Raw genomic sequence first — 54,483 nt, 5'->3', positions numbered from 1 at the left:
ATCCGCTTCGGCGACAACGACCGCCTGGCGGCCCTGGTCGCCCACCTCATCCACAGCGACGCGCTGGTCCTGCTCTCCGACGTCGACGCCCTCTACGACGGGCCGCCGAGCCGCAGCGGGTCCCGGCGGCTGGCCGAGATCCGCGGTCCTGAAGACCTGGTCGGCGTCGAGCTCGGCAAGAACGGCGCGGCGGTCGGCACCGGTGGCATGGTCACCAAGGTGCAGGCCGCCAGGATCGCCACCGGCGCCGGCGTGCCGGTCGTGCTGACCGCGGCCGCGCACGCCGCTCAGGCGCTGGCCGGGTCCGATGTCGGGACCTATTTCCACCCTGGCGGCCGTCACCCCGGCACCCGGCTGCTCTGGCTCGCCCACGCGACCACCGGACGCGGGCGGCTGCTGCTCGACGACGGCGCGGTGGAGGCCATCGTGGCCAGGCGCAAGTCGCTGCTGCCCGCCGGGGTCACCTCGGTGGAGGGCGACTTCGCGGCCGGCGACCCGGTGGACCTGTGCGGGCCGCGTGGCGGAGTGGTGGCGCGCGGGCTGGTCAACTTCGACGCGGGGGAGATCCCCGGGCTGCTCGGCCGCTCGACACGGGACCTGGGCAACGAGCTCGGCCCCGAATACGAACGCGAGCTGATCCACCGCGACGACATCGTCATACTGGAAGCCCACAACTAGACAGCCGGAAACCGGCAGCCCACAACCAGGCCACCGGTCACCGGAAGCAACCAGACCACCGGTCACCGAAAGCCCGCAACGAGGCGGCCGGAGACCGGAAGCCACAACTAGGCAGGCAGCCGGCTCGCCGGCCGTCGGCAGAGGAGCGTGTGATGTCCGAGGAGTTCCTGAAGGTCGCCCGCGCGGCGCGAGAGGCCGCCGCCGAGCTGGCCCCGCTGCCGCGGGCGCCCAAGGATCGGGCGTTGCGCGCGGTCGCCGACGCCCTCGTCGCCCACACCGCCGAGATCGTCGAGGCCAACGCCAAGGACGTCGCGCAGGCGCGGGAGCAGGGCACGCCGGAGGCCATGATCGACCGGCTGCGCCTCGACGGGCCCAGGATCGAGGCCATCGCCGAGGCCCTACGCCAAGTGGCCGACCTGCCCGACCCCGTCGGCGAGGTGATCCGGGGCAGCACGCTGCCCAACGGCCTGGAGCTGCGCCAGCTCAGGGTGCCGCTGGGCGTGATCGGCATCATCTACGAGGGCCGCCCCAACGTCACCGTCGACGCCGCCGCGCTCTGCCTCAAGAGCGGCAACGCGGCCCTGCTCAGGGGCTCCTCCAGCGCTTACGCCTCCAACGCCGTGCTGGTGCGGGTGATGCAGGACGCGCTGGAGAGCACCGAAGTGCCTTCCGGGGCGGTCCAGCTGGTGCCGGGCCTGACGCGCGACTCCGTCAAGGAGCTGATGCGGGCCCGCGGCCTGGTCGACGTGCTGATCCCGCGCGGGGGCGCGTCGCTGATCAACTCGGTGGTCGAGGAGTCCACGGTCCCGGTGATCGAGACCGGCGTCGGCAACTGCCACGTCTACATCGACGCCGACGCCGATCTGGACCTGGCCATCGACATCTTGGTCAACGCCAAGGCGCAGCGGCCGTCGGTGTGCAACGCGGCCGAGACGTTCCTGGTCCACGCCGGGATCGCCGACGCGTTCGTGCCCCGGGCGCTCCAGGCGCTCAAGGACGCGGGCGTGACCGTGCACGGCGACGACCGGATCGCCGCCTACGGTGAGGTGGAGCCGGCCACCGAAGACGACTTCCTCGCCGAATACCTCTCGCTCGACATCGCCGCGGCCGTCGTCGGCTCGCTGGAGGAGGCCGTCGCCCACATCAGGCGCTACGGCTCGGGCCACACCGACGCCATCGTCACCCGGTCGCAGCAGGCGGCGCGCAGGTTCGTGTCGCTGGTCGACTCGGCGGCCGTCGCGGTCAACGCCTCCACCCGGTTCACCGACGGCGGCGAGTTCGGCTTCGGCGCGGAGATCGGCATCTCCACCCAGAAGCTGCACGCGCGCGGCCCGATGGGCCTACCTGAGCTCACGTCCACCAAATGGGTCTATACGGGGGAAGGGCATCTGCGTACCTCAGCCGGCACGGTCATCCCAAGGTCAGGCGCCTGACGGGGTTGGGCAGCGGCGGCGTGTCGGCGTGACCGGTCAGCGGAGGAGCTCGGTTGACTGGACCACATGGAGATCGTCATCGCCCTGGCCTTCGCGGCCGTGGTGCTGTTCGGTGCGGATCGGGTGCTGCTCTGGCTGGAGAGCCGGGGCCACATCCACTGGCGCAGGAAAGGCCGGAAGGACCTGTCGGCGGAGCCTACGACGGAGCTCGACAGCATGCTGTCCGAGCAACCCCACCGATAAAGCTTCGGCGCGCCGCACGCGCTATCACGCCTCCCAACGCTAGGGTGTTGACCCTTATGGGCGCGCCGGGCGGGGAGGGACGGTGACCAAGCTCGGCAAGGTCGGGCCGTACACCCTGCTCGAGAGGCTTGGTCGGGGCGGCATGGGCGAGGTCTATCTCGCCAGCTCCCGCCGGGGCGAGCGCGTCGCCCTCAAGGTCCTGCACGACCTGGCCGAAGACAACTCCATGCGGGTCAGGCTCGAACGTGAGGTCCGGGCGCTGCGCCGGGTCGAGAGCCCGTACGTGGCCAAGGTGGTGGACGCCGACCTCTCATGCGAGCGGCCGTACCTCGTCATGGAGAACATCGAGGGCGCCACGCTGCTCGACCGGGTGCGCCACAGCGGGCCGCTCAACATGGCGCAGCTGGTGGAGCTGGCGCAGGGCATCGCCACCGCGCTCGCGATCATCCACGCGGCCGGCGTGGTGCACCGCGACCTCAAGCCCGCGAACATCATCATGGGCGCCGAGGGCCCGGTCCTCATCGACTTCGGCATCGCGCAGGTGGTGGACGCCACCCGGCTCACCCTGACCGGCACCTTCCTCGGCACGCCCGGCTACACCGCGCCCGAGATCTTCGCCGACGAGCACGTCGACTCGCCCGCCGACATCCACGCGTGGGCGGCGACGGTGGCGTTCGCGGCGACCGGGCGGCCGACGTTCGGGCGGGGGACGGCCGAGGCGCAGATGTACGCGGTGCTCAACGGGCAGGCCGACCTCAAGGGCGTGCCGGTGGCGCTGCTGTCGCTGGTGCGGGCCGCGCTGAACCGGGAGCCGGGCAAGCGCCCGACGGCCGCGCTGCTCGCCGACCGCCTGTCCCGGCTGGCCAAGGCGACCAGCCCCGCCGAGCCCGATACCGCCCGGGCCGTCTCCACGGCCGAGGAGGGTGTCGCGGTGCGTGGCCGGGCCGTGGAGGAGGCCAAGCCGCGCAGTCGTACGGCGGAGGAGGCGAAAGCCCGCAGCCGCACGGCGGAGGAGGCCAAGCCGCGTAGCCGGACCGGTGAGGAGGCCAAGCCGCGCGGCCGGACGGTGGACGACGGGAAGGTGCCCCCGCCGCGGACGCGGACGAACGCGGACGGGAAGCTCCCGCTACCGCGAGGCCGGACGAGTACGGACGGGAAGGTGCCGGCGCCTCGGGGCCGCACGACTACGGACGGAAAGGGCACGGGTCCACGGCTCCGTACGGGCGAGGGCATCAAGGCCACGCCTGTACGGAGCCGCACGAAGGCCGTGACCGGGAAACCCCGGACGCCGGGCACGCGTAACACCGGACTCAGGTCGGAGTCGGGCTCCACCACCCTGCCCGCGGGCAACGCCGCGCTGTTGCTGCTCGCGGTGCTGGCCGTGCCCTGTGTGGTGGCGTCGGTGATCTGGCCGATCGCCACGATCGGGATCACTGCCGCGTTCGTACTGCTGACCAGGACGCTCTGGATGAGCCACTGGATGGTCAGGAAGCGCGTCTCGCGCCGGGTCAGGGTGACCCTGCGCGTGGTGCTCTTCCCGTTCGCGTTCACCGGTGCGACCGCGACCGCCGTGGTGTGGCCGGGCGTGCCCGTCGCGGTGGCGGCGGGTGGCGCGCTGTGGCTGATCGGCGGCGGTCAGATCGATGCCGACTGGTGGCAGCAGCCCGCGCCGGTCACCGCCGCGGGTGTCGTGTTCGGGATGCTGTGCGGCGGCATCACCGGACGCGAGATCGAGCGGGTCGGCGCCCATCTGCCGGACCTACGCAGGGAAGGGCTGCGCGCACTGGCCGTGCTGGGCGGCTTCGTCGCCCTGTGCGCGGCCGCGGTGCGCGCTATCGCGCTGCTTCTGTGACCGGCTGACCGGCTGTGGGCCTAGCCCTGGCCGCCGTCGCGGCGCGAGAAGCGGTTGAAGATGCGCTCGCCCGCGTTGACCGCGCCCTCTGCCACGTCGCGCAGTACGCCGATGAACGGATCCTGCGACTGGGACCACGACGCGCGGTAGGACTCGGCCGCGGCCTTGATCTCGTCGGTGACCCGGGCGCTGGCGTCGTCTTCCCTGCGCGGGTAGTCGCCGCCGAGGATGCGCTCGTACTCGCCGCCGCGGTGCCACTTGTCGAGCTCGGCCACGCGCACCACGGCGAACGGGTGGGTGGTGCCGAGCAGGTTGAGCACCTTGAGGAAGCCGTCGCGCAGGTCGCCCGCGGTGTCGTATTCCTGGTACTGCTCCAGGAACGCCTCGATGTTCATCTCGTGGGTGTAGGCGCCGCCGGCCAGCTTCATCAGCGCGCGCTTGGCCGCGTCCGGGTCCTGGCCGGTGAGCAGGCCGCCGCGGTCGGAGGAGAGCTCCGACTTGCGGTACCACTCCTCCAGGCCCGCGACGATCGCGCGCAGGCCGATGTAGCCGAGCGGGATCCAGGCCACGCGGGTGGCCAGGCGGGTGAGGATGTCGAGCATCGTCCGGTAGACGGCGTGGCCCGACAGGATGTGCGAGGTCTCGTGACCGATGACGAAGCGCTGCTCCTCCTCGTTCATGAGGTTGAGCAGGCCGGTGGTCACCACGATGAACGGGTCGTCGAAACCGATGGCCTTGGCCTGGACCTGCGGGTCCTGCTGGACGTAGATCTCGGGGATCCGGTGCAGGTCGAGGACATAGGCGGCGTCGCGGCCCATGTCGTAGAGGGAGCGGAACTGGGTCTCGCTCACCCGCACGGCCGACGCCAGGTACATCAGGCGCAGGCGGCGCTCGCTGATGAGGCCGGACATCTGCTTGAGAACCGTGTCGAACCCACTCAACTTACGCAGAGCGACCAGCGCGGACCGGTCTGCGGGGTGTTCGTAGGCACGAGACGAGATGCCGGGCAATTGGACGCGGTTGCGGTCCGGGGTGGTCGTCATGCCCGGCATGCTACGTCGGCAGCCGGGACGGCGCGCGTTCATCACCTGGGTTCGTGACGGGCTTGGTGACCGCTTTGGTCACCGGGGGGTGCCATGTTCGTGTCGGATAGCCGCCGCGTAGGGTCCTTTCATGATGAACGCGCCGAGTGTCCAGGGAAAGCGACGCGTGGGAGTGATGGGTGGGACGTTCGACCCGATTCACCACGGTCACCTGGTCGCCGCCAGCGAAGTGGCTCACCACTTCAATCTCGACGAGGTCGTCTTCGTGCCCACGGGCCGGCCGTACCAGAAGTCGGAGCGCGAGGTGTCCGCGCCCGAGGACCGCTATCTGATGACGGTGATCGCGACCGCGTCGAACCCCCGCTTCTCGGTGAGCCGGGTGGACGTCGACCGGCCTGGGCCCACCTTCACCATCGACACGTTGCGTGAGATCTCCGCGATCTACGGACCTGAGGCACAGCTCTACTTCATCACCGGAGCCGACGCCCTCGGGGCGATCCTCAGCTGGCAGGACGCCGAGGAGCTGTTCGAACTGGCCCATTTCGTGGGGTGTACGCGACCCGGTCACACGCTGCACGATCCGGGCCTGCCGCCGGGGAAGGTGACCTTGCTGGAGATCCCCGCCCTGGCCATTTCCTCGTCGGAGTGCAGGCAGCGGGTGGAGAAGGGTGAGCCGATTTGGTACCTGGTGCCGGATGGAATCGTGCAGTACATCAACAAACGCGGCCTTTACCACGCAGAGGGCTGAAGGTGCTCGTGCCGTACGTGGGGCTCTGGAGCGGTAACGGGTACCCTCAACATAGGGGCATGTTGCCGACACAGGAGGACCGACCCGCATCGTGACCGCATCCGAAAGAGCCGTCCAGCTCGTCCAGATCGCCGCCGAGGCCGCGGCCGACAAGCTGGCCGATGACATTCTCGCCTACGACGTGAGCGAGCAACTCGTCATCACCGACGCGTTCCTGCTCTGCTCCGCCACGAACGACCGCCAGGTCCGCGCCATCGTCGACGAGATCGAAGACAGGCTGCGCATCGAGGCCGACGCCAAGCCGGTACGCCGCGAGGGTGAGCGCGAGGGCCGTTGGGTGCTCCTCGACTACCTCGACATCGTCGTACACGTGCAGCACGAGGAGGACCGCACCTTCTACGCGCTGGAGCGCCTCTGGAAGGACTGCCCGGCCATCCCGCTCCCGGAGAGCGTGGCGCAGGCCAACATCCAGCGGGCTCGCACTTGAGCAAGAGGATCGTCTGCCTCAGGCATGGCCAGACGCTGTGGAACGTGGAACACCGCTTCCAAGGCCACTCCGACATCCCGCTCGACGAGACCGGTGTCGCCCAGGCGGCCAGGGCCGCGTCCCTGCTGGCCTCACTGCGGCCTACCGTGATCGTCTCCTCCGACCTCCAGCGGGCCAACGACACCGCGCTGGCCCTCGGCCGGATCGTCGGTCTCGAGGTGTCCGTCGACAAGGACCTCCGCGAACGCGGCGGAGGTCAGTGGGAGGGCCTGACCCGCGACGAGATCGCCGCCCGCTGGCCGGAGGAGTACGTGGCCTGGGAGGCCCCCGACGGCGAGCCGGTCGCCGACGTGGCCGGCCGGGTGGCCGCCGCCATGCGGCGCTGGGCGGACCGGCTCGACGACGACGGCCTCCTGGTCGTGGCCTCGCACGGCGCGGCGCTGCGGCTGGGCATCTGCGAGCTGCTGGGGCTGCCCGAGGAGCTGTGGCCGGCGCTGGGCGGGCTCGGCAACTGCTCCTGGTCGGTGTTGCAGGAGGGGCGTAAGGGGTGGCGGCTGCTCGAGCACAACGCGGGCACGCTGCCTGAGCCGGTCAACAGCGACGACCGTCCGGACGCCTAGCCCCGCCTGGCCCGGGTCTGCTGCGTCGTGCCCGGGTCCTGTCGCGTCGTGCCCGGGTCCTGTCGCGTGAGCCCAGGTCCGCTGCGTGGGCGGATTCTTCCGGCAATAGCGGATTTGTAGCTCTAGTGCGGGTGGCGGAGGGGATGTGGTGTTATTTCGTCTTAGTGCGCTAGGGCGATGAGGAGACTTCGCGGTGGACCGAGGTGAGGTGCCTTACCTCCGGATCGTCGGCGAGCTGCGGCGGCGGATCGCCGCAGGGGAGCTGGCGGTGGGGGGCAGGATCCCGTCCACCCGGCAGATCATGCGTGACTGGGGAGTGGCGATGGCCACGGCCAGCAAGGTGATCGGCGCGCTTCGGGACGAAGGGCTGGTACGCCCGGTGCCTGGGATCGGCACCGTGGTGGTCTCCCGGGTTGATGCCCTGCCCGAGGCGGCTGAGGGCGGTGGGGAGCTGGAGTCTGCCCCTGTGGACCTGACCGAGCAGCGCGTCCTCGGCGTGGCCATCAAGATCGCCGACAGTGAAGGGCTCGCCGCCGCCACTATGGACCGGCTCGCCACCGAGCTCGGTGCTCCGGTCCTGTCGCTTCATCGGCACGTACGGAGCAAGGACGAGCTCGTACACCTGATGGCGGACGCCGCCTACGGCGAGATTCCGCTGCCCGCACAGCCGCCGCCCGGTTGGCGCGCCCAGCTGGAGGTGTCGCTGCGGCTTCAATGGCGCCTCCACCGCCGCCATCCCTGGCTCTCCCAGGCCATCCCGCTCACCAGACCAGAGTTCGTCCGCAACGCGATGGCGCACACCGAATGGATCCTGCGCGCCCTCGACGGCCTCGGCCTCACCCCCAACGCCATGCTGCACGCCAGCGTGTCGCTGGCCGGGCTCGTACGAGGGGTCGCGGCGGCCCCGGAGGCCGACGATGAATCGGCGGTCAGGGAGGGGCAGCTGGCTGAGGCGCTCTCCTTCGGCGGCTTCCCGACCATGGCCCGGGTCATCGTGCAGCCGGGACTCGACCTCGACCTGGACTCGCTCTTCGAGTTCGGGCTGCGACGCCAGCTGGACGGGCTGGCCGTACTGGTGGCCAGCGCGGCGCAGGGACGCCGCGATTAGGCGAATCCTGGCGATGGCGGTAAGCTCTCCAAGCGCCGTAACGAGCCAGCTCGTCACGGTGACCAGGGGCTATAGCGCAGCTGGTAGCGCACCTCCATGGCATGGAGGGGGTCTGGGGTTCGAATCCCCATAGCTCCACGCTCGTCGGCGGGGTTGGTTTGGTTGCTCGCCCCCTTCGGGGGCTTCGCTTCCCCGCGGCCTCCTCGTTGTTTACCCCGGGGGATAACCCCCGGACCCCAGCGTCGGGCCAATCGGCCTTCGCTTCGCTCCGGGCTGTTTTTCTTTTTGGTTCTCCCAATTGGCTTCGCCTGTTTTGGCGCTTCGCGCTTGGGGGCTTCAGGCGGTTTCTTCCAGTCGGGCCTGGTCCCGACCCCTGTAGGGCCTTCGCTTCGCTCGGGCGTTCTTATTGAGGCGCTTCGCCTGCTGTGGCCATTTCGGTTGGGTGCCCGTGGCGGAGTTGTCGGGAAAATGATGTCCCGCAGAGCGGTGTACTTTCTCAGCGCTCAGCCGTGTTCGCCCACGTAGGAAACGCACATTGTTGATCCACCATCGAGCCGTGCCCGACGTGGTTGCCGGCACCGCAAGCGCGTCGCCGGATGTCGTGGGAAAGATGTTCCACCCTCGTGGTCAGGCGACAGGAATCTCCGGAGCGCTCGCTCTTGTCACATGACAGATGTGTGTTTGGGAGGCCACGCGACATCGTCGATCGCGAGAAACGGCTGGACCGCGACCGCGGTCGGCGTCATCCCGGTGAAGGTCATGACGTCTCAATGAAGGTGGGACTGGTCGGCGTAGCCGCTCTCCGCCGCTACCAAGGCGGCGCCATGGCCGGCGGCGAGGCAGTGGGCCGCGTGGTCGAAGCGGATGAGCTGGGCGACACGTTTGGGGGTGAGGCCGATCTGGGCGCGGAACCGGGACCAAAGGCGCTTGCGGCTCCAGCCGATCTCGGCGACCAGTCGTTCGACGCGTACCCGCCCTCGGCTGGCCACCATCTGTCGCCAGGAGAAGGTGACTTCCGGGTCGACGGCCCGGCCCGCGTCGGCCCGCCGAGCCCGCGGCGGTCTCAGCCGTGAGTGTCTGGGCGGCCGCCCCGCTCTGGGTGATCGCCTGGCGGAACAGGCCTCGGGCGCGGGGCATGGCCATGAGGGTGATGACGCTCATGGCCCCGGCGGACTGACCGGCGACGGTCACCTTCCCCGGATCACCGCCGAAGGCGGCGATGTTGTCCTGGACCCATTCGAGTGCGGCGATCTGGCCCAGTAATCCCAGGTTGGCGGTGCCGTCGTCGAGGTAGAGAAAGCCCTCGGCGCCGAGCCGGTAGTTGATCGTGACGCACACGACCCCGTCGCGGGCGAAGGAGGTGCCACGGTAGCCGGGGATGGATCCGGAACCCGTCGTGAACATGCCGCCGTGAATCCAGACCAGTACCGGCAAGCCGGATGCCCGGGGATCGGGGGTCCACACGTTGAGGTTGAGGCATTCCGCGCCAGGGATCACGACCTCCGGGAACAGCGCCGCGTTCTCCGGACCGTCGTTGTCTTTCGGGCAGGTCGGCCCGTAATCGGTGGCGTCGCGTTCGCCCTCCCACCGCGCGGGCGGCTCGGGAGGTCGCATGCGGCGTGCCCCGAAGGGCGGGGTCCTGGGGGCGGACTCTTGCGGCTTGTTATCCGGCTGTGTAAATTTATACGCATGGATAAGAAACCGTGGAATCTGGTCCGGACGCTCTTCGTCGCCGTGCTCGTCATCTCGATCGCGACGCTGGGCGTGGCCGCCGTCATCGGTGGCAACTGGGTGGTGTGGCTGCGCGGGGCCGCCGTGGCCGCCGCCTCCGTCTGGCTCGTGGCCCTGGCCGGGCAGGCCGCACGCGGCAAGCGATCGGCCTACCTGCGCATCCGCTTCATCAGCTTCGCCGCGCCCATCGGAATCGTGCTCATCCTCCTCGCGCCGGACAGCGGCTATCCCATCTGGATGAAGGCGGAGCAGGGGGTGGTCGGCGTCCTGGTCGTCGCCGTCGCGGTCATCGTCAATCGTCGTGCCGTACGTGAGGCGTACCCGAAGCGTGGCAAGCTGGGGTGATATGCAGACCTCCGGAACGCGGCGCGAGGCCACCGAGGCCCGCAAAGCCCAGATCGCCTCCGCCACCATCGCCGTGCTCGCCGAGCGCGGCTACGCGGAGACCACGTTCGAGGCCATTTGTGAGCACGCCGGGCTCAGCAGCAAGAGGCTGATCTCCTACCACTTCTCCAACAAGGAGCAGCTTTTCGAGGCTGTTGTGAGTCAGGTCATCACCGACGCGGCCGCCTTCATGCGTCCGACGCTGCAGGCCGCCTCCGGAGCCGGTGCGCAGTTGGAGGCATTCATCCGGGCCAACATCGCCTTCATCGCCGCCCATCCCGAACACGTGCGCGCGGTGCAGCAGATCGCGCACAACCAGGCGTTCGCGGGTGACCACGAGCGGGACGCCGCGATCGCCAGGCTGGTGGCGTTGTTCGCGGACGGGCAGCGTACGGGGGCTTTCCGGGCGTTCGACAGCGTGCTGATGAGTACAGCCCTGCGTGCGTCGATCGACGCGATGGCCGACCGGATCGTCGACGGCCTCGACCCGGACCGCTGCGCTGACGAACTCGTCGAGATATTCGGCCGGGCAACCAGGGCTGGATTTTAAAAGGCCTGTTGTTATGCGGGTTCTCGGGTGCGGGTCGCCTATGCAGGGCTGCCGCGCGGGCGGGCTGCCGGGATTTTCCTCGTTATAAGCGGCGACACGCCCATTTCATAAGAGCTGCTGTCGTATCACCGCTCGCTCCAGGATTAACCAGTCCGGCCCATAGCATTCCTCACTGAGTCGATGATCTTGACGGCTTGTTCGCGTGGGGTACTGCGACCGGGGGTGGCACATGTCGGAGCGTGAGAGAAGGCCCTGGGGAGGCGTCGGCTGCCCTGGGCTGGGCTGGTCGTCGCCATGGTGGCCGGCCTGGTGTGCGGGCCAGGGGGCGGATCCGGTGCGGAGGCGCGCACGGTCCGCGCGGGTACGGCCTCGGCAGGCGTGCCCGCCGCGCAGGTCGCCGCGGGTACGGGCCGTGCGGAACCGGCGCGGAGCGCGTCGGACTTCGCGGCCCGGGTCGCGAAAGGCACCCGCCGCCAGGCGCGGGAGACCCGCTCGGGAGAGTCGGTCGGCGGCAGGAGAGCCGCGGCTGTCTGCCTGCCGACCTCCGTCATCTGCATAGAGAACAACAAGCCCGGCAACCCCGCCAGCGAATGGGATATCTCGGGAGCGGGCAGCAGCACCATCCAGGGCTTCGCGACGCAGATGAGCGTCAATCACGGGGAGACCGTGCTGTTCAAGGTCGACACCGTGGCGACCGATTATCGCCTCGACATCTACCGCATCGGCTATTACGGCGGAATGGGAGCGCGAAAGATAACGACGGTCCAGCCGTCCGCCCCCCTGCCCCAGTCGCAACCCCTGTGCGCGGAGGACACGTCGACCGGGCTCGTCGACTGCGGGAACTGGGCGGTGTCTGCCTCCTGGGCGGTGCCCAGCGACGCCGTCTCCGGGGTCTATATCGCGAAACTGGTCCGGGAGGACGGAACGACCGGTGCCAGCCACATCATTTTCGTGGTCCGGGACGACACCAGGGGCTCGGACGTTCTTGTGCAGACCTCCGACACGACCTGGCAGGCCTACAACAGGTACGGCGGGAACAGCCTCTACTTCGGCAATCCCGTGGGCCGCGCCTACAAGGTGAGTTACAACCGCCCGTTCAAGACGCGCGACCCCTTCTCCATGGACGCCCCGGAGAGCTTCTTCTTCAACGCCGAATAACCCATGGTCCGATGGCTTGAGGCCAACGGATATGACGTGAGTTATTTCAGCGGCGTGGACAGTGCCACCCGCGGTCAGGAACTGCTGGAGCACAAGGCGTTCCTCTCCGTCGGGCATGACGAGTACTGGTCGAACCAGATGCGCACGCCTGTCACGATCGCCGCCAACACCACCTACGTGGTCTCGTACTTCACGAACTCGGGGGACTACGCGGTGGACAGGCAGTATTTCGCCACCCAGTACACCAACGGTCCGCTCCTCGCTCTGGCCAGCGGCGCGAGCGGAGGCAACGGCGTGTACCGGTACGGCGCGACGAACGGCTTCCCGACGAAGAGCTACCAGGCCAGCAACTACTGGGTGGACGTGGTGTTCGCCGCCGGCACGGGGTAGCCGGCGGGGTCAAGGCGCTGGAGGCAGACGGACGCGGACCGGTGGAATGAGCCGGTTCCGTCCGGGCTGTCGCCGACGCACCGATGAGTTTTCGGCCGTACCTCCGTCTCATCAGAACAACCATGATGGATGGAGGTACGTCGTGAGCAAGCTGCTGTATTCGTGCACCATGTCGCTGGACGGGTTCATCGCGGGGGCAGGCGGTGACATGTCCTGGCTGACCGAGCACATCGGGCCCAACCCGCTGGTGGACGAGGTCATCGGCAAGATCGGCGCGCTGCTCGTCGGCAACCGCACCTTCCGCGGCGACGATCCGCACAGGGGCACCGACAAGGAGGGCAAGCCGTTCGGCGGGGGATGGAGCGGACCGCAGTTCGTGCTCACCCACCACGCGCCGGACACGCCGGTGCCGGGTGTCACCTTCGTCGGGGACCTGGACGGCGCCGTCGCCGCAGCCAAGGCCGCCGCGGGGGACAAGTACGTCAACGTCCTCGGCGCCGACACCGCCCGGCAGTGCCTCGAAGCCGGTGCGCTCGACGAGATCCTCGTGTTCATCGCGCCCGTCCTGCTCGGCGACGGCGTCCGGCTGTTCGACCGGCCGGGCGGGGCCGACGTCCAGCTCGAACGCCTGAGCCTGACCAGCGCGCCGCAGGCGACGAACCTCTGGTTCCGCGTCCTGTGAGGCCAACGTTCCATTCTTACCGGAGGCGAAAAGAAGTTTCTAGGCCAACCTCGACGGAGAAAATTTTTTCCTGATTCGTCTTGACCTTGGTCTTCATCACTGGGGAGGGTGGGAAAGCAGAGCCCAGGGTGAAAGGACCCCCATGGTCACTGTCCGCGCGTTCGCCTCGGGGGACGAGGTCTCCCTCATAGACGCCTGGAATCAGAGCATGCCAGGCGACCCCACGACCTCCGGCTGGTTCCGTGACTGCGTACTGCTCGACCCCAACTTCGACCCCGAGGGGCTGCGGGTCGCCGTGATCGACGGGCGCGTGGCCGGCTGCGCGTACGCCGTGCGCCGGCTGACCCCGCTCGCCCCGGGCACCGACCTGGAGCCGGAGGCGGGCTGGATCCCGTTCTTCTTCGTGGCGCCCGAGCACCGGGGGGCCGGGCTCGGGCGGCGGTTGCTCGGCGAGGCGGTCGCCTTCCTCGAAGCCCAGGGCAGGACCAGGATCGACTTCTCCTCCTACACGCCCAACTACGTGCTGCCGGGAGCCGACGCCGCGCTCTACCCCGACGGGTACCGGCTGCTGGAGGGGCTGGGGTTCGAGACGCTCTACTCGCCGGTTGCGATGGACCGGACGCTGGTCGGTTACGTGACGCCCGACGAGGTGCACGCGCTGCGGGCCAAGCGGGAGAGCGAGGGGTACGCCTTCCGCAGCCCGCGTGAGGGGGAGTTGCCGGAGCTCATCCGGTTCGCGGCCGACGTCTTCAATCCGGACTGGGGCGAGGCGATCAGGCAGCACCGCGACACCAAACGCATGATCATCGCGAAAAAAGCGGAAATAGTCGGGTTCGCGTTATATGGGGCGTACCGGGGGATTCCTGAGAGGTTCGGGCCGTTCGGGGTCGATCCGGGTGAGCGGGGGACCGGGCTCGGCAAGATCCTCCTCCACCTGACCATGACCATGATGCGGGCCGAAACCCTGCACAGCTCCTGGTTCCTGTGGACCGGCGAGGCCAGCCCGGCCGGTCACCTCTACAGCAGGGCCGGTTATGAGGTCACCAGGCGCTTCCAGGTGATGAGGCGATCGGCGTGACTCACGTGCTTGCCATCGGTGCCCACGCGGGCGACCTGGACCTGACCGCGGGCGCCGTGCTCGCCCAGCACGTCCTGCGCGGCGACCGCGCGACGCTGCTGCACCTCACGCTCGGGGAGCGCGGCCACCCGCGCCTGTCCATCCCCGAGTACGCCGAGCAGAAGCGCGCCGAGGCGGAGACCTTCGCCGCGGCGATCGGCGCCAGCGTGCGCTTCCTCGACTACGAGGACGGCCTGCTGCCCGAGGACGAGGACGTCAAGATGCGGGTCGGCGACCTGATCAGGGAGCTCAGACCGGACGTCATCCTCACCCACTGGGGCGAGTCCATCCACAAGGACCACGCCCGCACCCACCGGATCGTGCGGGACGCCCGCTTCTACGGCGGCCTGAAAACGCTTGAGCGCGACCTGCCCGCGTACTGGGCGAGCGAGCTCTACTACGCCGACAACTGGGAGGACGCCGACGGCTACACGCCCGATGTGTTCGTCGACCTGTCCGAGGAGGCCTACGAGGTCTGGTCGGAGGCGATCACGGGTTACGCGTACGCCCGAGGCGAGACGTACGGCTTCCCGTACGTGGACTACTACCGCGCGCTGACGATCGTGCGCGGCGCACCAGCCGGATTCCGCCGGGCCCAGGCGTTCGCCGCGCCGAAGGGTTCCCGCGACCTCCGGGCGCGTTATCTCGGAAAGGCAGCACCTCAATGAAACGAAGCCTGGTGGTCACCGCGGCGCTGGCCGTCGCGGTGGCGGGCTGTTCGAGCAGCGGCTCCACGAGCAAGAACATCGCCGGTTCGCCGCCATTAGTCATTCACGCGGTGGACGCGGGCACCTTCCAGGAGGACTTCAACCCGTACCACCTGGAGAACGTGAACTTCGGCACCTCCGGGATGATCTACGAGACGCTGGAGTTCTTCAACAAGCTCAAGCCCGGCGAGGTCACCCCCTGGCTGGCTCTTGAGCACGCGTGGTCCGACGACGGCAAGACGGTCACCTTCACCCTGCGTCAGGGGGTGAAGTGGACCGACGGGCAGCCGTTCACCGCTGACGACGTGGCGTTCTCCTTCGACCTGCTCGGCAAGAACGCCCAGCTCAACAGGAGCGCGCTGGAGATCGCGGGCACCAAGGTCCTCGCGCCGGACAAGGTGCGGCTCACCTTCAAGTCCACCTCGTACGCCAAGCTCTACAACATCGCCGGCAACACCCCCATCGTGCCCAAGCACCTCTGGCAGAAGCAGCAGGATCCGGTCACGTTCACCAATCCCAAGCCGGTGGGGACCGGGCCGTACAAGCTGTCGAAGTTCAGCGCGCAGCTCTACGAGATGGAGAAGAACCCGGGCTACTGGCAGCCGGGCAAGCCGGAGGTGCCGACGCTGAAGTTCCCCGCCTACACCGCCAACGCGGTGCAGACGGCGCTTCAGCAGGGGGAGCTCGACTGGGCGGGCGCGTTCGTGCCCGACATCGACAAGATCTACGTCCAGGGCAAGCCGGAGATCAACAAGTTCTTCTTCCCACCCGAGGGCGTGGTGAACCTGCTGCCCAACCAGGCCAACCCGATCCTGGCCAAGCCCGAGGTCCGGCAGGCCATCAGCCTGGCCGTCGACCGGGACAAGATCGTCCGGGTGGCCGAGCGCGGCTACACCAAGCCGGCGCACCCGACCAGCGTGCCGATGCCGGGCGGCGAGGCCTACCTGCCCGCGGAGTACAAGGACGCGGCCTTCAAGGTGGACCTCGAGAAGGCCAAGGAGCTGCTCAAGGGCGTCGACCCGGCCAAGCTGAGCTTCACCCTGCTGGTGCCCTCGCCGTTCACCGACTGGGTGAACGCCGCCCAGCTCATCAGGGAGGACCTGGCCAAGATCGGCATCAAGGTGGACACGCGTGGTGTGGCGTTCGCGGACTGGGTGTCCAAGGTCGGCAAGGGTGACTACGACCTGTCGATCAGGGCCACGCCCTCCGGGCCCACGCCGTACTTCCAGATGCGTTCGATGCTCTACGGCGACCTGGCACAGCCGGTCGGCAAGCCGGGGACCGGCAACTACCAGCGGTGGAAGGACGCCGAGACCGACAAGCTGATCGACGAGTACGCGGCCACCGAGGACGAGGCCGCGCAGCGGAAGGCCGTCCAAGGGCTGGGCAAGATCATGGTGGAGAAGCTGCCGACGGTGCCGCTGTTCTACAGCCCGGCCTGGTCGCAGTACCGGACGAACAAGTATGTCGGCTGGCCCTCCGAGCAGGATCCGTACGCGATGCCCTCGCCGTTCACCTCGCCCGACGCCGCCGTGGTCCTGCTCCACCTGAAGCCGGCGGCCAAGTGAGGTTTCTCGCCAGGCGGCTCGGGTTCTACCTCCTGACGGCCTGGGCCGCCGTCACGCTCAACTTCCTCATCCCCCGGCTCATGCCGGGGGACCCGGTCGAGCTGCTGGTCGCCCGGATGAGGGACAACGTGGACCCCGCCGCCATCGACGCGATGCGGCGGGCCTTCGGGATCAGCGACGCGAGCCTGTGGCAGCAGTATCTGGATTATCTGGGCAATCTCGCTCATGGGGAACTCGGCCGCTCGATCACCTTCTTTCCCACCGAAGTGTCTACCGTCATCGCCGACAGCCTGCCGTGGACGGTCGGGCTGGTCGGCGTGGCCACGCTGATCAGCTACTTCGTCGGCACCTCGCTCGGCGTGCTGATGGCGTGGAAGCGCGGCACCTGGCTCGACGGGGTGCTGCCCGCCGCCACGTTCATGCACGCGGTGCCGTACTTCTGGGTGGCGCTGGCGCTGGTGTTCGTCTTCGGGGTGACACTCCAGTGGTTTCCGGTCTCCCGGGCGTACGGGCTGGAGGTCGTGCCCGGCTTCACCGGGGAGTTCGCCGCGAGCGTGCTCTACCACGCGACGCTGCCGGCCGTCACGATCGTGGTCGCCTCGATGGCCGACCGGATCCTCGGCATGCGCAACGTCATGGTGACCACGCTCGGCGAGGACTACGTGGTGATGGCCGAGGCCAAGGGGCTGACCAGCCGCCGGGTCATGTGGGCCTACGCGGCCCGCAACGCGATCCTGCCGAACATCACCAGCTTCGCGCTGTCGCTCGGCTTCGTGGTGGGCGGCTCGGTGCTGACCGAGATCGTGTTCTCCTATCCGGGAATCGGGTCGATGCTCCTCAAAGGCGTAGAGAACGAGGACTTTCCGCTCATGCAGGGCATCTTCCTCGTCATCTCGCTGGCCGTGCTCGTCGCCAACTTCCTGGCCGACCTCGCGTACGTGGTCCTCGACCCCCGCACCCGGCAGGAGGCCCAATGAAGATCAAGATCGGCGTGGGCATCCTCGTCTTCTTCGCGCTGATGGCGCTAGTCGGGCCGCTGCTCATCGGCGCCGACCCGGCCGCCACCAGCGACGACGGCCTGCAGGGCCCCTCGGCCGCGCACTGGCTCGGCACCACGCAGACCGGGCAGGACATCCTCACCCAGATCGTGTACGGCGCCCGGATCTCGATGGGCGTCGGCCTGCTGTCGGCGGTGATCGCCACTGTGCTGGCCGTCGCGGTGGGCCTGGTCGGCGGTTACTTCGGTGGCGCGATCGACGAGACGTTCTCGGTGCTGACCAACATCTTCCTGGTGCTGCCCTCGCTGCCGCTGATCATCGTGCTGGCGGGCTACCTGCCGCAGCGCGGCGTCGCCTCGGTCGCCGTGGTGATCGCCGTCACGGGCTGGGCCTGGGGTGCCCGCGTGCTGCGCGCCCAGACCCTCTCGGTACGGCGGCGCGACTTCGTGGCGGCGGCCCGGGCCAGCGGCGAGGGGCCCTTGCGGATCATCTGCTTCGAGATCCTGCCCGTGCTGCTGCCCGTCATCGCCACCAGCTTCCTGGCCACGGTCGTCGGCGCGATCCTGGCCGAGGCCGGGCTGTCCTTCCTCGGCCTGGCCGACCTGTCGACCGTGAGCTGGGGGAGCATGCTGTATTTCGCACAGAACGGGCAGGCGCTGCTCATCGGGGCATGGTGGTGGTTCATCCCGCCGGGGCTGTGCATCGCGCTGATCGGCACCGGGCTGGCGCTGGTCAACTTCGGCATCGACGAGATCGCCAACCCCCGACTGCGGACGATCAAGGTCCGGAAGGCCCGCGCATGAACGTCCTGGAGATCCGGCAGCTCAGCGTGGACTACCAGTCGGGCAGCGGCGCCGTGCACGCCGTCTCCGACGTCTCGCTCGACCTGCGCCGGGGCGAGATCCTCGGCCTGGCGGGGGAGAGCGGCAGCGGCAAGTCGACGCTGGCCAACGCCGTCGCCCGGCTGCTGCGCCCACCGGCGGCGATCACCTCGGGCTCCGTCGTCTACCACCGCAGGGACGGCGAGTCGGTCGACGTGCTGGGACTCGGCCGTGGCGAGCTGCGTGCCTTCCGCTGGAAGGAACTGGCGGTCGTCTTCCAGAGCGCCATGAACGCGCTCAACCCGGTCAGCACCATCGGCGACCAGATCGACGACGTACTCCGCGTCCATGCCCCGCGCATGTCGCGCAAGGAGCGCGTCGAGCGGACGGTCGAGCTGCTGGGACGCGTCGGCATCAGCGCCGACCGGCGGCGCGGCTACCCGCACGAGCTGTCGGGCGGCATGCGCCAGCGCGCCGCGATCGCCATCGCGCTGGCGCTCAACCCCGAGATCATCATCATGGACGAGCCGACCACCGCGCTCGACGTGGTCGTCCAGCGGGAGATCCTCCACGAGATCAGGACGCTGCGGGAGGAGTACGGCTTCGCGGTCGTGTTCATCACGCATGATCTGTCCCTGCTCATGGAGATCTCCGACCGGATCGCCATCATGTACGCGGGCCGGGTGGTGGAGACGGGCTCGGCCAAGGCGCTGCACAAGGCGCCCAGCCATCCGTACACGCTGGGTCTGCTGCGCTCGTTCCCCCGGCTGCACGGGCCGCGCGAGGAGCTGCTCGGCATCCCGGGCACCCCGCCGGACCTGCGCTCGCTGCCACCCGGCTGCGCCTTCCATCCGCGCTGCCGGTTCGCCATGGACACCTGCTCGGTGCGCCGGCCCGAGCTGGTCCCGGGCGCGGACGGGCAGGTCGCGTGCCTGCTGAACGACGACAAGGGGGTGCGCCGGTGAGCGGCGAGATCATCCTGGAGGGCCGGAACCTCACCAAGCACTTCACCGCGGCCCGCGGCCCGCGCGGCCGATTCGGGAGGCGGCCCCCGGTGCGCGCGGTCGAGGAGGTGTCTCTGGCGCTGCGCGCCGGGACGGTGACCGCGCTGGTCGGCGAGAGCGGCTGCGGCAAGAGCACGGTGGCGCGACTGCTCGCCCAGGTGTACCCGGCGACCTCGGGTGAGGTGCTGCTGCGCGGCGAACGGGTGAAGGCGCACCGAGGGGCGGCGTTCCGCGACTACCGGCGGCAGGTGCAGCTGATCTTCCAGGACCCGTTCGCGTCGCTGAACCCGTTCCACCGGGTCCGCTACCACCTGGCCCGACCGCTGCGCATCCACGGACATGTCCGCTCGGACGCGCACGAACAGGAGCAGGTCGCCGAGCTGCTCGAACGGGTCAGCCTCACACCGGTCGACCAGTTCATGGACAAGATGCCGCACGAGCTGTCGGGCGGGCAGCGGCAGCGGGTGGCGATCGCCCGCGCGCTGGCCGTGCGGCCCATCGCGCTCATCGCCGACGAGCCGGTGTCGATGCTCGACGTGTCGATCCGGCTCGGCGTGCTGCGGCTGCTGGAGAAACTGGCCGACGAGAGCGGGCTGGCGCTCCTGTACATCACGCACGACATCGCCGGCGCGCGGTACTTCGCCGAGGACATCACGGTGATGTACGCCGGGCGGCTCATCGAGAGCGGTGACGGCGAGACGCTCACCCAGTCGCCCGCCCACCCCTACACGAAGCTGCTGCTGGAGTCGGCGCCCGACCCCGACCGGGTGACGGCACCGGCGGCGACGCGCCACGGCGAGCCACCTAGCCTGATCGAGCCGCCGAGCGGGTGCCGGTTCCATCCGCGCTGCCCGGTGGCGTTGCCGGTCTGCTCGGAGCGGGTGCCCGGCCGTACCGAGGTGAGCGAGGGGCACTGGACGCACTGCTGGCAGGCCGAGTCGTCGCGACGCGTTCAGCGGTAGCGGCGGGTCAGCTCCGCGGCCGTGGTGGCGACGCGGTCGCGCAGCTCGGTGGGAGCGAGGACCTCGACGTCCGTGCCGAGCCGGAGGAACTCGCCCGCCGCGTGCTCGATCGACTCGATCGGGACCGTCACCCGAGTCCAGCCCTCGCCGTCCGGCGGCTGCGCGCTCTCCTTCGCCGCCGCCGCGGCCCCGGGCGTCATGAGGTTGGCCAGCAGCCGCATCCCCTGCGGCGACAGCCGGACCACCGCTTCGCCCCACCGCAGCCGGGCCTCGAACTCGGACAGGTACTCCTGCCAGTAGGCGACCAGGTCGAAGCCGTCGGGCCGGGTGAACCGCTCGGGCAGCGCGTGCAGGCCGAGGATCTGCGACACCCGGTAGGTACGCACCTGCTCACCGGACCGTGCCACCAGGTACCAGCGCCCGGCCTTGACCACCAGCCCGTACGGCTCCAGCCGCCGCTCGACCTCCTGGGGCGCCTGCCAGCGGCGGTATCTGACCTCCAGGACGCGCTCGTTCCACACGGCGTCGGCCACGGCGGGCAGGTGCGTCACCGGCTGCGGGTCGCGGTACCAGGTCGGGGCGTCCAGGTGGAAGCGCTCCTGGATCCGCCCGGCCCGGTCGCGCAGTTCGACGGGCAGCGCGGCCATCAGCTTGAGCTGCGCGGCCGTCACCACGGCGGCCAGTCCCAGCTCGGCGGCGGGGCCCGGCAGCCCGGCGAGGAACAGCGACTCGGCCTCGTCCGTGGTCAGCCCGGTGAGCCTGGTGCGGTAGCCGTCGAGGAGCTGGTAGCCGCCCTTCGGCCCGGCGTCGCCGTACAGCGGGATGCCCGCGGTGTGCAGCGACTCGACGTCGCGGTAGATCGTGCGCACGGAGACCTCGAGCCGCTCGGCCAGCTCCTGGGCCGTCATGCGTCCGCGCGTCTGCAGCAGCAGGAGGAGGGAGACCAGCCGGGAAGCGCGCATTTCACTGACACTACCTGTCAGTGACCCGGGTCTACGTTCGTCCGCATGAACGACTTCGACTTCCTCTCCGGCTCCTGGAACGTCATCAACCGCAGGCTCGTCAAGCCGCTGACAGGCAGTGACGAGTGGGACGAGTTCCCCGGCATCAGCGTGGCCAGCCGCCACTTCGACGGCGCGGCGAGCTTCGACGAGATCAAGTGCCCGACCAGGGGGTTCTCCGGGCTGACCATCCGGATCTTCAACCCCGCGACCAAGCAGTGGTCGATCTACTGGGCGAGCACTTCCAGGGGCTCGCTCGACACGACGCCCATGGTCGGCGCCTTCGACGGCGACCGGGGCGAGTTCTACGGCGAGGAACAGCACGAGGGCGCGTCAGTACGCTGCCGGTTCATCTGGACGCGCGGCCTGGACTCCTGCCGGTGGGAGCAGGCCTTCTCGGCGGACGGCGGGCAGACCTGGGAGACCAACTGGACCATGGACTTCACGCGGGCGTGACGCTGTCGAGCACCCCGTCGAGGGCCCGGCGGGCGGCGTCACCGTCGGGCACCGTGCTGCCGTACACGTAGGAGAGGCCGCCGTCGGCGGTGTGCACCGCCACGATGCGGACATAAGCCGGATCCTTGGTGGCGCTCTTGAACACCACCCGGAACGACGCCGTGGCCGCCGGCTGGCCGCCGACCTCCAGCGCCCGGGTGCGCAGGCCGTCCCGGCTGCCCAGGTCGGGCAGGAACCGCCGGGCCGTGTCCAGCGCCACGGCGTCGGCCCTGGCCTGCAACTGCTCGGACGTGGCGGCGCCGCCGATGCCGCCCTGCTGCTGCGGGAAGGCGACCACGACCGCGCCGCCCGCGGCGATGCCCGAGGTGTAGGACGGCCGATCGGCCTTCGTCCAGCCCGCCGGGATGAGGTACGAGACCTGGGCCTTGGCGTCGGTGACCCGTTGCGAGGCCGGTTTGACGGTCGGCGGCGAGCCCGGTTTGACGGGTGGCTCGACGGTGCTCCGGGCCCACAGGAGGGCGACCACGGCCACCACGACCACCAGGATCGCGATCCCACCGACCACGACCACCCACCACCAGCCCGACTTCGGCGGCTTGGCCTCGTATTGGGGGACGTCGGGGAGCATGTCGGGGGTGTACGGCAGGCGCTGGGTGTAAGGGCTCTGGCCGGGGTCCTGGTGGGATGGCTCGGGTTGCGGCCAGCGGTGCCTGATGGTCCGGTTGGGGTCGGGGCCGGGCTGATCCGGCGGCTCTGGAGTCATGATCCCCTCGGACGTCCGCAGAGAGCTTTTATCCAGACATTGTCACATTCCTTGGCGATCGGGCGGCCGGTTAGCCCTGCGGGTTCTGCCATCCGGGCCGCTCGGGGTCCTGCCAGCCCGGCTGCTGGCTCGGGGGCGGCTGCGGCGGGGACTGCGGCTGCCACTCGGGCGGCGGCTGGGCCGGTGTGCGGCGGGCGACCACGGCCCAGATCAGCAACCCCACGCCGACTGCGGTGATGAGCGTGCTGATCGTCTCTATCGCGGCCAGCACGATGTTGAACGAGTTGACGCCGACCGCGCGGATCAGGCTGTCCAGCGAGAAGAGGCGCACGATGCTGATGAGCTCGGGGAACAGGAGCGCGATACAGCCGAACATCCCCAAGGTGGCCGCCCGGCCGTGCTCCGCCTTCGCCTTGGCCGTCAGCACGACACCCACGATCAGCAGGCTGCCCATCAGCAACCGGAGGATGAGGTAGATCAGATTGGCTAATGACATATGTCCTCGTCTTTCGGCTCCGGCACGCACGCACTTTCGAGCGGACTCTCGTCGAGACGCGACCTTACGGGGATCGACGCGCGCTTTCCACTGCCCTGGTGATCGAACGGAGATCCAGGTCGCCCTGGTAGCGGACGCCGTTCAGGAACAGCGTGGGCGTGCCGCGGACGCCGCTCGCGCGGCCCGACTCCTCGTCCCGGTCGACTCGCGCGGCCTGCGCGGGCACGTCGGGCCACGGCTCGACGTCCAGCTCGGCGGCGTAGCGGGCCAGGTCGGTGTCGGTCAGGAAGCGCTGGTTGTCGAAGAGGGTGTCGTGCATCTCCCAGAACCGGCCCTCGCTCGCCGCGGCCTCGGCGACCACCGCGGCGGGAAAGGCCCGGGGGTGCACCGTGCGCAGCGGGAAGTGCCTGAACACGAGGCGCACGTCGGCGGACTTCCGCAGCAGCTCGCTCAGGACCGGATGGAGAGCGCCGCAGTAGGGGCACTCGAAATCGCCGTACTCCACGATCGTCACCCGCGCGTCCGCCGGCCCCCGTATGTGGTCGCCGGGTCCCACGGGCTCGGTCAGCAGTACGGGGAGTTCCTCCTCCGGCTCGGCGTCGGGAGGCGCGCACACCCCGCCCCGGTCCCAGGCCATCCGGAAGATCGCCCCACCCATCAGCGCCGCCAGCAGCGAACCGGCCAGGATGCCGATCTTCGCCTGGCTCTGCACCGCCGGATCGTCGAAGGCCAGGTCCACGATGAACAGCGCCACCGTGAACCCGATGCCGGACACCGCCGCCCCGCCCAGCAACTGCCCCCAGACCAGGTTGCCGGGCAGGATCCCCCAGCCGAACCTCAGCGGCAGCCAGGTGCCCAGCGAGATGCCGACGAACTTCCCCAGCAGCAGTCCGCCCGCCACCCCGATCGTGATGGGCGAGGTCAAAGCCGTGCGCAGCGCCTCGGCGTCGAGCCGGACACCCGCGTTGGCCAGCGCGAAGATCGGCACGATCACGTAACTGCTCCAGGGGTGGAGCAGGAGCTGCAGCCGCTCGTTGACGGACACGGCCCGCCGCAGCGTGCGCGCCGCCACCCTGGCCGCCTGCGGGCTCGGGTCGCTGGTGAACTCGTGTACGGCCTCGTCGGCGCGGAGCAACTTGCGGTCGCTGGGCGCGTACACGAACACCAGGATGCCCAGCGCGATGCCGACCAGCGTCGGATGCACGCCGCTCTCCAGCGTGGCCACCCACAGCGCGAACCCGAGCACGATGTACGCGGGCGCCCGCCAGATCCTCAGCCACCGCAGCGTCATGATCGCCGCCAGCAGCGCCGCCGCGACCACCAGGGCGATGACGTCCAGGCTCGCGGTGTAGAAGAGCGCGATGATGATGATCGCCAGCACGTCGTCGACGATCGCCAGCGTCAGCAGGAACACCCGCAACGGCTCCGGGCACCGCGCGCCCACGATGGCGAGCATGCCGAGCACGAACGCGGTGTCGGTGGCGATCGGCACCCCCCACCCACCGGCCGCGGGCCCACCCGCGTTCAGCGCCAGGTAGACAGCGGCGGGCACCATCATCCCGCCCAGCGCCGCCACCGTCGGCACCGCGATCAGCCGCCGATCCCGCAACTGGCCGAGCCGCGCCTCGTACGAGATCTCCAGGCCGATGAGGAAGAAGAAGACGGTCATGAGGCCGTCGTTGACCCAGTGGCGCAGGTCGAGCTCGAACGTGGCGCTGCCGAACGACAGGCCCATGCCGGTGTGCCAGAAGGATTCGTACGTGCCGCCCCAGGGGGAGTTCGCCCACAGCAGGGCAAGCAGGGTGGCCGCCAGCAGCACGCTGGTGCCGCCGGTCTCGGTCTTGAAGAACGCCCGCAACATGTCTGGACCCCCGGCGTCCGATGATAGGCGGCGCGCGGGTGAGACCGAAGGTGGGCTGCGAGGTTCGCTTCGCATCGGCCGCCCCACCGCGCTTCAGGGGTGGAGCGGCTGGTCGGAGCACTTCCGGGGTGGTGAGGGGGCTGCTCGGGACAGGAGCCGCGCCGCTACCGGATGCTCACGAGTTCGGGGTAGGAGTCGGGGTCTCGGAGATCGTCGGGGTCGGGGTCGGGGTCGGGGTATCTGGGGTATCTGTGGGGGTCTCGGGCGGGGTCACGGTCTCGGTGGGTGTGGGGCAGGAGGTCGGGGTCCGCCAGGTCGGCGGGTTCATCCACCACTGCTTCGACTGCCACCAGCCGTGGCTCCGGAAGTTCTTGGTGGGCCTCGACAGGTCGAAGACGTAAGCGGCCGTCGCCGTCGCTGTTGGTGCGATGGTCTCGGTGGGTGCCAAGGTCGCCGCGGCTGTGGGTGTTTCCGCAGGCGTCTCGGTCGGAGTCTCGGTGGGCGTTTCGGTCGGCGTCTCTGTAGGGGTCGCTGTGGGGGTCTCGGTCGGCGTCTCGGTGGGTGTCGGTGTGGGCGTTTCGGCGGGGGGCGTTGCGCCGGTGTCGCTGTCGGTGGTGGCGGTCACCGACACCCAGTCGCCCTCCTTGATCTTGCTGGTACCGCGGCGTCCCTCGATCGTACGGGTGGACTCGCTGATCGCGTACACCTTCTCGAAGCCGTCCTGGCTCTTCACGGTGATGGAGTCCGCCGCGACGGCGGTCGCCTGTCCGGTCTGGGCGAGCAGCGTGACGACGCCGCAACCGTCCTTGGTCGCCACCGCGAACTCGCCGTGCATCGCGCCGACGAAGCCCCACGGGCTGATCGGCGGCAATTCGGTCGCGGTGGGGGTCTCGGTCGGCGTCTCGGTGGGTGTCTCGGTGGGTGTCTCGCTGACCGTGACCGTGGGCGTGGGAGTCGGCGTCTCCGCCGGTGTTCCCGACGCCGCCGCGGCCACTCCGATCCCGCTCGTCGCCATCAGGGCGGCGGTCGCGGCAACGATCAGCGGTCGTGGGACGCGCCTGCGCGGCTCGTCCGGTCCGATCGACAGGTCCTCGTTTGGGTGGTCAGAACGCGTGGGCGTCACTATGTCCTCCAGCTGAGTTGCTCCGATTCAATCCCGGCGGGTCTAAACCGGGAGTAAGCCGGACGGCAGTCACATGTGCCCCGCGCTGCCATCGCGTACCACTGGAAACGGAGAACCGCAGGTGACGGCCCGTTTGGCGGAACTAAGCTAATAATTGATGAACAGGGCCACGCGGCCCCGATTGAGTCGCGAAACGATGATCGAGACGGCGCTGCGGCTGCTCGACGAGGTCGGGCTGGAGGGGCTGACGGTGCGCCGGCTCGCCGCCGAGTTCGGCGTCCAGTCGCCCGCGCTCTACTGGCACATCCGCACCAAACAGCAGTTGCTCGATGGGATGGCCGACGCGATCATCCTGGCCTCCGGGATGGGACCGCCCGGCGACGAAGAGTCCTGGCAGGAGTGGCTCGCCCGGCGCGCCCGCGCCTACCGGGACTCGCTGCTCGCGCACCGCGACGGCGCCCGCATCGTCTGCGCCGCGGTTCAGCTCCGGCCGGCGACGGTCCGGATGTTCGATGAGGAGTTGAGCGCCATGGTCGAGCGCGGATTCACGCCGGCTCAGGCGCTGCGGACGATCACCGGTATCACCCACTATGTCAACGGCTTCGTCCTGCAGAGACAGGTGCGGGCGGAGCGCCAGGACTCCGCCGCTCCGCCGGGCGAGCGGCTCGCCGCCCTGGCGGCCCGGCCCGATCGCGGGGCTTCGGCCCCGCTGATCGCGGCCCTCCTGGAGGGCGGTGATCCGCTCGGGGAGGAGGCCTTCGACCACGGGCTGCGCGCGTTCATCGACGGTACGGCCGCCGCCCTCCGGGCCTCCGGACGGCAACCCCACGTGCCCGGACAGCAATGAGCCCAGGCCCCGCGCGGCCCGGGCTCATTGGGTCATCTCCCTACCGGGTGATCTTGACGTCGTCCACGCCCGCCTCGACCAGGCTGGCCCCTGACGCGTCGGCGGCCTCGATCACGATGCGGACGCTCTGCCCGGCGAAGGCGGAGACGTCGGCGGTGGCCGTACTCCAGGCCCCGTCGCGGTTGCTCGCGGCCCCCAGCTGCTGGAACACCGTGCTGGACGTGTTCCCCACCACCCTGACGCGGAAGAAGTCGGCGGTGGAGGCGTTGCTGCCGTGCGCGAGATACCACGAGAGCGACAGCCTGAGCGTCCCGCCGGTCGGCAGGGTGATCGCCGGCGACTGGATCGAGGTGGTGCCGCCGTCCAGATCGTTCTCGCCCGCGCTGGCCCCGGCCAGTCTGCCGGTGACCAGGTCGTTCGTGCCGCTCACCGTGGTGCCGAGCTGCTTGGTGCCGCTGGAGGTCGTCGCCTCCGGGTCGCCGCGCTCCCACTGGCCGGTGGTCGCGGTGTCGGTGCCGCCGGCGTTGGTGACCCAGCCGTTGGCGCTCTCGAACGTGTCCGACCAGACGGTCACGGGCGGCGTGGCGGTGGCGATCGTCCAGACGGAGTAGGCGATGGCGTCGGCGTTGCGGTCGAGCGCGGTGTCGTTGATGTTGGCGGTCGTGTCGCAGGACCGGTGGTAGCAGGCGTCGAACGCCTGGCCCGCCGTACCGCCCCAGAGCTGCGCCTGCGCGCTCGACTTGATCCCCTCCGCGCCGGTGAACGTGCCGCCCGCCGCGATGCCGACCGCGATGAACGGTCCGTAGTCGGAGCGGCCGTCGAAGTCGGTGCCGCGGGTCGGGACGCCGATGGAGGAGAAGTACGCCGCCAGGGTCTGCTCCAGCTGCGCCGACCCGGCCGGGCCCGGCCCGGAGCCGGTGCCGTCGGAGTTGTCGCCGTCGTAGAGGAAGTAGCCGGGGTTGGGGGAGCCGACCATGTCGAAGTTCAGGTACGCCTTGATCTTGGTACGTTCGGCGGCCGCCAGGTTGTTCACATAGAACTGCGAGCCGCGCAGCCCCAGCTCCTCGGCGCCCCACCAGGCGAAGCGCAGGTGCTTCGTGGGCTGCAGCGCCTGGCGCGAGACCTCCAGCGCGACCTCCAGGATCGACGCCGAGCCCGAGCCGTTGTCGTTGATGCCGGGTCCGGCGGTGACGCTGTCGAGATGGGAGCCGGTCATGAGGATGTCGTTGGGGTCGCCGCCCGGCCAGTCGGCGATCACGTTGTAGCCGGTGGCGCCGTTGTAGGTGAACGACTGCAGCGTCGTGGTGTACCCGGCGGCGTCCAGCTGGCCCTTCACGTAGTTGGCCGAGGCCAGGTAGCCGGGCCGGCCGTGCGCGCGGGTGCCGCCGTTGTTGGTGGCGATCGTCTGCAGCTGCGTCAGGTGGGCCTTGACGTTGGTGAGCGAGATGTTCGGCGGTGCCGCCGCGACGGCCGCCGGTGTGGGGGCGCTGAGCACCAGGGGTAAGGCCAGCGCGAGAGCACCTAATGCCGTGAGGAGCTTCATCGGGGGGTCCTCCGTGGGGGGTGGACAGAGGTCAGGTCGCTATCCCGGTCTGGGATGTATGGCAGGCGCGGACAGCCCCGTAAACAGCCGCGCTGCCTGAACGTAACTAGCGGACTTGATCCTGAGAAGACCCATTTGTCACAGCTGTCCACATAAGGACGGTCGGGGGGCGCCGCTCAGGCCCGTACGGTAAGGACGGTGCGGGCCTGGCCGCCGTTCCGGCAGTAGACGATCACCGGGTACGTGCCTGCTCGGGCGGCCCTGAACGACGGCGTCCAGGCGGCGGTCGGCGCCGGGGCGAGCGCCTGGCGGGGGTTGAAGGCGCCGGAGGCCACGCCGCGTACCTTGGACCCGCCGCACACCGCCGTGACGGTCACCTGCCCGCCCACCCTGGCCGAGGCGGGGCTGACCCCGGCACCCGCGTTGATCGCCGACAGGGCGATGCCGCCGGGCTGCTGAGCCGGCGGAGCGCTGGTCGGCTGCGTGGTGGGCTTGCTGGTCGGGGCGGTGGTGGGTCCGGTGGTCGGAGTGGTCGTGCCGCCGCCGAAGGTCACGTCCGAGCAGGAGTAGAACGCCTCGGGGCTGTCGCTGCGCTGCCAGATGGAGTAGATCAGGTGGCGGCCTTGCTTGGCGGGCAGCTTGCCCTGGAGGTTGTAGGCGCCGTCCGTCAGCGCGGGGTCCCGCTGGGTGAGGAACGGCTTCGACTCCAGGTCCGACCACTTCAGCGGCTTCGACGGGTCATAGCCGTCCTTGGTGACGTACAGCTCGAAGGAGCCTTTGTGCGGAGCGGTCGACCGGTAGCGGAAGGTGAACGAGGCGCCGCTCGACATGCTGGTGGCGGGCCAGTCGGCGCGGGCCTGGTCGAAGCCGCGGTACTTGTCGCGGCCCGCGCTGCACAGCTTGCCGTCCGGGATGAGCTCGCGGTGCCGGCCCGCGGCGTTCGCCAGGTTGACCTCGTTCCAGTCGTAGAGGGGCTGGGTGCCGCCGAGTTCCACGGCCTTCTTGCAGGCGGCGGACTTGGGGCTCTCCGGGTTCTCGTTGTAGCAGACCAGGGTCCGGCTGGGCGGGTTGTTCATGGTGCCGTGGGCGTCGGCGACACCGGTCAGGACGAGCAGTGTGGCAGCGGTCAGGGTGGCGGCGGCGAGCGCCTTGCGCTTGATCTGCATGTAGATCACGTTGAAGCATGAAAAGGGGCGAAAAATGCTCTTTAAACCGCTCTTAAGGTTGACTTAGGTGCCTTTTCAGTGCGGCGGATCCAGACCTGGACCTGCGCCCCGCCCAGCGACGAGCGGTCCAGCCGGAGTGACCCGCCGGTCGACTCCGCCAGGCGGCGGGCGATGTCCAGGCCGAGCCCGGTCGAGCCGGCGCCGCTGGTGCCCCGCTCCAACGCCGCCTCCGGATCCGCGATGCCGGGCCCGGCGTCGGAGATCAGGATGCCGACCGTGTCCTTGCCCTCGTGCAAGGACACGCTGAACGCGGTCCCCTCGGCCGTGTGCCGGAACACGTTGCCCAGCAGCGCGTCGACCGTCGCCGTCAGCTCGGTGGCGGGCACCGGCACCCGTACCGGCAGCGTCGCGCCGATGAGCTGCCACGGCCGCTGCTGGTCCTCCGCCAGCGCCGACCAGAACGTCAGCCGGTCGCGCAGCACCTCCGCCGCGTCGCAGACCCGGTCGGCGCGCGACGGCCGCCTGGCCGCGGAGATGATCGTGTCCACCTCGCCCTCCAGCCGGGCCAGCGCCTGTCTGCTCGGCTCGGCCTGCGTGCCGAGCTGGTCGAGGCTGAGCCGGAGCGCGGTGAGCGGCGTACGCAGCCGGTGTGACAGGTCGGCGGCCAGCTCGCGTTCGGCGGCGAGCAGGTGGGTGACCCGGTTGGCCATCGCGTTGAACGCGTTGGCCGCCGCGACCAGCTCCGGCGGCCCCTCGGGGTAGATGCGCTCACTCAGGTCGCCCGCGCCCAGCGCGGTGGCCGCCGAACCGAGCCGGCGGGCCGAACGGACCACGCGGGCGCCCAGCCGGTCGCCGACGAGCACCGAACCGAGCACGAGCACCACGGCCACACCGGTCAGCACCGCCCACGACGTGCCGACCCCCCGGTTCAGGTCATCGGCGGGCACGAAGACCTCGATCACCGCGCCCCGGTCACCGTCCAGCGCGACCGGCCGGAGCAGCACCTGGCCCGCCGGCAGCTCGACGGTGTCGGCCCTGGTCTGCGCCGCCGCCCGCGCCACGTCGGCGGCCGGGGCACGGGACGTGCCCGTGGTCGGGCCGCCGTTGACGTGGATGGCCAGCAGGCCGCGCCGGCCCGCCTCGGTACGCGCCATCGCGTGGGCGAGGTCGTCTGTCTTGGTGCTCAGGGCCAGCACCGGGACCAGCGCCGACGCCTGGCGTTCGGCACCGGAGGCCGCCCTGCTCTGCGCCGTCTCCTTGACGATCAGGGCGAGCGGCACCAGGAAGGCCAGCGCCACCATCGAGGTGACGGCGACCATCAGCACGGCCAGCGCCCGCCTCATCGGGGCGCGGACAGCATGAAGCCGACACCCCGGACGGTATGCAGGTAGCGGGGGTTCGAGGCGCTTTCGCCGAGCTTGCGGCGTAACCAGGACAGGTGTACGTCGATGGTCTGGTCGTCCCCGTACGCCTGGTGCCAGACCTCGGTCAGCAGCTCCTTGCGGGCGACGACCCGGTCGGCCCGCGTGGCGAGGTAGGCGAGCAGGTCGAACTCGCGCCTGGTCAGCGTGAGCGGCCCGCCGTCCAGCGCGGCCGCCCGCCGGTTGACGTCGACCACCAGCCCGCCGACGCGCAGCACCTGTGGCGGCGGCGCGGACCTGGCCCGGCGCAGTACGGCGTCCAGCCGGGCACCCAGGTGGTCACCGGAGAACGGCTTGACCAGGTAGTCGTCGGCTCCCGCTTCCAGCAGCCTGACGATCTCGGCCTCGTCGTCGCGGGCCGTGGCCACGATGACCGGTACGTCGGAGATGCCGCGCACCATCTTCAGCGCCTCCGAGCCGTCGAGGTCGGGCAGGCCGAGGTCGAGGATGACGGCGTCGGGCGGGTTCTGGGAGATCTCCCGCAGGGCGTCCAGGGCGCAGCCCGCGCTGCGTACCGCGTGCTGCCGGCCGGCCAGCTCGCGGATGATCGCCGAACGGACGAATTCATCGTCTTCCACTACGAGAACCGTCGCCATGCGCACCAACCGTCCATAATTCGTCCCATGCGTCGAGCCCTTGGATACATCGTGGTCTGGTGTGGAGCCACCGTGATCGCGGTCTCAGTGTCGTGGTTCGGCGTGCGCGGTGTCTTGCGTACCGAGTTCGTGGACGATGTCCAGGTTGAGCCGTTCCTGGCGCAGGCGGTCGCGGACGGCGACCATGCGCCCAGCCAGGCGCCCGCTCCCGCCAAGACGCCCGCTCCCATCAGGACGTCCACTCCCACGAAGACGGCCACTCCCACGAAGACGGCCACTCCCACTAGGACGGCCACCCCCACGAAGACGGCCACCCCCGCCAGGACGCCCGCTCCCACCAGCACGGCGGCTCCCACCAAGCCCGCGGCGCGGAAGACGCAGGCGCCCGCGCCCACCAGCACCCCGAAGAACCTGCGGGTGGTGTCGGTGAAGGGCGGCGAGGTGGCGTTCACCCTGGGCCCCGACGGCTGCCGCCTGGTGTCGGCCACTCCCAGGAGCGGCTACTCCACCAAGGTCGCCAGGAACACCGGCTGGATCAGGGTGGACCTGGTCAAGGGCGAGCACGGCTCGGGGGTGTGGTGCATCAGCGGCGAGCAGCGCACCGACACCTGGGAGTACTGATGGCGCTCACTACTACGGACGGAGTAGCCGAGCCATAGCCGTACAGCCGATTCCCAGCGCCGCCCCAGGTGCGAACGTGACCGCATGGACGCACTGCGGAAAGCGCTGGGAGCCCTCTCGGCGGCCTACGCGCTGATCTTCTTCTGCGCGGCGCTGCTGCACACCGGGCTCCCGCTCGGCCCGCTGCGCGAGCCCGTGATCGTGCCGGCGACGATCGTGGAGACGCTCTGCGGCCTGGCCATGCTCGTGGGCGCCCACGGCGCGCTGAAGCGCCGGCCGTGGGCGTGGGACGGCTTGTTCCACACGCACGCGGGCGCGCTGGCCGGGGTGCTGATGGGGATACTCGCGATGGCGTTCGGCGCCGCCGAGACGACCGCGCTGAACACCTGGTATCACCGCACGATGGCGGCGCTGCTGATCGCGGGCCTGGCCGGCGCCGGCTATGTGTCGAGGGTGCGCAGGTAGGCGTCGGCTACGCGTCGAGGGTGCGCAGGTAGGCGTCGGCCTCGGCGACGTGGTCCTCGGTGAAGACGCGGATCCCGTTGAGCTCCAGCAGCGCCGTGGTGACGCCCTGGCCGGGCGTGCGGCGGCCCCGGAACGTGCCGTCGTAGATGGTCAGCGCGCCGCACGAGGGACTGCCCTCCTTCAGCACCGCCACCCGGATGCCGAACGAGCGGGCGACGGCCAGCGCCGACTGGGCGCCCGCCAGGAACTCGGCCGTGACGTCGGCCCCGTCGGCGGTGAGCACACGGGCGGCCCCCGACAGCACGGCCGCACCGCTCACGCCGCCCTCGATCTCGGCGGCCGGGCGCGGGGTCGGCAGCCCGCCTTCCACCTCGGGGCAGAACGGCACCAGACGGCCCTCCTCGCGCCAGGCGGCGAGCCGGGCGTCGGCGCTGGTCTTGGCGCCGCCGTCATAGCGCACCCGCCGGCCCATCAGGCAGGCGCTGACGAGGACTCTCTCCATACAGACGATTTTAGGAGCGCGATCGGCACCAGCGAGACGGCGGGCCAGCGCGATCGCGCAGCCGAACGGCTCGGTGACCGCCTGCCCTGGTGAAGACCTGCGGGAGTACGGCCAGCGGCGCCACGTCTCAACTGGCCGCTGGACGGAATCGAGGGCGACCTACCCGGGCGATAGCCTTTTCCCGATGAACACCACCGTCGCCACGATCGTGATCGCCGGCTCGCTGCTGCTCGCCCTGGCGAGCCTGATCGCCGCGATCCGCAACCGGTCCATGGGCATGATCCTGCTGGTCGGGTTCGCCGTGCTGGAGGTGGCGGTGCTGGTCCAGGCGGGCATCGTGATCGCCGCGGTGGTCGGCGGCCAGGGCCCCGCCGAGAAGGGCACGCTCTACGGCTACCTCGCCGGGCAGGCGGTCATCCCGCCGGCGGGGGTCTTCCTCGCGCTGGCCGAGCGGAGCCGCTGGGGGCCGGCGATCCTGGCCGTGGCCGGGTTCGCGATCGCGGTGATGACGGGCCGGCTGCTGCAGCTCTGGCAGGGCCTCCCGTGAGCGGGCCGGCGATCGGCAGCGGGCCGGGCCGGGCGCTCATCGCCGTCTACGGGCTCTTCGCGCTCGCCGCGGGCGCGCGGGCCACGGTGCAGATCCTCACCAAGTTCGGCGAGGCGCCGCTGGCCTACACGCTGTCGGCGCTCGCCGCGCTGGTCTACATCCTGCTCACCGTCGCGCTGGCCCGTGGCGCGCGCACCCTCGCGCTGGCGGCGCTGGGCGTCGAGCTGGCGGGCGTGCTGCTCATCGGCACGGCCAGCGTCCTCGATCCGGCCGCTTTTCCGGAGGCCACCGTCTGGTCGGTCTACGGGAAGGGTTACCTGTTCATCCCGCTGGTCCTGCCGTTCGTCGGCCTCTACTGGCTGCTGCGCAGGCGTTAACGGGCCGGGGGCTCGGGCAGGGGGCCATCCATGAGCACGATCGAGCACTCCGTAGATGTCCAGGTCCCCGTCAGGGTGGCATACAACCAATGGACGCAGTTCGAGAGCTTCCCCGAGTTCATGGAGGGTGTCGAATCAGTCAAGCAGCTCAGCGACACACGTACGGCCTGGGTCACCGAGATCGCGGGAGTCAAGCGCGAGTTCGAGGCCGAGATCACCGAGCAGCACCCGGACGAGCGGATCGCCTGGCGGTCGGTCGACCGGCCGCACCAGGCGGGCGTGGTGACCTTCCACCACCTCGACCCGAACACGACCAAGGTCACGCTCCAGATGGAGTACGACCCTGAGGGCTTCGTCGAGACGGTCGGCGACTGGCTGCAGATCGTCCGCCTGCGCATCAGGAACGACATGGAACGCTTCAAGTCGTTCATCGAGTCGCGCGGCGGCGAGACCGGCGGCTGGCGCGGCGACGTGCCCGGGCCGCACCAGAGCGGCTCCGGCTACGAAACCGGTGACCACGCGGTTCCGCCCGTGACCGGCGACCGGCCGACCCCGCCCGGCGGTGGTGACCGGCCGATGCCGCCCGGCACCATCGGCGGTGGCGGCGAGTTCCCCGGCGGCGCGACGCTCCCGCCGCCCGGACCCGTGCCCACCCCTCCGCCGGGCCCGGTGCCCCCGCGTGACGAGCCGCCGCAGGAGCCGCGCCCCATCCTGTGATGGCTTCACCGCGAACCCCCCGGGTGTTCTCGGGGGGTTCGCCATGTTTAGGAATAAATGCGGGTTTCGGGCCTGTTAACATGGCGATTCATCCCATGACTTGATGAGTGGAGGACCGTCCCCGCATGAGCGTGCTCGCCCAAGAGACCGACCAAGAGTCCAAAGGCAGATCCCTTGTCTGGCTCCTCGTGCTGGGAATCGTCCTCGCGGCGCTCAACCTGCGTACCGCCGTCACCAGCGTGGGCCCACTGCTCGACCAGCTCGCCGGCGCGCTCGGCATGTCGAGCGTCGGCACCGGCCTGCTCACCACGCTACCCGTGCTGGCCTTCGCGACGGTCGGCGCGATCACGCCCACGCTGGCCAGGCGCGTCGGCGAGCACCGGCTGCTGCTGCTCGCGCTCGTCACGCTCGGCGTGGGCCTGCTCGTGCGCTCGCTGGTCGGCTCCGCGCCGGTGTTCCTGCTGAGCAGCGCGGTCGCGCTGTCGGGCGGGGCCGTCGGCAACGTGCTCATCCCGACGCTGATCAAGCGTCACTTCCCGGGCCGTACCGGGATCATGACCACCGTCTACACCGTGGCACTGGCCGTCGGCACCATGCTCGCCGCCGCGGCCACCGTACCGATCGAGCGCGCGTCAGGTGACTGGCACATCGCGCTCGGCGTGTGGGCGGCCCTGGCCGCCGTCGCCGTCATTCCGTGGCTTGCGCTCCTGCGCAGTGAGCCGGAGCGGCGCATCGGCCAGGAGGACGCGGGCATCCGCCGGCTCGTCAGGAGCAAGCTGGCCTGGATGGTCGCGATCTACTTCGGCACCCAGTCCATGATCGCTTACATCATGTTCGGCTGGCTCGCCACCATTCTCACCGACGGCGGCTACACCACCGGCCAGGCCGGGCTGCTGCTCGGCGTGTTCACCGCGTTGAGCATCCCGGTCTCGATCCTGGTGCCCGTCCTCGCCTCCCGCTTCCGCGACCAGCGGCCCGTGGTCGTCGGGCTCGTCGCCTGCTACGCCATCGGGTTCGCCGGGCTGTGGCTCGCGCCGATCTCGACGGCGGCGGTCTGGGTGACGTTCGTGGCGATCGGCATGGGGTCGTTCCCGCTGGCGCTGATGATGCTCGCTCTGCGTACACGTACGCCGGAGACCACCGCCGCGCTGTCGGCGTTCGGGCAGAGCGCCGGCTACCTGATCGCGGGTGCGGGGCCGCTGCTCGTGGGAGTGCTGCACCAGATGACCGGTGGGTGGACGCTGCCGTACGCGCTGATGTTCGCGGTGCTGGTCGTGCAGCTGCTCACCGGCCTGTACGCCGGACGCGACCGGTATCTCGAGGACGAGTCCCTGCCGGTGAACAAGGCCGTCCCTGCCAGAATGGGCGGATGAACTCGACAGTTGTCACCTTCCCCGACGGTCATGTCAGTGGCCGCTCGGAAATCGTCGGGGCCGTGCCGGCGGGGGGCCGGCACGGTCTCGTCGTCGCCGAAACACCGTTCCACCCGCTCGATCACACCTGGCCGGACCAGCCCGCCGACCGGGGCACGATCGGCGGGCTGCCGGTGGCCGACTGCGTCACGGGGGCCCAGTCGGGCACCGGCGAGATCTTCCTCGGCCCCGACATCCCGGTACGCCGGGGCACCGAGGGCTGGGCCTGGCTGGTCGTCCACGTGACCGAGACCCCGCTGCCCGTGGGGACCGAGGTCGCGCTGGAGGTGGACCCCGGCCATCGGGCGGCCCTGTCGGCCGGGCACACCGCCTGCCACCTGGCCGCACTCGCCCTGAACGCCGCCCTGGCCGGGCACTGGCGCAAGCCCGCGGCGCCCGACGGGCTCGGCCACCCGGACTTCGACCAGAGCGCGATCACCTCGTCGCGGATCTCCCCCTTCGGCAGCGAGGACGTCTACCGGCTCGGCAAGTCCCTGCGGAAGAAGGGGTTCTCCGCCGAAGGGCTGGATCTCTCGCAGGTCACCTCCGACGTGAACGACCGGCTCAAGGCGTGGGTCGCGGCTGAGGCGGCGGTCTGGCTCGACGTGCCGGGGCCCGGGCTGACGGCCCGCCGTACGTGGCACTGCGCGCTGCCGGAAGGGGAGACCTCGATCCCGTGCGGGGGCACGCATGTCCGGGGTACGGCGGAGCTCGGGGTCGTCACGGTCGAGCTGGATCTTCAGGATGCCGCGCTGACCATGCGTACTACTTGTCGCTGAGGAAGGCGAGCACCCGCTGCCAGGCGTCGGCGCAGGCCTCCTCGTGCCCGGCGGCGGTGGCGTCGAAGAAGCCGTGCGGGGCGCCCGGGTACGTGATCAGCTCGTGCGCCACCCCCGCCTCCGTCAGCGCCGCGCCGAACTCGCTCACCTGCTCACCGGTGATCTTTTCGTCGGCGCCCCCGAACAGGCCCAGGATCGGCGCGCCCAGCTCGGCCGCGTGCTGCGTCGGCCCGGGACCGTACGGGCCCACGATGCCCGGCGCGCCGTAGAAGCCGATCACGCCCGCCAGCCCGAAGCGCGGCGCCGATGCCAGGAACGCGTTGCGCCCGCCCGCGCAGAACCCGAGCGCCACCGCCGGCCTGCCCAGCCGGTCGGCCGCGGCCATGATGTCGTCCTGGATGCTCTCCCTGCCGAGCTTGGAGACGTGCTCCATGAAGGGGAAGTCCTCGCCCCGCTCATCGTCGGTGGCGGTCCTGCCGTAGTAGTCGATGGCGATGGCCGGGTGGCCCTGCTCCGCCAGCCGTACGGCCAGCTGCTTGTAGAAGTCGTGCAGCCCGCGCAGGTCGGGCAGGATGACCACGCCCGGCCCGCGGACGTCGTCGGGACGGGCCTCGTAGGCGGCGAACGCGGTGCCGTCGGCCGAGGTCAGCCTTATGCCGGCGGCGCTCGTGCCGGTGATGGGGGCGGTGGGGGCGGGTGGTTTCGCATCGTCGTCGTAGCACATGATGGGGCGAAATTACCAAAGCACCGACTCGGCCGACAGGCGTGTCAGCATGTGTTGACAAGCGGGTGCTTGTCAGCACATGCTGACACCATGAAGGTCAACGAGCTGGCCGAGGCGGCCACCGATCGCGATCCCGGCGTGGGTCTGGCGGCCGTGGCCGCCCTGAGGGCGCTGCTGGAGGAGCTCGAGGCCACGCACGTGTCCAACGCCCGGGACCAGGGGTGGTCCTGGGAGCAGATCGCCGACGCCCTCGGGGTCAGGCGGCAGTCCGCGCACCGCAAGCACGCTCGCCGAGTCGGAAGGTAGCCACATGCTCGCCAGATTCACCGACCCCGCCCGCCGCACGCTGATCAGGGCCGGCACGCTGGCCCTCGACGCGGGACGTCCGGCGCTCACCCCTGAGCTCCTGCTGCTCGCCCTGGCCGAGGTCCGGCCCTTCTCGCTGGAGCGGTTCACCGTGACGGCTGAGGACGTACGGGGGCAGGTGGATCTCGGTGACGCCCGTGAGCTGCTGGCCACTCTGGGGATCGACCTCGACGCCGTGCACCGCCGTACCAGGGAGGGGACCTCCGACCCCGCGCGGTGGCGGCTGACGCGGTCGCGCATCAAGCCGCTGCGGGTGACCCTGTACGGGCCGTTGGGGGCGGTGCCGCTGGCCATGCACGTGCGCAAGGCGGTGGAGGTGGCGATGTGGCGGCCGGGGGCGGTGACGGGGGAGCGGCTGCTTTGGGGGTTGCTCGCCGATTGCTCGAACGGGGTGGGGCGGATTCTGCGGGACGGCGGGGTGGACTTGCGGGCGCTGGTGGAGGAGGCGGGGATACCGGTGGCTCGGACGGCGTAGTGGTGGTTGAGGGGGCTTTCGGTGGCCCGGACTTTGCACAGTGGTGGTTGGGGAGCGGCGGCGCTGGTCCGGATGGCGTAGTGCTGGTGGAGGGCGCGGGGGTGCCGGTGGCCTGGAGGGCGTGGCGGTGCGTCAGGACGGGGTTTCGAGGTGGGTGATCTTGTCTGGGTTCGCGATGAGGTAGATGGTGTCGATCTTGCCGTCCGTGACGAGCAGGGAGATGACGGTGATGACCCGGTCCGCGGCCGAGACGACCACGGCGGGTGCGCCGTTCACGTTCGCCAGGTCGTACGACAGGGTGACGGAGTCGCTCGCGCCGATCGAGGCCATGAATTTGGCGACGCCGTCGGGGGTGGCGATGGACGTCAGGAAGCGCGTCACGTTCGCGGCGCCGGTCAGGGCGCGCAGCGGGGAGCGGGCCTTGCCGCCGCCGTCGCTCACCAACGTCACGTCGGTGGACAGCAGCTCGATCAGCCCGTCCAGGTCACCGCTGGTGGAGGCGCGGATGAAGCGTTCGGTGATGCGCCGCCGCTCGCCGCGGTCCACGTCGAAACGGGGCCGCTTCTCCTGTACGTGATCGCGGGCCCGCCTGGCCAGCTGCCGCGTGGCGGGCTCGGCCCGGCCGATCACCTCGGCGATCTCGGAGAACGGCAGATCGAACGCCTCCCGCAGCACGAACACCGCCCGCTCCAGCGGTGAGAGCGTTTCGAGCACCACGAGCAGCGCGAACTCGACGGAATCGGCCAGCTCCGCGTGCTCCGCCATATCAGGCGTGGTGCTGACGGGCTCGGGCAGCCACGGGCCGACGTACGACTCGCGCCGCGACTTCGCCCACCGCAGCCGGTCGATGGCCAGCCGCGACGTGATCCTGACCATATACGCCTTGGGATCGGCGACGGTCGTCTCATCCACGCCGGACCAGCGCAGCCACGCCTCCTGCACCACGTCCTCGGCATCGGCCACGCTGCCCAGGATCCGGTACGCGACGCCGGTCAGCAGGCTGCGGTGGTCTTCGAAGGTCGACATGAGACTTAAGACGTATCACGGGGGATCGTGTGTGACACAGACGCGCCCGGATTCCGATACACTAGCAACGCATCAAGGGGCTATAGCGCAGCTGGTAGCGCACCTCCATGGCATGGAGGGGGTCTGGGGTTCGAATCCCCATAGCTCCACTCGTCGGCGGGGTTGGTTTGGTTGCTCGCCCCCTTCGGGGGCTTCGCTTCCCTGCGGCCTCCTCGTTGTTTACCCCGGGGGATAACCCCCGGACCCCCAGCGTCGGGCCAATCGGCCTTCGCTTCGCTCCGGGCTGTTTTCTTTTCCCCACAATCGGCTTCGCCTCTTCTGGCGCTTCGCGCTTGGGGGCTTCAGGCGGTTCTTCCAGTCGGGCCTGGTCCCGACCCCTGTACGGCCTCGCTTCGCTCGGTCGTTCTTATTTGCGCTTCGCCTGTGTGTTCCTCGTTGAAGCTTTCATGCCCCAGGCATCGATCGCTGGGCCGGAGAGATCATGACGCTGTGGTACATCGTGGCACGGCCGGGTATTATTGAGCCATGAACGCTCCGAAGCCTCGTCCGACCGAGGTGAGCGTGCGCCAGTTCGTCAACGACTCCGGTAGCGTCACGCGTGGCCTGCGCGAGGGAAAGCGCTACATTTTGACGATCAACGGCGAGCCGCTCGCCGAAGTAAAGCCGATCAAGCGTCGCCGGTTCGTTCCCACAGCTGAGGCTCAGGCCGTCTTTGCCACCGCCCCGGCTGTTGACTGGAGTGAGGTGCGGGCTGATCTGGACACGATGATCGATGACGAGCTACGCGACCCATTCGACGGGACCGGCCTGTGATCCGGCATGAGCGAGGCGTTCTCGACACCGACATCGTGGCCGCCTTCAAGCTCTTTGATCCCGCCGAACTGCCCGCGGAGTCGGCGATCACCGCTGTTAGCCTCGGCGAGCTGTCGCGCGGTCCCTACGCCACCGATGATCCAGTCAAGCGTGCGGGGAGGGTCGCGGTGCTCCAGCATGCTGAAGCGGCATTCGGTGATCCGCTGCCGTACGACGCCGAGGCGGCCCGCGTGTTCGGGCAGATCTGTGCTGTCGTGTACACGCAGGGTCGACAGCCACGAAGCCGGACCGCCGACTTGATGATCGCCGCGACGGCCGCCAGTAACGAACTGCCCTTGTTCACCGCGAACCCCAAGGACTTTGACGGGCTGGAACGGCTCGTGAACGTGGTCGCCGTGACGCGACCGGATGGCGCGACGGGCTAGCCTCAAGACCGGAAGTGAGCTTTGTAGCATTTTTGCGCCACATGTTGCGGGACTCTTGCTGGGAAGGCCTTACCGGAGGTCGGCGGGGGAGTCGGCGGCTTCGGGAAGAGCGACGTACTTGCCGAGGAACTGCCGGGCTGACGGCTTGTCCAGGCGGTAGTCGTAGTTGGTTCCCTTGCAGGCGTCGTCGGCGCCGCTGATCGACGTGGCCACGAGGAGATGCGAGTCGGGGCCGCCCAGGAAGTTCGGGCCGCCTGAGTCGCCGAAGCAGGTGCTGCCGTCCTCATTGGAGGCCAGGGACAGGTCCAGCCATTTGCCGGACAGGTTCTCGAAGGAGATGGACGCCTGGCGGCGAGTGTCGGTGTAGTGCCACTGCTCGCCGTGCCCTTCCTTGGCCTGGGAGCCGTGCTCACCCTTGGCCGGGGACAGGGCGCCGTACCCGACGGGGGTGAAGTGTGCGGACTTCAGCTTGCCGTCGGCCTTGAGGCGGTCGAGCATGCCCGCCTCCGGCAACTGGGCCGGGCGGATGCCCGTGACGGGCTTGTCGAAGACGACGACTGCCATGTCGTGCAGATCCGAGTCCGTCGAGAATCGCGGGTCGGGGATGTACCGGCCGGCGTAGAGCTGGTCGCCGCGCGTGTAGTGATGGGAGAAGGAGACCTGGGCCGTCTTCTGATTCCGCTCCCCGCAGTGCGCGGCGGTGAGGAAGACCGTCGGCGAGACGAGGGTGCCGGTGCAGTACGCCCAGGTACCGTCGGAGTGCGGCTTCTCGGCGACGAGTGCCCCTACTTCCGGATGGGCGTCACCGTCGTCCGAGCCGTTGGTGATGGCTGCCGCGGGCGTGGCTGAATAAGCAATCGTGGCAGCAAAAACTAGGACAAAAGGGACGTAGCGCATCTGAGGAGTGTAGGCGGAACGTAGCCTCCGCCCGGCATTCAGCGCGAAAAATTTACCCGCGCACAGGGCTGCTGTGACGCTTGAGAGTGCGGGGACGCGGGATTCGGCGATGCGGCCGAACTCATGGGCGCCATGGACTGATCTTGCGAAGTCGTCGGGCGATTGAGAAGAGCCGATCTGCCCTCCGTAACCCAATGGTTGCTTTACGTGTGCTTAGGTAGTCCTTTGACAAGTTTGTGGGCCGGAGTGGGGTTGAAGGGTGTCAAAGTACGGCTGGCGTCACTCGGCGTTCGCGCCTGTGGTGGGCCTGATGGTTTCCGCGCTGCTGCTCGTGGCCGGGGCGGTGGAAACGTTGCTGGTCTCCGTGGGCGCGACCACGGCCCCGGCGGCCGCGGAGGTCGTGGTCACGCTGATCATCGCGGTGTTCCTGACCACTGTTCTCAGGCTGGTCAGGGCCGTACCGGATATCCGGCGGGAGAGCGCCGCGACCGCGCGGGCCGTGGCGAACGTGCAGGCGGTGAAGCCGAACGACGACACGCTGGTGGGGCGGCGCCTCAAGCTGTTCAAGGAGGCGGCCGAGGCCGGGAACGACTGTGAGGCGGTGCTGGGCGCCCGCTCCGCGCTGGACGACAGCGAGATGGCCAACAAGCACCACCTCGACCACGCGCTCATCTGGGCGCTGCCGGTGTTCGGGTTCATCGGCACCGCGCTGACGATGGCCGCGATGGTCAGCTCCTTCTCCAACGCCCTGGACAACCAGGGGGACCCCAGCGTGCTGATCACCGCGCTCAAGCAGCACGTGCTGCCCGAGCTGGCGTCCGCGTTCGGCGTCACCCTGGTCGCGCTGTTCCTGAGCGTGCTCGCCTTCGGTGGGATGGCGCTGATCGAGCGGGCGGAGCGGGCCAGTGTGGTGGCCGCCGATGAGGTGTTCCTCATCTATATCGCGCGCCTGCCCGTCAAGCAGGTGGCGCCCGCCATGACGGGGCTCACCCAGGAGCTGTCGCAGTCCAGAGGCAGGACCGAGGAGCTGGTCAAGGGTCTGGACGCGCTGCGCACGGCGGTGGAGCGGTTGAGCGCCGCCGAGAGCCGGCCGCAGAAGTACACGCTGGTGAGGGAGCAGTGAGGAAGCGGGCCGTCAGATCGTTCGCGCCGCCGCTCGACCTGCGCTTCATCGACCTGTTCATGTCCATCGTCCTGGCGCTGTCCTTCGTGGCGATCATGCTGACCGTCGTGGCGCGGATGCTGCCGACGGACGTCTCCACGCCGCCGCGTCAGGAGACGCGCCAGAGCGTGGCCCAGCTGCAGAAGCAGCTCGACGCCGCCATGCTGGCCAAGCGGAAGGCCGAGACCGAGCTGCGCGCCACGCAGGCGCAGATCGCCGAGCAGACCGCCTTCGCGCTGCCGTGGTGGCTGATCGGGTTCTGCGCGCTGCTCGGGGTGCTCACGGTGTTCATGAGCTGGCGGATCCGGCTGTGGAACAACGGGAATCTACCGCGTATACGCAGCTGGCTGATGGTGACTGTAGTGGTGGCTGCGGTGACCGTGGTGATCAGGTCGCTGAGTGACAGTGACGGTTATCTGCTGCTCGCCGAGATCCCCTGGTGGGGCGCCGACGCCCTCTGCCTCGGGCTGTTGCTGGTCGCGTACGTGCTGATCTCCGACATCCGGGCCAGCCACGCCGCGCTCGGCCAGATCAAGGTGCGGTCGGCGCGCGGACCGGTCCCGGAGCGATAGAGGATCACGGCTTGCGGGCGACTCCGGCCAGGACCCAGGCCCGCTTGGCCTCCTGGTCGGAGACCGGGGTGCTGGAGCGCCACTGGCGGACATAGATGAAGCCGGGGTCCACGAGCTCCAGCCCGTCGAAGAAGCGCACCGCCTCGTCACGGTTGCGCGGGCCGCCCTTGGGCCGGTTGAGCGCCTCCCGGAAGACGTCGGCGATCTGCTCGGCTATCTCGGGGCGGCCGTCGAAGACGGCGTGGGTGAGACAGAGGAAGCTCCCGGGCGCCAGCCGCTCGCACAGCCGGGCCACGTGCTCGAACGGGCCGTCCTCGTCGGGGATGTACTGGAGCGCGCCAATGATGAGGACGCCGACGGGCCGGTCGAAGTCGATCAGCTCACCCAGGGTGGGATCGTCCAACATGGCGTCGGGGTGGAGGATGTCCCCTTCGACCACTCCCGTGCGCGCGTTGGTGGCGAGCAGCGCCCGCGCGTGGTTGAGCGCGACCGGGTCGTCGGCGACGTAGACGACGTTGGCGTCCGGGTCGAGCGACTGGGCCACCTCGTGGACGTTCCGCTTGGTGGGCAGCCCGGAGCTGACATGGACGAACTGCGTGACCCCCTGCTCGACCAGGTAGCGCACGACCCGTTCGCGGAATTCCTGGACGTACTCGCCCATCACCTTGGCGTCGGGGATCAGCGCCAGGACCCGCGCGGCGGCCTCGCGGTCGGCGGCGAAGTTGTCCTTGCCGCCCAGGAAGTAGTCGTTCATGCGGGCGACGCTGGGAGCGCTGGCCGACACCCCTGGCCGTCGGGGCGTGTCATTCATGTGTCATCTCCTTCGCTCCCACCCGGCTAAGAGGACAGTAGCAAGCCAAGGCCCGTCCGGGGGTCTTGTCCTGGTTTGTACTGGCAGAGACTCATGAAAAGTTCATCCGCCGCAAATGGCGTCTCAAGGGGTGTTTCTTAGCTTTGCTGGCGTAAGGGAAGTTCTTACTCTTCGGAAGGCGACCACGTGGGACACGATCATGAGGGCCAGCGGGTCAGCCGGCGGCGGTTGATCGCCGGGGTCAGCTCGCTCGGGCTGGGCAGCCTGCTCGCCGCCTGCGGCCAGGACGCGCCGGCGGTGACCACCTCGACAGGGGCGAGCGTGTCTCCGTCGGCGACCACCACCAAGGATCTCACCGCCCTGTTCGCCGACGCCAACACCTGTACGTTGACCGCCACCACCACGCAGGGCCCCTACTACTTCGACGCGGACAAGATCCGCAGCGACATCCGGGAGGACCGGAAGGGGACACGGCTGCGCCTGGCGGTCAAAGTCCAGGACAGCGAGAGCTGCAAGCCGCTGGGGAACGCCGTGGTGGAGATCTGGCACTGCGACGCGGCCGGGCTCTACTCCGGCGCGGAGTCGCAGTCGACCGGTGGCGGCGGCCGGCCCGGCGGCACTCCGCCGACCGGTGCCCCGCCGAACGGCGGCCCGCCCACGGGCGCCCCGACCGGTGAGAGCGGCGCGAACGACCTGACCCCGACGGACGACAAGCGCTACCTGCGCGGCGCCCAGGTCACCAACAGCGAGGGGACCGTGGAGTTCACCACCATCTGGCCGGGTTGGTACCGGGGGCGGACGGTGCACGTCCACGCGATGGTGCATTTCAGCAACGCGCGGGTGCTGACCACCCAGGTGATGTTCGACGAGGCGCTCAACACCAAGGTCTTCACGCGCTCGCCGTACGCGGCGCACACCGGCCGGGACACCTTCAACGACGGCGACACCATCTACAAGGACAGCATGCTGCTGAAGATGACGGAGGAGGACGACGGCTACCTGGGGGTGATCGTCTTCTCGGCCGACTCCGACAAGGACGGCAAGTGATCAGGCTCCGGCCTCGGGCGGGCGCAGGCGGCGCAGGGCCTCGTTGACGCTCTCGCCCAGTCCGGTGGCGACCGGGTTGCCGTCGGAATCGCGGGCGACAGCGGAGTAGGCCGGGCCCGGCACCTGGGTCAACAGGATGGTGTGCCCGTCGCGCAGCAGGTCCTCTGGTGCGAGACGGTGTTCGCGCCGGTCGGCCAGGTCGTGGGCGCCGATCAGGGCGGCCACGGGGGCGCGGTGGCGGGTGAGGAGCATGGGGCCGCTGTCGTGCGGCTGGGCGGCCTGTCGTACGAGGTCACCGAGCTTACGGCGGACCGTTGACAGCGGCAGGGTGGGCAGGCCGGTCAGCGGCCCGGACACCCCAGAAAGCGGGACCAGGGCGGCCCACTCCCAGCGTTCGCGGGTGATCAGCGTGGTCTCGCCGTCCTGCGCGGCGCGGACCAACCGGCCCCAATGGACGCGGGCCTCCTCGACGCCGAGCGGGGGGCCGAGCCGGGCGACGAGCTCTGCGTAGACGGTCGGGGTGTCGTACATCCGGAAAACGTAAGCCACCTTACCGAGAAAGTGCAAGCCGCCTTACAAAATTTGGGCTCGAAAACCGGTTGCGGCCATGAATAGTTTGGTCGGCATGGAGGCACTGGTGGAGTCGTTCGTGCGGGACGGCTTCGTGAAGTTGACGATCGGTTCGCGCGAGCAGGGTGAGGCGGCGCAGGCGCTGCTGTGGCAGCAGATCGGCCTGTCGCCGGACGAGCCCGAAGGATGGCGCGAGCCGGTGGTGTGGGCCGCGGACATGACCGGGTATGGGCCGTTCGGCGAGTTGGTCAGGTCGCCCGAGCTGGCGGCGGGGTTGGACGCGGTGTGCGGGAAGGGCGGCTGGCAGCCGCGCGGCGCGGTGGGCAACATCCCGATCCGGTTCCCGCGGCGACCGCCGGCCGACGACCGCGGCTGGCACCTGGACGCCAACGTGTCGCGGCCCGACGGCAGTTGGGGGGTGACCGTCCGCTCGACCACGCTCCTGGTGCTGATGCTGTTCTCGGAGGTCGGCGAGTCGGACGCGCCGACCCGGGTCAGAGCGGGATCGCAGCGGGACAGCTTCGGGGCGCTGGACGAGCAGGTCTACGACCACATCAGCGCGGGCGGACTGGTGGACGCGGCCAGCAAGGACCGGCCGGTGGCGCTGGCGACCGGCTCGCCGGGCGACGCCTACCTGGTGCATCCGCTGACCGTGCACGCCGCGCAGGAGCACCTGGGCGAGAGGCCCAGGTTCATGGCGCAGATGCCGGTCATGCTGACCGAGCCGTTGGACCCGGCGGCCGGCACGCCCCTGGCCAGAGCGCTCCGCTGAGACCTGTCACTGACTCCGCAGCCAGTCGGCGGCTTCGTCCGGAGCGCCGAAGCGGATCACTCGTATGGGGGCGAAGCGGGGATCGTGGGCGCGCCGCTGAATGTCCGTCCGGCGAACCCCGTGCTGTGACCACGCCCACCACGCGGGGTGATCGCGGCGGAACCAGCCGGTCAGGGTCTCGCGGTTACCACCGAAGATCCGCTCGCGGAGCAGGGTCCTGCGTAGCGATCGCCTCAGGACCCGCGGCATGATGACCCGCCTGGAGTAGTCCAGCCACACGACGGTGTCGGCACGCTCCCAGAGCAGGTCGCGGACCTGGGGATAGCCGTAGGAGTCGAAGATCCAGGCCGGGGACGCCGCGATCTGGGCGACCCGCGTGGCGAACGCGTCGTTCACGGCCCAGCCGGGGCCGGCGAAGTGCAGGGCGTCCATCTCGTGGTACGGCACCCCGAGCCGCGAACTCAGGGCCCGTGCCATGGTGGACTTGCCGGCCCCGCTGATGCCGGCTACGAGGATGCGCATGCGTTCAGTATCGAACTCATGTCCACCGGTTATCGGGGGTCGATCGGGGTCAGGGGCGGGGTTGCGGCCTCGATGGCGGCGGCCGCGTCCAGGCACAGGTCCTCGCGGAAGCGCGGCCCGATGACCTGTACGACCTGCGGCAGCCCGTCCGCCAGACCGGTGGGGACGGCGACCGACGGCAGCCCGAGCAGGTTGACCACCACGCTCATGCGCAGCACCTCCGGCCACCCGGCCAGCCACTCGGGATCGAGGTCGGCCCCCACCGGGAACGCCGGAATCGTACAGATCGGCGCGAGGACCAGCGGGGTCGAGGCCGTCCAGTCGTCCCAGGCCCGCAGGATGGCGGCGCGTTCCATCATCGGGTCGAAGGCGGCGCGCCCGCCCGCTCGCGTCCAGATCTCCTCGTAGGCGGCCCAGAACTGGACGAACCCCTTGGAGGCCACCGTCTCGACGGGTGGCTGCTCCTCGTGGACGCGGCTGTAGGAGGACATGATCTGGGTGTAGACCTCCGAGGCCCGGTCCAGGGCGGGAGGCAGGCTCTCCGTCACCTGATACCCGGCGTCGGCGAGCAGCTTGGCCGCCTGCCGTACGGCGGCGGTGACCTGGGGGCCCGCGTCGAGGCCGGTGACCGCGGCCACGCCGATCGGCGCCGTCAGGGCGGGGCCCCGCAGGGGAACCGGGGCGTACCAGGGGTCGCCGGGCGCGTGGCCGCACATGTGGTCGAAGGCCAGCCGCAGGTCGGCCACCCGCCGCGCGATAGGACCGTGCACGCCCAGCAGCTGGAACGCGAACGGCGACGCCTGCCCTCGCTGGGCGATCCGGCCCAGCGACGGCTTCAGCGCGGCGACGCCGCAGCACTGGGCGGGCCAGCGCAGCGAGCCCGCGCCGTCGTTGCCGATGCCGAGCGGGGTCAGGCCGGTCGCCACCGCGGCCGCGTCGCCGCCGCTGGAGCCGCCCGGCGTGTGGCCGGCCGACCAGGGGTTACGGGTCGCGCCGCGCAGGTCGTTGTCGGTGTGCCAGCGGATGCCGAACTCCGGCATGTTCGTCCGGCCGATCGGGATCGCGCCCGCCGCCCGCAACTGGGCGATGTGCTGGGCGTCGCGCGAGGCGACGGCGTCGCGCAGGGGGACGATGCCGAGTGTCGTCGCCGAGCCGGCCACGTCGACGTTCTCCTTGACCGTCATGGGGACGCCGCAGAGCGGGCCCGGCGCCGTGCCGTCGCGCAGGGCCCGGTCGGCCGCGTCCGCCGCGTCGAGGGCCTGCTCCTCCAGCACTACCGTGATGGCGTTGACCTGCGGATTCACCTCGGCGATCCGCGCCAGATGGGCCTGGACCACCTCACGGCTGGACACCTCGCGGGTGCCGATCAGCCGCGCCAGGTCTTGGGCGCCCAATGCCCATGGTTCAGCCACAACATCCTCCTTGAGGGGTAAGCGGTGCCGAGGAATCTAGGGCGAGAATGCAGAAAGAGGCAGTCTTGTCTTTCCTGGCCGCTTCAGCCAGCTAGAGAACGCGCAGGTGGGAGCGGTACGAAAAAAGGGCCGGAGGCGATCGCCTCCGGCCCTTCGGAATATCCGGCTAGTTATGCCGGCTGGTCTTGCGCCAGGTGAAACCACCGGGCAGGTTGACGGATATCGTGCGGCGGCCGTCCGCCGTGCGGGTGACGCGGAACAACCGGTTGCCCCAGCTGTGCCCGACGCCGCCGCGTGACAGATTGAGCCTGAACGGCCCGAGCTTGATCGACTTTCGGTAGCTCCAGCCCATCGAGGTTCCCTCCATGAGATCGCGAGGGCTCCCAGCTACCCGAAAATTTGCGAAATATCGGGTTTATTGTGGTGGTCACTCCACTATCACCGTCGCGTTCGCCGGGACCGTGGTGCCCGCCACCTGCCCGGTCACCGAGAAGGTGCCGGGGGAGGCGTACGAACCGGGATCGATCGCCGCCCACGTGACCGCGACCGAGCTGTCCTTGGACCCGTCGTTGTAGGTGGCCACGACGGTGGCCGGCAGCGACGGCGCGGTGCCCGCCCGGGTCCGCACCGCCTCCTCGGCGATCGAGGTGATGGTCACCGCCGGACTCGTCCTGACGTACACCGTGGCCTCGACGGGCGAGCGCAGGCCCTCGGCGAGGCCGGCGACCTTGAAGCTGGTGCCACCGGTCTTGACCTGGTCGGCGGTCACCTGCTGCCACGTCACCGCGGCCTGACCCCGGCCGCCGTCCGCGTACAGCGTCTCCACCTTGGCCGGGAGCTGGGGCAGCGTGCCGGCCACCGTCGGGACGTGCACGGGCCGCACCGAGTCCGGCGGCACCGCGTACGCCTTCCACTCCAGCACGCCGACGGACGCCGGGCCGGACACGAGTTCGGCGCGCAGCTTCGTCGTCGTCACCGTGTCGAACGAGACCGTGTTGTAGGCGTCGGCCGCGGTCGGGTAGGCGGCGGCGCCGGTCACGTCCTCGAAGGAGTCGCCGTCCCACGCCTGGATCTTCCACGACGCCGGGACGCGGACGCCGCCGCCGTCGTCGAAGAAGTACAGGTCGGCCTTGTTCACCCGTACCGGCGAGGGCCAGTCGAGCTGCACCCACTGCGTGCCCTCCTGCGGCCAGGTCCCCCAGCGCGGGTTGGCGCCGTCGTTGGAGCGCGGCGGCTCGATGCCGTCGTTGATCGCCGTCACCTTCTCCCACGGCGAGGTGTAGGAGGCGGTCGGCGTCGCGTACGGCGCCACGTTCACCTGCGTGCCCAGCGCGCCCACCGTGACGGCGACCGTGCCGGACGCCGACTTGGCGCCGTCGGAGGCGGTCAGCTTCAGGTGGTACGTGCCCGCCTCGGTGAACGACGCGACCGTGGCCGGGTTCGCCGGGTCGGTGAAGAACGCCTGCCCCGGTCCGTCGACGACGCTCCATCCCATGCTGAGCGTCCCCGACGGCAGCCCGTCGTCCTTGACGACCGCGTCCAGCCTGGCCTGCCCGGGGCGGTTGAAGGTCGCGTCCTGTACGGCCAGCACGTACGGAGCCCGATTACCCACGGACGGCGGAGCCGAGCCGGTCGCGTACGCCTGCACCTCCTTCAACCCCGTCGAGTAGCCCGGCCGGTGGGTGACCAGCACGCGCAGCTTCTGGGCGGTGACGGACCTGAAGCGGACCTCGTTGAGGTTGGCCCGGGGATAGACTGGTTCCTTGGCCTGGCCGGGCACGTCCTTCCAGGTGGAGCCGTCGAGGTACTGCACCGAGTACAGGGCGGGCTCGCTGTGGCTCTTGCGGTCGTTGTAGAAGTACAGCCGCAGCCGGTCGACCGGCCGGGCCGAGCCCAGGTCCACCTCCAGCCAGTCCTGTGCCTTGCCGGAGCCCTTGCTGCCCCAGTACGGCTCGTTGATCGTGAACCCGTCCACCGCGCCCGCCGGGTCGCCGTAGGAGGCCGTGGCGGACTTGACCAGGTTCGGCCGGGTGGAGCCGAGATCGACCCCGGCCTTCTGGAACAGGTCCTCGACCCGGTTGCCCGACAGCTTCACCTCGGCCGGGGCCTTCATCGACCGCGCCGCCTCGGCGTGCACCACCGTGCTTTTCTCAACGCCGCCCTCGACCTTGCCCGTCGCCGGATCCCAGACCGCGTGCGCGAGCCCGGACAGCGTGACCTTGCGCTTGCCGTCGATGAGGATCGAGTAACCCTCGGGCACGCCCGCGTAGTGCGTTTTGCCGTCGCCGGGCTTGTCCCAGACGATGCTCAGGTCGCTGCCGCGGTAGTTGATGCCGTTGACGGTGAAATGGTCCCAGCCGATGTCGACCGGCCACAGCTCGACCTTGCCGTCGGAGCGCGGGCGCAGGCCCATCACGTCCTCGATGACCGTCCAGTTGCTACTACCGAGGATCGTATGGTGGATCCACGACCGGTAGTCGATGGTCTTGGTGGCGGGATTCCAGTTCGACCAGAACTCGTTGGCGTCCGGGTAACGGGTGTCGCCGCCGACGAACTGCGACCAGGCGTTCCAGTACAGCAACTGCTTGTACTGGTCGGCCGTGATGTACGGCGAGGTGTAGTCGCGCAGCGCCCTGGAGAACAGCGAGAAGTTCCGGGTCGAGTTGATCTGCGAGAAGTTGTTAGACCCCGGATGCCCTGCCGCGGCGGCCTCCGCCTTGTCCTTCTGATTTGCCGTATAGGCCGGGAAAATCGGATATTCGGCGGGGTCGGCCCATAGACGGAGCGCCTCCCGATATTTCGGGTCGTCCGTCGGGACCAGGCCGGTGGCGAACGGGATGTAGTTGTTCGATTCCTTCCACGGAATCAGGTTGCCCGTCTGCAGGTCGCGGTGCTTGAAGAGCTTGTTCTGGTCGTCCCAGAGCAGGGTGAGAATGCCGTTCTTCACCTTGTCGGCCACGCCCCGCAGCTCAGCGGCCTTCGCGGTGTCGCCGATCAGCGTGTACGCCTGCGCCGCCGCCATCGCGTTGGCGTAGACATAGGCGCCCTCGAGTCGCTCGTTCGCCCGGTTGTAGTAGTGGAAGGACACCGCGTCGGCGTCGTTGCCGGTCATCGCCTCCCAGTCGTACTCGATGACCCCGTTCTTGTTGGAGTCGTAGGCGTTGAGTTGCCCGTAGACGTCCTTCTCCGCGTAGCGGGCCAGGTTGCGCAGGATCGCGGGCTGGCCGCCGTGGAGTTGGTAGCTCTCCAGCGCGGAAGCCGAGATGTACTGGGTGTAGCTGTTCGACCAGTTCTCCGGATCGCCCGGGTTATCCGTATATTTCGAGTTACGTGATACTTCGCCGGCCGACACCCACGGGCCGTACGAGTAGATCGGGTCCCGCAGATACTTCAGATCCTGCAAGAACATCGGCACGGTCAGTACGATCGCGTTGTTGTAGCCCAGCGCCCCCTCCACCGACGTCGGGAACTGGAAGTCGTTCCCCGGGATGTCGGCGTCCAGGAAGTTGAACCGCATCAACCACCAGCGGTAGTAGACGAACTTCTTGATGTTGGCGTCCGGCACGTCGATGTAGGGCAGGTTCTCCGCCCACCAGGCGTTGTAGTCCTGGAGCTGGCGGCGCAGCGCCTTCTCCGGCGAGCGGCCCTTGTAGGCGTCGTACTCGCCGCGCGACCCGGCCAGCTCCTCGGTGACGAAGCCCATCTGCACCTTGGCCCGCACGGTCTTGCCCGGCTCGACCGAGAGCGTCCCCTTCAGCGCGCCGTCCGCGACCTTCAGGCCGTCGCCGCTGAGCCGGGGGAAGATCGTGGTCAGCCGGTTCTTCGCCGCCACCACGCCGGTCAGCTCACGGTCGCCGTCCGCGGTCTTCGTGTACGGAGAGGTCACCGTGACCGGCACCTGGAGCTTCGCGGTGCCCCTGTTCGTGACCGCGAGCGTGGTGACCGCCACGTTCTCGTGCGTGATGAACTTCTTGACGGTCACGGCCAGATCGCCGCCCGCGTACTGGCCGGTCCAGTGGCTGGGCATCTGCAACCGCTTGCTCACGTCCTCCTTGAGGTCCGTGCCGAGCGAGACGCTGTAGGCGTCGCGGTTGTCGATGCTCTCCCAGTACGCCACGCTGCCGCCGAAGCCGATGACCGACGGGTCGTGCTCCTTCATGAACAGCGCCCGGCCCCGCGACATCAGCCACGTGCCCGCCGGATCGTCGCCGGGGCGGGCCAGCATGCGGTCGATCCAGTACGAGTCGCCGCCCTTCTCCTTCTTGTAGATCTCCTCCATCATCTTGCGCGGCTGGTAGCGGACGGGCTCGGCCGGGACGGGGTCGGCGCCGGTGAACACCGGCATACCGAGATCGTCCTGGACGGCCGTGGCCGGGGAGCCGGCGGCGAGCAGACTGCCCGCGACGGCTAACGCGGCCAGGCCGGAGAGGGTTCTGCGCACGGGGTTCTCCATGGGGGTGTGTCAGTCGGCGACGGGCAGCCAGACGCGCATGGTGGCGGGGCCGCGATTGCCCCAGCGGTGGTACGGCACCAGCCGCAGCACGGTCTCCGCGCCCTCCGGCGCATCGGGCGTCGGCCCGTACGGCCAGTCATCGGTGGCCGGAGCCCCGAGCACGACGGCGACCTCGATCTCCACAACGGGATCGGCGGGCGCGCCCGCGACGGGATCGGGCGCGCCCGCCTCGGAACCGGCCGCCCTCGGTACGGGGACGGCTGCGGACGCCCCTTCCGGAGAGCCGGTCTGGTGGTCGATGGGTGCGGATGAGATGCGGGCGGCCACGTCGGCGAGGGGCGGTTCGTCGGCGACCGACTCCGCGCAGTAGACGAGGGGCCCGCGCTCCACCGCGACGCTCCCGCGCAGCGCGTCCACGCGCCGGTCGGGGAAGGTCCATCGGGGAGCCATGGGCAGGTCGAGACGGATCTCGTCACCGGGCCGCCAGTCGCCCGCGACGACGGCGTACCCGGGCTCGACCTCCCGACTGCCCGACATATGCGAAATGTCCGACCCACCAGCGTCTGACCCCGCGCCACCGTCCGGACCCGCCGGCCCGTACGCGAGCGTGGCACCCTTCGCCCAGGCGGGCACGCGCAGCGAGATCCGCCCGCTGCCACCAGAAAGGACCCGCACGCGCACCCCGCCCGACCACGGATACCCGGTCTCCACCCGCAACGCGAGCGGCCCGTGGGTGATCTCGCCGGGCGTGAAGTGGTGGATCTGCACCCCGCCCGCGTCACTGGTGGCCACGTAGGCCGGCAGCGAGGCGAGCGTGCGGGCGATGTTGTTCGGGCAGCACGACACGTCGAACCATGGCGAGCGCAGCCCGCCCTCGGCGGCGTGGTTGACCCCGTTCAGCGGCACGGCCGGTACCCGCACGCGCAGCGGGTTGGCGTAGAAGAACGATCGGCCGTCCAGGGCCACCGCGGTGGCCAGCACGTTGTACAGCGTCCGCTCGGCCACGTCGGCGTACCGGGCGTCGCCGGTGGCCAGCAGCAGCCGGTGCGACAGCATGATCGAGGCGATGCCCGCGCAGGTCTCGGAGTAGGCCCGGTCCGGCGGCAGCTCGTAGTCGTCACCGAAGGACTCGTCGGTGTGCCGCGAGCCCATGCCGCCCGTCAGGTGGGTGCGCCTGGCGACCGCGCGCTCCCACTGCGCTTCGACGGCCTTCAGCAACTCCTCGTCGCCCGTCTCCACGGCCACGTCGACGACGCCGCTGGCCAGGTAGAGCGCCCGTACGGCATGCCCGCGCAACGACTGCGCGCGCCGTACCGGGACGTCGTCCTGGAAGTAGGCGCGGCCGAAGGGGATCTCGGCCAGCGCGGGCAGGCCGCGGCGTTCGACGAAGCGGCGGGCCATCTCCAGGTAGCGCTCGGTGCCGGTGGCCCGGTACAGCTCGACCAGCGCCATCTCCACC

Annotated in this window: 57 protein-coding genes, 2 tRNA genes and 2 pseudogenes (2 of these 61 running past the window's edge); 38 read left to right on the top strand and 23 right to left on the bottom strand. The window is 69.8% G+C overall.

The genetic code is table 11. The annotated features are described in order from the left end of the window. From proB to AB0B61_RS37270, 4 genes are all read left to right on the top strand, one after another. Positions 1-678, top strand: the 3' portion of a protein-coding gene (gene proB, locus AB0B61_RS37285; RefSeq protein WP_358442346.1) for a glutamate 5-kinase. It extends 441 nt beyond the left edge of the window; the window shows 678 of its 1,119 coding nt (coding positions 442-1,119); the start codon falls outside the window, past its left edge; the stop codon is at positions 676-678. A gap of 152 nt (positions 679-830) precedes the next feature. Then, positions 831-2,111: a glutamate-5-semialdehyde dehydrogenase gene (locus tag AB0B61_RS37280; protein WP_358442343.1), complete on the top strand. Its 1,281-nt coding sequence runs from the start codon at positions 831-833 to the stop codon at positions 2,109-2,111. A gap of 66 nt (positions 2,112-2,177) precedes the next feature. Continuing rightward, on the top strand, positions 2,178-2,354 hold the full coding sequence (locus AB0B61_RS37275) for a hypothetical protein (protein WP_225302584.1): 177 nt from the start codon (positions 2,178-2,180) through the stop codon (positions 2,352-2,354). Between the two features lie 82 nt (positions 2,355-2,436). Continuing rightward, a complete protein-coding gene (locus AB0B61_RS37270; protein WP_358442341.1) occupies positions 2,437-4,206 on the top strand; it encodes a serine/threonine-protein kinase in 1,770 nt (589 codons plus the stop codon). A gap of 20 nt (positions 4,207-4,226) precedes the next feature. Here AB0B61_RS37270 and AB0B61_RS37265 read toward each other — a convergent pair whose 3' ends face one another. Beyond that, complete coding sequence (locus AB0B61_RS37265) at positions 4,227-5,258, bottom strand: M48 family metallopeptidase (protein WP_225302586.1); 1,032 nt, start codon at positions 5,256-5,258, stop codon at positions 4,227-4,229. A gap of 121 nt (positions 5,259-5,379) precedes the next feature. On the opposite strand from AB0B61_RS37265, the gene nadD reads away from it, so the two are divergent. From nadD to AB0B61_RS37240, 5 genes are all read left to right on the top strand, one after another. Continuing rightward, complete coding sequence (gene nadD / locus AB0B61_RS37260) at positions 5,380-5,997, top strand: nicotinate-nucleotide adenylyltransferase (protein WP_357648087.1); 618 nt, start codon at positions 5,380-5,382, stop codon at positions 5,995-5,997. A gap of 91 nt (positions 5,998-6,088) precedes the next feature. Beyond that, entirely contained in the window at positions 6,089-6,484 is a 396-nt protein-coding gene (rsfS, locus tag AB0B61_RS37255) for a ribosome silencing factor (protein WP_357648089.1), read from the top strand. Further along, positions 6,481-7,104 (top strand): histidine phosphatase family protein, encoded by a 624-nt coding sequence (locus AB0B61_RS37250; protein ID WP_358442338.1) that lies wholly within the window; start codon positions 6,481-6,483, stop codon positions 7,102-7,104. The genes rsfS and AB0B61_RS37250 overlap by 4 nt, the downstream gene beginning before the upstream one ends. A gap of 193 nt (positions 7,105-7,297) precedes the next feature. Continuing rightward, positions 7,298-8,212, top strand: a complete 915-nt coding sequence (locus AB0B61_RS37245) for a GntR family transcriptional regulator (RefSeq protein ID WP_358442335.1) — start codon at positions 7,298-7,300, stop codon at positions 8,210-8,212. Positions 8,213-8,277: 65 nt separating this feature from the next. After that, positions 8,278-8,350, top strand: a tRNA-Ala gene (locus tag AB0B61_RS37240). Between the two features lie 629 nt (positions 8,351-8,979). Here the strand turns inward: AB0B61_RS37240 and AB0B61_RS37235 are convergent. Together AB0B61_RS37235 and AB0B61_RS37230 are read right to left on the bottom strand one after the other, a co-directional pair. Then, positions 8,980-9,204 carry a helix-turn-helix domain-containing protein gene (locus tag AB0B61_RS37235; protein ID WP_358442332.1) on the bottom strand — a complete coding sequence of 75 codons (225 nt, stop codon included), beginning with the start codon at positions 9,202-9,204 and terminating at the stop codon, positions 8,980-8,982. A gap of 82 nt (positions 9,205-9,286) precedes the next feature. Then, a pseudogene (locus AB0B61_RS37230) lies at positions 9,287-9,907 on the bottom strand (carboxylesterase family protein); the annotation flags it as partial. Here AB0B61_RS37230 and AB0B61_RS37225 point away from each other — a divergent pair. From AB0B61_RS37225 to AB0B61_RS37175, 11 genes and pseudogenes are all read left to right on the top strand, one after another. Next, complete coding sequence (locus tag AB0B61_RS37225) at positions 9,902-10,288, top strand: hypothetical protein (RefSeq protein WP_358442329.1); 387 nt, start codon at positions 9,902-9,904, stop codon at positions 10,286-10,288. The pseudogene AB0B61_RS37230 and the gene AB0B61_RS37225 overlap by 6 nt on opposite strands. A gap of 1 nt (position 10,289) precedes the next feature. Continuing rightward, positions 10,290-10,877, top strand: a complete 588-nt coding sequence (locus AB0B61_RS37220; RefSeq protein WP_358442327.1) for a helix-turn-helix domain-containing protein — start codon at positions 10,290-10,292, stop codon at positions 10,875-10,877. A gap of 294 nt (positions 10,878-11,171) precedes the next feature. After that, a pseudogene (locus AB0B61_RS37215) lies at positions 11,172-12,425 on the top strand (DUF4082 domain-containing protein). 142 nt (positions 12,426-12,567) lie between these two features. Then, a complete protein-coding gene (locus AB0B61_RS37210) occupies positions 12,568-13,107 on the top strand; it encodes a dihydrofolate reductase family protein (protein WP_358442325.1) in 540 nt (179 codons plus the stop codon). Positions 13,108-13,249: 142 nt separating this feature from the next. Next, on the top strand, positions 13,250-14,185 hold the full coding sequence (locus tag AB0B61_RS37205; RefSeq protein ID WP_358442323.1) for a GNAT family N-acetyltransferase: 936 nt from the start codon (positions 13,250-13,252) through the stop codon (positions 14,183-14,185). Further along, positions 14,182-14,892, top strand: a complete 711-nt coding sequence (locus AB0B61_RS37200; RefSeq protein ID WP_358442321.1) for a PIG-L deacetylase family protein — start codon at positions 14,182-14,184, stop codon at positions 14,890-14,892. Before AB0B61_RS37205 ends, AB0B61_RS37200 begins: the two co-directional genes overlap by 4 nt. Beyond that, entirely contained in the window at positions 14,889-16,499 is a 1,611-nt protein-coding gene (locus AB0B61_RS37195) for an ABC transporter substrate-binding protein (RefSeq protein ID WP_358442319.1), read from the top strand. Before AB0B61_RS37200 ends, AB0B61_RS37195 begins: the two co-directional genes overlap by 4 nt. Next, entirely contained in the window at positions 16,496-17,476 is a 981-nt protein-coding gene (locus tag AB0B61_RS37190) for an ABC transporter permease (RefSeq protein ID WP_358442317.1), read from the top strand. The genes AB0B61_RS37195 and AB0B61_RS37190 overlap by 4 nt, the downstream gene beginning before the upstream one ends. After that, the gene (locus AB0B61_RS37185; RefSeq protein ID WP_358442315.1) at positions 17,473-18,300 is read left to right on the top strand and encodes an ABC transporter permease; all 828 of its coding nucleotides are present in this window, start codon (positions 17,473-17,475) and stop codon (positions 18,298-18,300) included. Before AB0B61_RS37190 ends, AB0B61_RS37185 begins: the two co-directional genes overlap by 4 nt. Then, complete coding sequence (locus tag AB0B61_RS37180; protein ID WP_358442312.1) at positions 18,297-19,283, top strand: ABC transporter ATP-binding protein; 987 nt, start codon at positions 18,297-18,299, stop codon at positions 19,281-19,283. The genes AB0B61_RS37185 and AB0B61_RS37180 overlap by 4 nt, the downstream gene beginning before the upstream one ends. Next, entirely contained in the window at positions 19,280-20,284 is a 1,005-nt protein-coding gene (locus AB0B61_RS37175; protein ID WP_358442309.1) for an ABC transporter ATP-binding protein, read from the top strand. Before AB0B61_RS37180 ends, AB0B61_RS37175 begins: the two co-directional genes overlap by 4 nt. On the opposite strand, the gene AB0B61_RS37170 is transcribed toward AB0B61_RS37175, so the two are convergent. Then, positions 20,275-21,246: a YafY family protein gene (locus AB0B61_RS37170; protein WP_358442307.1), complete on the bottom strand. Its 972-nt coding sequence runs from the start codon at positions 21,244-21,246 to the stop codon at positions 20,275-20,277. The genes AB0B61_RS37175 and AB0B61_RS37170 overlap by 10 nt on opposite strands. A gap of 45 nt (positions 21,247-21,291) precedes the next feature. Between AB0B61_RS37170 and AB0B61_RS37165 the strand changes: the two genes are divergently transcribed. Beyond that, on the top strand, positions 21,292-21,741 hold the full coding sequence (locus tag AB0B61_RS37165) for a hypothetical protein (RefSeq protein WP_358442304.1): 450 nt from the start codon (positions 21,292-21,294) through the stop codon (positions 21,739-21,741). Here the strand turns inward: AB0B61_RS37165 and AB0B61_RS37160 are convergent. From AB0B61_RS37160 to AB0B61_RS37145, 4 genes are all read right to left on the bottom strand, one after another. Continuing rightward, positions 21,728-22,504 carry a hypothetical protein gene (locus AB0B61_RS37160; protein WP_358442302.1) on the bottom strand — a complete coding sequence of 259 codons (777 nt, stop codon included), beginning with the start codon at positions 22,502-22,504 and terminating at the stop codon, positions 21,728-21,730. The genes AB0B61_RS37165 and AB0B61_RS37160 overlap by 14 nt on opposite strands. Before the next feature lie 70 nt (positions 22,505-22,574). Continuing rightward, positions 22,575-23,000: a hypothetical protein gene (locus AB0B61_RS37155; RefSeq protein ID WP_358442300.1), complete on the bottom strand. Its 426-nt coding sequence runs from the start codon at positions 22,998-23,000 to the stop codon at positions 22,575-22,577. 64 nt (positions 23,001-23,064) lie between these two features. After that, positions 23,065-24,861 (bottom strand): Na+/H+ antiporter NhaA, encoded by a 1,797-nt coding sequence (gene nhaA / locus AB0B61_RS37150; protein WP_358442298.1) that lies wholly within the window; start codon positions 24,859-24,861, stop codon positions 23,065-23,067. 175 nt (positions 24,862-25,036) lie between these two features. After that, positions 25,037-25,984, bottom strand: a complete 948-nt coding sequence (locus AB0B61_RS37145; RefSeq protein WP_358442296.1) for a hypothetical protein — start codon at positions 25,982-25,984, stop codon at positions 25,037-25,039. Between the two features lie 196 nt (positions 25,985-26,180). On the opposite strand from AB0B61_RS37145, the gene AB0B61_RS37140 reads away from it, so the two are divergent. Further along, positions 26,181-26,831 (top strand): TetR/AcrR family transcriptional regulator C-terminal domain-containing protein, encoded by a 651-nt coding sequence (locus AB0B61_RS37140; protein WP_358442294.1) that lies wholly within the window; start codon positions 26,181-26,183, stop codon positions 26,829-26,831. 40 nt (positions 26,832-26,871) lie between these two features. On the opposite strand, the gene AB0B61_RS37135 is transcribed toward AB0B61_RS37140, so the two are convergent. From AB0B61_RS37135 to AB0B61_RS37120, 4 genes are all read right to left on the bottom strand, one after another. Next, complete coding sequence (locus AB0B61_RS37135; RefSeq protein ID WP_358442292.1) at positions 26,872-28,374, bottom strand: M28 family peptidase; 1,503 nt, start codon at positions 28,372-28,374, stop codon at positions 26,872-26,874. 176 nt (positions 28,375-28,550) lie between these two features. Then, complete coding sequence (locus tag AB0B61_RS37130; RefSeq protein WP_358442378.1) at positions 28,551-29,540, bottom strand: lytic polysaccharide monooxygenase; 990 nt, start codon at positions 29,538-29,540, stop codon at positions 28,551-28,553. Positions 29,541-29,581: 41 nt separating this feature from the next. After that, on the bottom strand, positions 29,582-30,883 hold the full coding sequence (locus AB0B61_RS37125; RefSeq protein ID WP_358442289.1) for a HAMP domain-containing sensor histidine kinase: 1,302 nt from the start codon (positions 30,881-30,883) through the stop codon (positions 29,582-29,584). Beyond that, positions 30,880-31,557: a response regulator transcription factor gene (locus AB0B61_RS37120; RefSeq protein WP_358442286.1), complete on the bottom strand. Its 678-nt coding sequence runs from the start codon at positions 31,555-31,557 to the stop codon at positions 30,880-30,882. Before AB0B61_RS37120 ends, AB0B61_RS37125 begins: the two co-directional genes overlap by 4 nt. Before the next feature lie 27 nt (positions 31,558-31,584). On the opposite strand from AB0B61_RS37120, the gene AB0B61_RS37115 reads away from it, so the two are divergent. Both AB0B61_RS37115 and AB0B61_RS37110 read left to right on the top strand, forming a co-directional pair. Further along, positions 31,585-32,178 (top strand): hypothetical protein, encoded by a 594-nt coding sequence (locus AB0B61_RS37115; RefSeq protein ID WP_358442284.1) that lies wholly within the window; start codon positions 31,585-31,587, stop codon positions 32,176-32,178. A gap of 84 nt (positions 32,179-32,262) precedes the next feature. Beyond that, the gene (locus AB0B61_RS37110) at positions 32,263-32,643 is read left to right on the top strand and encodes a hypothetical protein (RefSeq protein ID WP_358442281.1); all 381 of its coding nucleotides are present in this window, start codon (positions 32,263-32,265) and stop codon (positions 32,641-32,643) included. Positions 32,644-32,650: 7 nt separating this feature from the next. On the opposite strand, the gene AB0B61_RS37105 is transcribed toward AB0B61_RS37110, so the two are convergent. Further along, a complete protein-coding gene (locus tag AB0B61_RS37105) occupies positions 32,651-33,145 on the bottom strand; it encodes a DUF523 domain-containing protein (RefSeq protein ID WP_358442278.1) in 495 nt (164 codons plus the stop codon). Between the two features lie 184 nt (positions 33,146-33,329). Here AB0B61_RS37105 and AB0B61_RS37100 point away from each other — a divergent pair, with 184 nt between their 5' ends. From AB0B61_RS37100 to AB0B61_RS37080, 5 genes are all read left to right on the top strand, one after another. After that, complete coding sequence (locus AB0B61_RS37100) at positions 33,330-33,692, top strand: hypothetical protein (RefSeq protein WP_358442275.1); 363 nt, start codon at positions 33,330-33,332, stop codon at positions 33,690-33,692. Next, positions 33,689-34,069, top strand: coding sequence for a hypothetical protein (locus AB0B61_RS37095; RefSeq protein WP_358442273.1), 381 nt, complete (start codon positions 33,689-33,691; stop codon positions 34,067-34,069). The genes AB0B61_RS37100 and AB0B61_RS37095 overlap by 4 nt, the downstream gene beginning before the upstream one ends. 30 nt (positions 34,070-34,099) lie before the next feature. After that, a complete protein-coding gene (locus AB0B61_RS37090) occupies positions 34,100-34,786 on the top strand; it encodes an SRPBCC family protein (RefSeq protein ID WP_358442270.1) in 687 nt (228 codons plus the stop codon). A 125-nt stretch (positions 34,787-34,911) separates the two neighbouring features. Beyond that, positions 34,912-36,159: an MFS transporter gene (locus AB0B61_RS37085; protein ID WP_358442268.1), complete on the top strand. Its 1,248-nt coding sequence runs from the start codon at positions 34,912-34,914 to the stop codon at positions 36,157-36,159. Continuing rightward, the gene (locus AB0B61_RS37080; protein WP_358442265.1) at positions 36,156-36,977 is read left to right on the top strand and encodes a metal-dependent hydrolase; all 822 of its coding nucleotides are present in this window, start codon (positions 36,156-36,158) and stop codon (positions 36,975-36,977) included. Before AB0B61_RS37085 ends, AB0B61_RS37080 begins: the two co-directional genes overlap by 4 nt. On the opposite strand, the gene AB0B61_RS37075 is transcribed toward AB0B61_RS37080, so the two are convergent. After that, positions 36,964-37,701, bottom strand: a complete 738-nt coding sequence (locus tag AB0B61_RS37075) for a dienelactone hydrolase family protein (RefSeq protein WP_358442263.1) — start codon at positions 37,699-37,701, stop codon at positions 36,964-36,966. The genes AB0B61_RS37080 and AB0B61_RS37075 overlap by 14 nt on opposite strands. A 90-nt stretch (positions 37,702-37,791) precedes the next feature. Between AB0B61_RS37075 and AB0B61_RS37070 the strand changes: the two genes are divergently transcribed. Together AB0B61_RS37070 and AB0B61_RS37065 are read left to right on the top strand one after the other, a co-directional pair. Further along, a complete protein-coding gene (locus AB0B61_RS37070) occupies positions 37,792-38,007 on the top strand; it encodes a helix-turn-helix domain-containing protein (protein WP_357648152.1) in 216 nt (71 codons plus the stop codon). Between the two features lie 4 nt (positions 38,008-38,011). Next, positions 38,012-38,542, top strand: a complete 531-nt coding sequence (locus AB0B61_RS37065) for a Clp protease N-terminal domain-containing protein (protein ID WP_358442260.1) — start codon at positions 38,012-38,014, stop codon at positions 38,540-38,542. Positions 38,543-38,674: 132 nt separating this feature from the next. Here the strand turns inward: AB0B61_RS37065 and sigJ are convergent, their stop codons facing one another. Next, positions 38,675-39,568, bottom strand: a complete 894-nt coding sequence (gene sigJ, locus AB0B61_RS37060) for an RNA polymerase sigma factor SigJ (RefSeq protein ID WP_358442257.1) — start codon at positions 39,566-39,568, stop codon at positions 38,675-38,677. Between the two features lie 76 nt (positions 39,569-39,644). Between sigJ and AB0B61_RS37055 the strand changes: the two genes are divergently transcribed. The 3 genes from AB0B61_RS37055 (at position 39,645) to AB0B61_RS37045 (ending at position 40,806) form a co-directional block, all read left to right on the top strand. Continuing rightward, positions 39,645-39,717: transfer RNA gene (locus tag AB0B61_RS37055), tRNA-Ala, on the top strand. A 376-nt stretch (positions 39,718-40,093) separates the two neighbouring features. Then, positions 40,094-40,381, top strand: coding sequence for a hypothetical protein (locus AB0B61_RS37050; RefSeq protein WP_358442254.1), 288 nt, complete (start codon positions 40,094-40,096; stop codon positions 40,379-40,381). After that, the gene (locus tag AB0B61_RS37045; protein ID WP_358442251.1) at positions 40,378-40,806 is read left to right on the top strand and encodes a type II toxin-antitoxin system VapC family toxin; all 429 of its coding nucleotides are present in this window, start codon (positions 40,378-40,380) and stop codon (positions 40,804-40,806) included. Before AB0B61_RS37050 ends, AB0B61_RS37045 begins: the two co-directional genes overlap by 4 nt. A gap of 69 nt (positions 40,807-40,875) precedes the next feature. Here the strand turns inward: AB0B61_RS37045 and AB0B61_RS37040 are convergent, their stop codons facing one another. Further along, positions 40,876-41,703, bottom strand: a complete 828-nt coding sequence (locus AB0B61_RS37040; RefSeq protein WP_358442249.1) for a trypsin-like serine protease — start codon at positions 41,701-41,703, stop codon at positions 40,876-40,878. Between the two features lie 310 nt (positions 41,704-42,013). Between AB0B61_RS37040 and AB0B61_RS37035 the strand changes: the two genes are divergently transcribed. Both AB0B61_RS37035 and AB0B61_RS37030 read left to right on the top strand, forming a co-directional pair. Continuing rightward, positions 42,014-42,826, top strand: coding sequence for a hypothetical protein (locus AB0B61_RS37035; protein WP_358442247.1), 813 nt, complete (start codon positions 42,014-42,016; stop codon positions 42,824-42,826). Next, on the top strand, positions 42,823-43,437 hold the full coding sequence (locus AB0B61_RS37030) for a hypothetical protein (RefSeq protein WP_358442244.1): 615 nt from the start codon (positions 42,823-42,825) through the stop codon (positions 43,435-43,437). The genes AB0B61_RS37035 and AB0B61_RS37030 overlap by 4 nt, the downstream gene beginning before the upstream one ends. Before the next feature lie 4 nt (positions 43,438-43,441). Here AB0B61_RS37030 and AB0B61_RS37025 read toward each other — a convergent pair whose 3' ends face one another. Next, on the bottom strand, positions 43,442-44,248 hold the full coding sequence (locus AB0B61_RS37025) for an SAM-dependent methyltransferase (RefSeq protein ID WP_358442241.1): 807 nt from the start codon (positions 44,246-44,248) through the stop codon (positions 43,442-43,444). Positions 44,249-44,434: 186 nt separating this feature from the next. Here AB0B61_RS37025 and AB0B61_RS37020 point away from each other — a divergent pair, with 186 nt between their 5' ends. Continuing rightward, positions 44,435-45,295, top strand: coding sequence for an intradiol ring-cleavage dioxygenase (locus AB0B61_RS37020; protein WP_358442238.1), 861 nt, complete (start codon positions 44,435-44,437; stop codon positions 45,293-45,295). On the opposite strand, the gene AB0B61_RS37015 is transcribed toward AB0B61_RS37020, so the two are convergent. Beyond that, complete coding sequence (locus AB0B61_RS37015) at positions 45,296-45,826, bottom strand: type II toxin-antitoxin system Phd/YefM family antitoxin (protein WP_358442235.1); 531 nt, start codon at positions 45,824-45,826, stop codon at positions 45,296-45,298. A gap of 94 nt (positions 45,827-45,920) precedes the next feature. On the opposite strand from AB0B61_RS37015, the gene AB0B61_RS37010 reads away from it, so the two are divergent. After that, positions 45,921-46,637: a phytanoyl-CoA dioxygenase family protein gene (locus AB0B61_RS37010; protein WP_358442232.1), complete on the top strand. Its 717-nt coding sequence runs from the start codon at positions 45,921-45,923 to the stop codon at positions 46,635-46,637. A 6-nt stretch (positions 46,638-46,643) separates the two neighbouring features. Here the strand turns inward: AB0B61_RS37010 and AB0B61_RS37005 are convergent, their stop codons facing one another. From AB0B61_RS37005 to AB0B61_RS36985, 5 genes are all read right to left on the bottom strand, one after another. Then, entirely contained in the window at positions 46,644-47,159 is a 516-nt protein-coding gene (locus tag AB0B61_RS37005) for a hypothetical protein (RefSeq protein ID WP_358442229.1), read from the bottom strand. Between the two features lie 29 nt (positions 47,160-47,188). After that, on the bottom strand, positions 47,189-48,571 hold the full coding sequence (locus tag AB0B61_RS37000; protein WP_358442226.1) for an amidase: 1,383 nt from the start codon (positions 48,569-48,571) through the stop codon (positions 47,189-47,191). Between the two features lie 166 nt (positions 48,572-48,737). Beyond that, positions 48,738-48,938, bottom strand: a complete 201-nt coding sequence (locus AB0B61_RS36995) for a DUF4236 domain-containing protein (RefSeq protein WP_225288790.1) — start codon at positions 48,936-48,938, stop codon at positions 48,738-48,740. A gap of 60 nt (positions 48,939-48,998) precedes the next feature. Continuing rightward, complete coding sequence (locus AB0B61_RS36990; protein WP_358442223.1) at positions 48,999-53,012, bottom strand: Ig-like domain-containing protein; 4,014 nt, start codon at positions 53,010-53,012, stop codon at positions 48,999-49,001. A 21-nt stretch (positions 53,013-53,033) separates the two neighbouring features. Continuing rightward, positions 53,034-54,483, bottom strand: partial view of a beta-L-arabinofuranosidase domain-containing protein gene (locus tag AB0B61_RS36985; RefSeq protein ID WP_358442220.1) — the 3' portion only. It continues 506 nt past the right edge of the window; only the last 1,450 of its 1,956 coding nucleotides appear in the window; the start codon falls outside the window, past its right edge — the gene reads right to left on this strand; its stop codon occupies positions 53,034-53,036.

This window comes from Nonomuraea sp. NPDC049158 (assembly GCF_040648335.1).
Classification (GTDB): Bacteria; Actinomycetota; Actinomycetes; order Streptosporangiales; family Streptosporangiaceae; genus Nonomuraea.
The sequence above is the reverse complement of the archived record's forward strand: the minus strand, read 5'-3'. Positions and strand labels throughout refer to the sequence as shown.

Bases quoted from the DNA above. Each gene is read 5' to 3' on its own strand.
- AB0B61_RS37130 (WP_358442378.1), bottom strand. From the start codon at position 29,540: ATGCAGATCAAGCGCAAGGCGCTCGCCGCCGCCACCCTGACCGCTGCC.
- nadD (WP_357648087.1), top strand. From the start codon at position 5,380: ATGATGAACGCGCCGAGTGTCCAGGGAAAGCGACGCGTGGGAGTGATG.
- AB0B61_RS37015 (WP_358442235.1), bottom strand. From the start codon at position 45,826: ATGTACGACACCCCGACCGTCTACGCAGAGCTCGTCGCCCGGCTCGGC.
- AB0B61_RS37180 (WP_358442312.1), top strand. From the start codon at position 18,297: ATGAACGTCCTGGAGATCCGGCAGCTCAGCGTGGACTACCAGTCGGGC.
- AB0B61_RS37205 (WP_358442323.1), top strand. From the start codon at position 13,250: ATGGTCACTGTCCGCGCGTTCGCCTCGGGGGACGAGGTCTCCCTCATA.
- AB0B61_RS37110 (WP_358442281.1), top strand. From the start codon at position 32,263: ATGGACGCACTGCGGAAAGCGCTGGGAGCCCTCTCGGCGGCCTACGCG.
- AB0B61_RS37025 (WP_358442241.1), bottom strand. From the start codon at position 44,248: ATGAATGACACGCCCCGACGGCCAGGGGTGTCGGCCAGCGCTCCCAGC.
- AB0B61_RS37065 (WP_358442260.1), top strand. From the start codon at position 38,012: ATGCTCGCCAGATTCACCGACCCCGCCCGCCGCACGCTGATCAGGGCC.
- AB0B61_RS37080 (WP_358442265.1), top strand. From the start codon at position 36,156: ATGAACTCGACAGTTGTCACCTTCCCCGACGGTCATGTCAGTGGCCGC.
- AB0B61_RS37225 (WP_358442329.1), top strand. From the start codon at position 9,902: ATGGATAAGAAACCGTGGAATCTGGTCCGGACGCTCTTCGTCGCCGTG.
- AB0B61_RS37265 (WP_225302586.1), bottom strand. From the start codon at position 5,258: ATGCCGGGCATGACGACCACCCCGGACCGCAACCGCGTCCAATTGCCC.
- nhaA (WP_358442298.1), bottom strand. From the start codon at position 24,861: ATGTTGCGGGCGTTCTTCAAGACCGAGACCGGCGGCACCAGCGTGCTG.
- AB0B61_RS37050 (WP_358442254.1), top strand. From the start codon at position 40,094: ATGAACGCTCCGAAGCCTCGTCCGACCGAGGTGAGCGTGCGCCAGTTC.
- AB0B61_RS37010 (WP_358442232.1), top strand. From the start codon at position 45,921: ATGGAGGCACTGGTGGAGTCGTTCGTGCGGGACGGCTTCGTGAAGTTG.
- AB0B61_RS37135 (WP_358442292.1), bottom strand. From the start codon at position 28,374: ATGAAGCTCCTCACGGCATTAGGTGCTCTCGCGCTGGCCTTACCCCTG.
- AB0B61_RS37070 (WP_357648152.1), top strand. From the start codon at position 37,792: ATGAAGGTCAACGAGCTGGCCGAGGCGGCCACCGATCGCGATCCCGGC.
- AB0B61_RS37165 (WP_358442304.1), top strand. From the start codon at position 21,292: ATGAACGACTTCGACTTCCTCTCCGGCTCCTGGAACGTCATCAACCGC.
- AB0B61_RS37160 (WP_358442302.1), bottom strand. From the start codon at position 22,504: ATGACTCCAGAGCCGCCGGATCAGCCCGGCCCCGACCCCAACCGGACC.
- AB0B61_RS37125 (WP_358442289.1), bottom strand. From the start codon at position 30,883: ATGAGGCGGGCGCTGGCCGTGCTGATGGTCGCCGTCACCTCGATGGTG.
- AB0B61_RS37035 (WP_358442247.1), top strand. From the start codon at position 42,014: ATGGTTTCCGCGCTGCTGCTCGTGGCCGGGGCGGTGGAAACGTTGCTG.
- AB0B61_RS37075 (WP_358442263.1), bottom strand. From the start codon at position 37,701: ATGTGCTACGACGACGATGCGAAACCACCCGCCCCCACCGCCCCCATC.
- sigJ (WP_358442257.1), bottom strand. From the start codon at position 39,568: ATGTCGACCTTCGAAGACCACCGCAGCCTGCTGACCGGCGTCGCGTAC.
- AB0B61_RS37275 (WP_225302584.1), top strand. From the start codon at position 2,178: ATGGAGATCGTCATCGCCCTGGCCTTCGCGGCCGTGGTGCTGTTCGGT.
- AB0B61_RS37105 (WP_358442278.1), bottom strand. From the start codon at position 33,145: ATGGAGAGAGTCCTCGTCAGCGCCTGCCTGATGGGCCGGCGGGTGCGC.
- AB0B61_RS37090 (WP_358442270.1), top strand. From the start codon at position 34,100: ATGAGCACGATCGAGCACTCCGTAGATGTCCAGGTCCCCGTCAGGGTG.
- AB0B61_RS37170 (WP_358442307.1), bottom strand. From the start codon at position 21,246: ATGCGCGCTTCCCGGCTGGTCTCCCTCCTCCTGCTGCTGCAGACGCGC.
- AB0B61_RS37220 (WP_358442327.1), top strand. From the start codon at position 10,290: ATGCAGACCTCCGGAACGCGGCGCGAGGCCACCGAGGCCCGCAAAGCC.
- AB0B61_RS37155 (WP_358442300.1), bottom strand. From the start codon at position 23,000: ATGTCATTAGCCAATCTGATCTACCTCATCCTCCGGTTGCTGATGGGC.
- AB0B61_RS37005 (WP_358442229.1), bottom strand. From the start codon at position 47,159: ATGCGCATCCTCGTAGCCGGCATCAGCGGGGCCGGCAAGTCCACCATG.
- AB0B61_RS36995 (WP_225288790.1), bottom strand. From the start codon at position 48,938: ATGGAGGGAACCTCGATGGGCTGGAGCTACCGAAAGTCGATCAAGCTC.
- AB0B61_RS37115 (WP_358442284.1), top strand. From the start codon at position 31,585: ATGCGTCGAGCCCTTGGATACATCGTGGTCTGGTGTGGAGCCACCGTG.
- AB0B61_RS37280 (WP_358442343.1), top strand. From the start codon at position 831: ATGTCCGAGGAGTTCCTGAAGGTCGCCCGCGCGGCGCGAGAGGCCGCC.
- AB0B61_RS37185 (WP_358442315.1), top strand. From the start codon at position 17,473: ATGAAGATCAAGATCGGCGTGGGCATCCTCGTCTTCTTCGCGCTGATG.
- AB0B61_RS37085 (WP_358442268.1), top strand. From the start codon at position 34,912: ATGAGCGTGCTCGCCCAAGAGACCGACCAAGAGTCCAAAGGCAGATCC.
- AB0B61_RS37195 (WP_358442319.1), top strand. From the start codon at position 14,889: ATGAAACGAAGCCTGGTGGTCACCGCGGCGCTGGCCGTCGCGGTGGCG.
- AB0B61_RS37235 (WP_358442332.1), bottom strand. From the start codon at position 9,204: ATGGTGGCCAGCCGAGGGCGGGTACGCGTCGAACGACTGGTCGCCGAG.
- AB0B61_RS37120 (WP_358442286.1), bottom strand. From the start codon at position 31,557: ATGGCGACGGTTCTCGTAGTGGAAGACGATGAATTCGTCCGTTCGGCG.
- AB0B61_RS37100 (WP_358442275.1), top strand. From the start codon at position 33,330: ATGAACACCACCGTCGCCACGATCGTGATCGCCGGCTCGCTGCTGCTC.
- AB0B61_RS37040 (WP_358442249.1), bottom strand. From the start codon at position 41,703: ATGCGCTACGTCCCTTTTGTCCTAGTTTTTGCTGCCACGATTGCTTAT.
- AB0B61_RS37140 (WP_358442294.1), top strand. From the start codon at position 26,181: ATGATCGAGACGGCGCTGCGGCTGCTCGACGAGGTCGGGCTGGAGGGG.